Here is a 56,087-nt window from a genome sequence, read left to right on the forward strand (position 1 = left end):
CCGGGTCAGCTTCGCGGCGACCGTCTTCAGCTGGTCCCAGGTGGTCGGATAGTCCTTCTCGGTCAGTCCGGCCTTCTTCCACAGGTCCGTGTTGATCGCGAGGGCGAGGGTGGAGGTGTCCTTGGGCAGACACACCAGCTCTCCGTCGTGGGTGAAGGAGGCGCGCAGCTGCTCGGAGAAGTCGTCGGCGTCCTCGATCCGGTCGCCGTAGGGGTAGAGGGAGCCGCTCTCGGCGTAGTTGGCGAACTGGTCGGAGTTGACGTAGAAGGCGTCCGGCGGCTTGTTTCCGGCGAAGGACTGGGCGAGCTGCTGGTTGATGTCCTTGGCGACGTCCACGGTCACCGTGTGGCCGGTCTCCTTCACGTAAGCCGCCGCCGCGTCCTTGACGGCCCGCGTCTCCGCGTCGCCCGAGCTGGCGATCAGCAGGGTCAGATGCTGCTCGGCGCTGGAGTCCTGCTCTGTCGTGCCGCTGTCGAAGCCCGACGAGCAGCCTGTCGCGGATATCAGGACCGCGCAGGTGACGAGTGCCGCGGCGGCCGTTCGGCTGACCATGGAAATCCTCCGTGGGTTGGGGGTGTCACGTGCGGCTCCGTCCGGTCGGCCGAGGACGCGGAACCAGGGCCGGGGAAGGGATGCTTGGCCGGCAGCGACGACGGGACCGGGGAAGCCCTTACGTGGCCGAGGCGGTCTCCGCCGTGGCGCCGCCGCCCGGCGGGCAGACGCTGTCGCGCGTGATCAGCGTCGGCTCCAGGAGCAGGCGTTCCGGCGCCGCGTCGGGAGCCGCGATACGCGCCAGCAGCAGCCGTACGCACTCCCGCCCGACGTCCTCCAGCGGCTGCGCGACCGAGGCCAGGCCGGGGGAAAGGATCTCGGCGGTCGGCGAGTCGTCGAACCCGAAGACGGCGACGTCCCGGCCGGGAACGGCACCGCGCTCGCGCAGGGCCTGGTAGCAGCCGAGCGCCAGCATGTCGCTGGCCGCGACGACGGCGGTCGCGCCGGCGTCCAGGAGCGGCTTCACCGCGGTGCGGGCCGCGTCGACGTCGTTCACGCTCTGCGCCCGCCGCCCGCGCACCGGCAGTCCGTGTCGACGCAGGGCCCGTCGCCAGCCCTCGGCGCGGTCGTCGCCGGCGGCGGAGGAGCCGCGTTCCCAGCCGAGGAAGGCGATCCTGCGGTGGCCGAGGGAGACCAGGTGCTCGACCGCCGCGTCCGTCCCAAAGGCGCCGTCGACGTCGACCCAGTCGCCGATCTGCCGCCCCGACCACATCCGGCCGAAGCCGACGAACGGCGCACCGCGCTTGGCGAGCCACGCCTGGCGCGGGTCACCGTGCTCGGTGCCGCTGAGGACGAAGCCGTCGACCTCGTGCTGGTCGAGCAGTTCCCCGTATCCCTCCAGGGTCGGACCGCCGGGCGGGGCGGCGAACAGCAGGATCCGGTAGCCGGCCTCGTCGGCGGCCTGGGAGAGGGCGTGCAGGAAGCGGTCCAGGACCGGCGAGCTGGCCGGGACGGGCTGGATGCCGTAGCCGATCAGCTTGCTCGAACGGGTGCGCAGCGTCTGCGCCGCACGGCTGGGGCGGTAGCCCATCGCATCGATCGCGTGCCGGACCCGCTCCAGGGTCTCGGGCCGCAGCATGTCCGGCGAGTTGATCGCGTTCGACACGGTCTGCGGTGAGACGCCGGCCCGGCGGGCGACCGTCGCGAGCGTCACCGGGCCGCCTCTGGCCGAGGGGCTGTTCCTGGAGCGGGGCATGCAGCTCTCCGACTTGACGAGGAGATACGGGTTTCTCTTTGGCGTTCCCACGGGCGTTGTGTTCGCTCCGACACCTGACTTAGTGTCGTTTTAACGATCCAACGCTGAGAGGTTCTCCGTCCTTGGACACCACTGTCAAGCCCCAGGACACCGATGACCCGGCCACGACCGCCCCTTCCGCGACCGGTGGCCTCCAGCCCTTCCTGCATGACGCGGTCGTCACCCTGCACGCGCCCAGCCTCGTGATCTCGCGGGCGGACGGTCAGCTCAGCGGGCCCGCGGACGGCTTCTACCACGGCGACCGCAGGGCCCTCTCCCGACTGACCGTCACGGCCGAGGGCATCGCCCTGGCCCCGGCACAGGGCGGGCTCCACGGCGCGGACCGCGCCGGCTTCCGGGCCGTTCTGCGCGGGCTCGGCGAGACCACGCCGGACCCGGCCGTCGCCCTGCACCGCCACCGCAGCACGGCCGACGGCCGCGTCGAGGAGGTCTTCGAAGTCACCAACGCGGGCGGCGAGCACGTCCGCTTCCGGATGACGGTCGGCGCCGGCACGGACCTCGCCACCATGGAGCAGGTCAAGTCGGGCCGCGGGGCCGAGGAGGCACCAGCGCGAGTCACCGACGCGGACACCGTCGGGCTCGCCTGGTCCGCCGACGACTTCGCCGTACGCCTGACGGCCGAGCCCGCGCCGGATGTGCTCCAGGCACCGACGGGCGAACTGTCGTACGACGTCGACCTCACGCCGGGTGCCTCGTGGAGCGTGACGCTGACCTGTACGGCGGCGTACACGGACGGCGACCAGTTCCCGGCCCCGCCCGCACACCGGCTGCCCTGGTCCGTCCCCGCGCTGCACAGCGCGGACCGCCGCCTCGACCGGTGGCTTCAGCAGTCCCTGGCCGACCTGGAGCGGCTGCGCCTGACCGACCGCCAGTCACCCCACCCGGCCCGCCCGGACCAGTTCCTGGCCGCCGGCGCACCCTGGTTCCTCACCCTCTTCGGCCGTGACGCGCTCTGGTCCGCCCGCATGCTCCTCCCGCTCGGCACCGACCTCGCAGCCGGAACCCTGCGCACCCTCGCCCGCCGCCAGGGCGCCGTCACCGACCCGGCCACGGAGGAACAGCCCGGCAAGATCCTCCACGAGGTGCGCCGCGCCACCCTCCAGATCGCCGGCCGGCTCTCCCTCCCGCCGGTGTACTACGGCACGGTCGACGCCACCCCCCTGTGGATCACCCTGCTCCACGACGCCTGGCGCTGGGGCATGGACCCGACCCAGGTCGAGGAACTCCTGCCGCACGCCGAGGCGGCCCTGGGCTGGATGGGCGAGGCGGCGGCCGCCGACGGCTTCCTCAAGTACGTCGACCAGACCGGCCACGGTCTGTCCAACCAGGGCTGGAAGGACTCCGACGACTCCATCCGCCACGGCGACGGCCGCCGTGCCCACGCGCCGATCGCCCTGTGCGAGGTCCAGGCGTACGCCTACGAGGCCGCCCGCGCCGGGGCGGCCCTGCTGCGCGCGTTCGGGCGGCCGGGTGCGGACGGCTGGGAGGACTGGGCGGACCGGCTCGCCACCCGCTTCCGGGAGCACTTCTGGGTGACGGACGAGAAGGGCCCGTACCCCGCGGTCGCGCTGGACGGCGACGGCCAGCCGGTCGACTCCGCCACCTCCGGCTTCGGCCACCTCCTCGGCACCGGCCTGCTCGACCCGGAAGAGAGCGCACTGCTGGCCGCCCGCCTCACCGGCCCCGACCTCGACGCGGGGCACGGCCTGCGCACACTGAGCAGCGACGCGGTGGGCTACAACCCCTTCGGCTACCACGTCGGCTCGATCTGGCCGCACGACACCGCCATCGCCGTCCACGGCCTGGCCAGGGCAGGCTTCCCGGACGCCGCGGCCTCCCTGGCTGACGGGCTGCTCGCGGCATCGGCGGCGTTCGACGCCCGGCTGCCCGAACTCTTCGCGGGCCACGGCACCGAGGCGGGACCAGCGCCCGCCCCCTATCCGGCGTCCTGCCGTCCCCAGGCATGGGCGGCCGCCGCCTCGGTCCTCGTCCTCCGGGCGGCTCTCGGTCTGGAAGCCGACGTCCCGGCCGGCACGCTGACCGTGGCCCCCACCTTCGCCCGGAACTACGGTCCGCTGTCCGTGGGCGGGCTCCAGGTCGACGGGGGCCGGCTGGACGTCACCGTGGCAGCGGACGGGTCGGTACAGGTGACCGCGCCCGGGACGCTGGCCGTGCACCGTGCCTGAGCGCGTGAATCACGCCGTGGACGCGCTCACGCCGCAGGTTCAGCGGAGCCCCCGCACGTCACCCGGTCCCGCCGAGCCGGGCTCGGCGGGACCGGGTGACGCTGAGGTGCCGGGGCGTCAGCCGAGGCGCCCGGGCAGGGCGAACGGCGTCTGCTCCACCGCCGGGCGGTCCAGCTTCGCGTCGAACGGCGCGAGCGGCGCGGCCTCCCCGGTGGCCGAGCGGGCCGACGGACGGGCCTCGTCCGCCACTCCGGCCCAGCGCAGCACCGCCTCGGTGGCCACGGCCTTCTCGTCCTGCGGCAGCTGGGCGATGTTCGCACCGTGGTTGGCGCCGGGGGCGGTGAACACGTAGGCGTCCTCCGCGCGCGGGCCGACGCGGAAGGGCTCGGCGCCCCACGGGTCGTTCTCACCGTTGACGAAGAGCATCTCCGAGGAGGACTTGCGCACCCAGCGGTCGATGTCCTTCATCGCCCTGCGGTCGAGCTCCGGGACGTCGATCTCGTCCGGCACGGCCTCGCTCGGGTGGTACACGTCCGGGTAGCGCAGCAGCCCCTTGAGGTGGTTGGGGGTGCGGACGGTCGGGTAACCCAGCTCGGTGGCGGCCTGGTAGTAGTACGGCGTGTAGGGCAGCATGCCCTGGTCCGTGTAGAAGGCGAAGCCGGAGATCTGGTCGATGTAGTCGTACAGCTCGTCCGTCGGGGCGTCGGCCTTCGGGGCCTTCAGGCAGTCGTCCTCGTCCTGGTACTGGAAGTACGCCCACACGAAGTCCAGCACGACGACCTCGAAGGCACGGTCGGGCGAGTCGTACAGCTCGAAGGTGTAGCCCTCCTCCTCGGCCCACTTCGTGTAGCGGTCGACCATCTCGTCCCGGCGCAGGAAGGCCTCGCGCTGAATGCCGTCCAGCCGGTCCCGGCACTCCTCGGTGGAGACGTTGCGAAAGAACCGGTCGTAGGCGGTGTTGTTCTTGACGTTGGTGTTGTTCGGGGCGACGTAGGCGACCGTGCCGTCCATGTCGTCCGGGTAGAAGCGGCGGTAGTAGGTGGCCGTCATGCCGCCCTTGCTGCCGCCGGTGGAGATCCAGTTCTCGTCGTAGACGTCGTTGAGCGCGTCGAAGAGCCGGTGCTGGTCGCTGGCGGCCTGCCAGATGTCCAGCTTGGACCAGTCGGCCGGCTCCGGGCGCGAGGGCGTGAAGTACCGGTACTCCATGGACACCTGGTTGGCGTCCGCGATGCGGGTCGGCTCGCTGCGACGCGGGCTGGTGCTCACCCCGTAGCCCGAGGTGTAGAAGACGGTGGGCCGGTCCTCGGACTTGTGCAGCAGCGTGAACCGCTGCTCGAACGTTCCCTCGGAGGGCCGGTTGTGGTCGACCGGCTGCTCGTATCCGAGGACGAAGAACCGGTACCCCTCGACGGGCTTCTCCTCGATGAGGCGCATCCCGTCGATCGCGAGTATGCGGTCCTTGATGTCGGCCTCGGCCGCGGTGGCGGCCCCCGCCGACGCGGTGCCGGCCCCGGCCGTGCCGACCAGCACGCTGAGAGCCAGCACCCCTCTGAGCGCTGCGCGCATGGACAACTCCCCCTGGATGTGGGTAGGTAGTCAGGATGTTCGCGGTGAACCTATCCGCCGGTCGGCCGGGCCACCACCCCCCGGTCGGCGGGTCCGCACCGCCGACCGGCGGCGGGGTCCACCGCCTCGCCCGGCCGACGTCGCCTGTCGTACCGGCCGCGTAGGGTCGGCGCCATGGACGAGGTGCTGGCCACCGGGCCGCGGGACATGACGTTGCTGAGGTTCGACGCGCTGGAGGAAGGTGCGGCGGAGGCCGCTTACGCGCTCGTGGCCCTGTGGCACGGGTCGCTGCTGCTGCTCGTGCGGGTCCGCAAGCGCTCGTGCTGGGAGCTGCCCGGCGGCGGGGTGGAGCCGGGCGAGTCGCCCCGGGACGCCGCCGTCCGGGAGCTGTTGGAGGAGACGGGGCAGCGGGTGCCCGCCGCGGCCCTGTCCTTCGCCGGCTATGCGACGACGGCGATCGGGCCGGAGCAGACGGTGCTGCGCGGAGCCGTGTTCACCGCCCGCACGGACCGCCCCGAGGCCTTCACGCCGACGGAGGAGATCGCCGCGACGCACTGGTGGGACGGCGTCGAGGAGCTGAGCGGCGGGCCGTTGCAGACGGTCGACACCTACCTGGCCGGGCTGGTGCGGGCGGCTGGGTGAACGGGCCCCGGAGAGGTGGTGCGGGACGGCGGGAGCGCCGTCCCGCACGGTCCGGGCGTCAGAAGCGCAGCGTCCAGGAGTCCAGGTGGCCCTGGTCCCAGCCCGCGTGGTCGTGGATCTCGAGGGTCCACGTGCCGTCGGCGTCGACCCCGGAGCCGGGCAGGCCGAAGGTCTGCTGGATGTCGTTGGAGCTGCCGCCGTCCCGGTTCCAGATCCGCCAGCTCGTGCCGCCCGGGGCGATGACGTCGATCGTCAGGTCGCCGATGTAGGTGTGGTGGAGGTCCAGGTCCACCTCGAAACTCCCGGCGTCGCCGATCCCCAGGACGGCGATCTCGGAGACGGCGGTGCTGTGGTCGCTGATGGTGACGTCGCCGTCGTTCGTGAACTCGCCGCCGGGGGGCGGGTCGGTGGGGTCCTCGGCGGAGCTGCGGAACGGGCCGGTGACCTCGTAGGTGATGCCGCCGGAGGACGAGCCGCTGGTCCCGCGCTGCGAGGAGAAGTAGAGCCGGTCGCCGGCCGGGTTGAACCAGGGGCCGGTGATCTCCGAGGAGCTCTGCCCGTCGATCTCCAGGAACGGGGCGACGACCTCGTCCGGGGTGATGATGTTGATCTGCATGTTGCCGCCGTCCTCGGCGACGAAGAGGTCCCCGGAGACGGCGCCGGTGATGTTGTCCACGCCGGTCAGCGGCGCTGAGCCGTCGACCAGGTCGTTGTCGTACGCCAGCTCGTAGGTGTCGTCCGCGGCGTTGAACCGCCACACCCGGTTGTCGCCCTTGGTGGTGAACCAGCAGGCGCCGTCGGCGTAGTACGCGCCCTCGCCGCCGTCGAAGTGCTTGGCCCCGGAGACCTGGTGACGGGTCTCGGTCTGGCCCGGACGCGGGGTCGGGTTCGGCACCTCCTGCCAGCTCGCGTTGCCGGACGTCCCGCCGCCGGCCACCAGGACCTCCAGCGTGCCGCCCTGGGAGAGGTCACTCCAGACGGCGGGGCGGAACCGGTAGAAGCAGCCGTCGCCCTCGTCCTCGGTCAGGTAGATCACCTGGCGGTCGGGGTCGCAGGCCGCGGCCTCGTGCTGGAAGCGGCCCATCGCGTCCCGGCGCTCCGGGGCCCGCACGCCGTACGGGTCGGTCTCGAAGACGTAGCCGTAGGCCGTCTCCTCGCAGGACAGCCAGGTGTTCCACGGGGTCGGGCCACCGGCGCAGTTGCGGTTGGTGCCGGAGAGGATCTGGTACGCGTCGGTGACGGAGCCGTCGGCGTCGAAGCGGAGCGCACTCACCCCGCCGTCACCACCGGACAGTTCGGCGTTGGATACGTAGATCCAGCCCTCCCCGTCCGCGAAGCAGGCGCCGCCGTCGGGGGCACCGTGCCAGGTGTAGCCGGTGCCGGGCACGGTCTGGGAGGACCGGGCGACGACGCGGCTGGTGAAGCCCTCGGGCAGCCGGATGCCGTTGGCGTCCGCGGACTGGAGCGGGCCGTACGGGCTGGGACCGTTCTGCGCGGGCGCGGCGAGCGCCGCCCCCTGCCACAGGCTGCCGGCGAAGGCGAGGCCTCCGGCCCCGGCGACGGCGGCACGGAGGACTGCTCTGCGGTTCATGTCCACGGGCTGACTCCTTCGACTGGTGGGGGGTGGTACCCGGTCAGCGGTACGCGGGCGCCGAGCGGAGGCTAGGTACCGGCGCCGCGCCGAAGGGTAACGAGGCGCGAAGCGCTGCGGAACGCTTCACGAACTCGCCCTGGATAATGCTGGAATGGGGACAAAACCCGGTCACGTACCCGGCCGGGACCACGCGCCCGGGTACGTGACGGCGTCACCTTCGGGCGGCCGGGGACGCCTCCCCCGCCCCGATGAGGTGGCGCAGGGTGAAGGGCCGGCTCAGCAACGCCTCCAGCTCGCGGGCGACGTGCTGGAAGTGCGGCGTCCCGAAGTGGCGCTCCAGGGCGGCCCGGTCGGTCCACTCCTCGATGATCACCATGTTCCCCGGCCGGCTGGGGTCCACGTACGGCTGGTAGGCGAGGCAGCCGGGCTCCTCCAGCGAGGGCTCGATCATGGCCTCCAGGGCCGTGCGCAACGCGTCCTCCTTCCCGCGGGCGGCGTCGAACACGACGATGACGGTCAGGCTCATCGTGCGGTCTCCTCGGGAGTCGGGGCGGTCGTGGCCGCCGTGGCGGTCAGCTCGTCCTCGATCCGGTTGCCCTTGATCAGCCAGGTCGGCCCCTCGGCGTAGTCCTTGATCAGTTCGAAGAAGCGGGCGAAGTGCGGCCCCTCGCAGTGGAGGTCGAAGGCGCGCTCGTCCTCGTACGCCTCGTCGAGGTAGTAGCGGCCCGGCCGCTCGGAGTCCGCGATGAGCTCGAAGCGGAGGGTGCCGGGCTCGTCGGCGGCCGAATGGCGGCCGTCCGCCAGGGCAGCCGCGACGAAGTCGGCGCGGCGCTCCTCCGGCACGTCGAAGCTGACGGCGATGTGGTACACGAGGCTCCTCGAAGTCGTCGTTCTCTGGCGCTCCCGATGCTTCCGGCTCAGGAGCCCGCCCGGCAGAGCCGCCTCGCACCGGGGGACCGGCCAGCCTGGTTCCGGCGGAACCCCCGTGCGTCGGCTGCCGGTTCGTACAGTGGGCCGTATGGATCGCAGAGCCGAACTGGGCGCCTTCCTCCGCTCGCGCAGGGCCCGCCTCAAGCCGGAGGACGTCGGACTGAGCGGATTCGGCGGCCGACGGCGGGTCCCGGGCCTGCGCCGGGAGGAGCTCGCGCAGACGGCCGGCGTCAGCGTGGACTACTACGTGCGCTTCGAGCAGGGGCGCGGGGAGAACGTCTCGGACTCCGTCATCGACGCCGTGGCCACCGCGCTCCGGCTCACCACCGCCGAGCGGGCACACCTGCACGACCTGGCCCGGGCCGTCGGCGGCCGCCCGGGGGCCGCACGGACGGCGCCCCCGGAGGTCCGCGAGGGGGTGCGGAGTCTACTGGCGGCGCTCACCGAGGTTCCGGCCTATGTGGTCGGACGGCGCACCGACATCCTGGCCTGGAACGGACTGTACGCCGAACTGCTCACCGACCTCGCGGCGCTGCCGGCCGACCGGCGCAACACGGCCCTGCTGACCTTCCTCGACACGGAGGTCCGGGCCCGCTACGTCGACTGGGAGACCAAGGCGCGCAACGTCGTGGCCTATCTGCGCATGGACCACGGACGCCACCCCGGCGACCCCGCCTTCGACACCCTGATCGAGGAACTGTCCGACGGCAGCGCGGACTTCTGCCGGATGTGGGCGGCGCGCGAGGTGGACGAGCGTACGCACGGCACGTACCGGATGCTCCATCCGGCGGTCGGGGAGCTCACGGTGCGGTACGAGGGCTTCCGGCCCGCCGGGGACCCGGAGACGACGCTGATCGCCTACACCGCCCAGCCGGGCTCCCCGTCCGAGGCGGCCCTGCAACGGCTCGCGCGACGGGCCGCGCGCCGCCGGGACGCCGCACACCGCGCGGCCGGCCCCGGCGGACCGGCGCTGCGCGACGCGCCGGACGAGGCCGACGAGGCGGCCCCGGTCGGCTGACCCGGCGGGGGCCCTACGTGGCAGCGGGCTCGGGCTGGGGCTCTCCGGCGAAGGTGCGCCACAGGGCGGCGTAGCGGCCGTCGGCGGCCAGCAGCTCCGCGTGGGTGCCGTCCTCCACGATCGTGCCGTGGTCCAGGACGATCACCCGGTCGGCCCGGGCGGCCGTCGTGAGCCGGTGAGCGACGACGAGGGTGGTGCGGCGCCCGGCCAGCCGGTCGGTGGCCTGGTTGACCAGGGCCTCGGTGGCGAGGTCCAGCGCGGCCGTCGCCTCGTCGAGCAGCAGGATCGCCGGGTCCACCAACTCCGCACGGGCCAGGGCGATGAGCTGGCGCTGCCCGGCCGAGAGGTTGCGGCCCCGCTCACCCACGGGGTGCAGATAGCCACCGGGCAGGGAGGCCACCATGTCGTGGGCGCCCACCGCGCGGGCGGCGGCCTCCACCTCGGCGTCCGTGGCGTGCTCCCGGCCGTAGGCGATGGCGTCCCGCACGGTGCCGGGGAAGAGGTACGGCTCCTGGGGGACGACGCCGAGGTGGCCGCGGTAGGCCGTGAGGTCCAGCTCGCGGACGTCGGTGCCGTCGACCAGGACGCGGCCCTCGGTGGCGTCGTAGTACCGGGCGACCAGCTTGACCAGGGTGGACTTGCCCGCGCCGGTCTCGCCGACGAAGGCCACCGTCTGCCCGGCCGGGATCGTGAGGTTCAGGCCCTCCAGGGCTGCCTCGGCCAGCGGGACGCCCTCGGCCGAGCGGTAGTGGAAGGAGACGTCGTCGAAGGCGATCTCCCCGCGCGGGCGGCCCGGGTCGAGCGGCCGGGCCGCGACCGGGGTACTCGTCTCCTCGCGCAGCAGCTCGCGGATGCGGCCGAGGGAGACGACGGCCTGCTGGTAGCCGTCGAACACCTGGGAGAGCTGCTGCACCGGGGCGAAGAACAGCTCGATGTAGAGCAGGTAGGCCACCAGCGCACCCGCGGTGAGGGTGCCGGCGGCGACCCGGTCGGCACCGACGATGAGCACGGCCGCCGTGGCCAGGGCGGCCAGGAGCTGGACGAAGGGGAAGTAGACGGAGACCAGCCACTGCCCGCGCACGCGGGCCTGGCGGTAGCCGTCGCTGCGGCGGGCGAACCGGTCGGCGCCGAGGCCCTCGCGGCGGAAGGCCTGCACCATGCGCAGCCCGGCGACGGACTCCTGGAGGTCGGCGTTGACGACGCTGACCCGCTCCCGGGCGAGTTCGTAGGCGCGCACCGACTGCCGACGGAAGAAGACGGTGCCGAGGACCAGCAGCGGGAGCGAGGCGAAGACGACCAGGGCGAGCTGGAGGTCGATGACCAGCAGCGCGACGAGGATGCCGGCGAAGCTGATCAGCGAGACCACGGCGGTGACGAGGCCCGTCTGCAGGAAGGTGGACAGCGCGTCGACGTCCGTCGTCATCCTCGTCATGACGGCGCCGGTGAGGTGGCGCTCGTAGTAGTCGAGCCCGAGCCGCTGGAGCTGGGCGAAGATCTTCAGCCGCAGGGCGTACAGGACGCGCTCGCCGGTGCGGCCCGTGAGGCGGATGGCGAGGACCTGGGCCGCCCACTGCCCGGCCACGACGAGGAGCGCGAGCGCGGAGGCCGCCCACACGGCGGTGAGCGCCGAGCGGGTGACGCCCTCGTCGATGCCGTGCCGGATGAGGACGGGCAGGGCCAGCAGGGCCAGGGCATCGATCGCGACGAAGACCAGGGCGAGCGCGAGCGGCCCGCCGAAGCCGCGCAGGAGGTGCCGCAGCCCGTAGCCGCCGTGCCGCAGCGAGGCCGCTGCCTCCTCCGCCTGCTCCTCGTCCACGTCGGGCGCTTCGGTGGCCGGGGGCAGGGCCGCCACCTTGGCCAGCAGCTCCGGGCTGCCGGGGGAGGCCGCCAGCTCGGCGCCCCAGGCTCCCGGGCGCCCGCTCTGCGCGGCGAGGGTGCCGGCCTGGCTCGCGGCGGAACCCCCCTCCTCCTCGCCCTCCCGGCGGACCCACAGCTCCGGGGTCACGCCGTCCACCGTGCGGTGGCCGTCGTGGGCGGCCTGCCCGGCCGGGTCCCGCTCGACGTTGCCCAGCTCGTCCGGGTCGGTGAGGAGCCGGCGGTAGAGGGAGCAGCGCTCGGTCAGTTCCGCGTGGGTGCCGACGTCCACCAGCCGCCCGCCGTCGAGGACGGCGATCCGGTCGGCGAGGGCGAGGGTGGACTGGCGGTGGGCTATGAGGAGCGTGGTGCGGCCGCGCATGACGCCCCGCAGGGCCTCGTGGATCTCGTGCTCGATACGGGCGTCCACCGCGGAGGTGGCGTCGTCGAGTATGAGGAGCCGGGGGTCGGTGATGATCGCCCGGGCCAGGGCGATGCGCTGGCGCTGGCCACCGGAGAGGGTGAGGCCCTGCTCGCCGACGGTGGTGTCGTAGCCCTCGGCCAGATCCTGGATGAAGCCGTCCGCCTGGGCGGCCCGGGCGGCGGCGCGTATCTGCTCGTCGGTGGCGTCGGGCGCGCCGAAGGCGATGTTCTCCCGGACGGAGGAGGAGAACAGGAAGCTGTTCTCGGGCACGAGGCCGATGGCGGAGCGCAGGGAGTGCAGGGTCAGGTCCCGCACGTCGTGCCCGCCGACGCGGACGGCGCCGCCGGTGGCGTCGTAGTAGCGCGGCAGGAGCATCGAGACGGTGGACTTGCCGCTGCCGCTGGGGCCCACGACGGCCAGGGTCTCCCCCGGCCTGACCTCCAGGCTGACGCCGTCCAGCACGGGGTGCTCGGGGTCGTACCCGAAGGTGACTCCGTCGAACTCGACGGAGGCCGGAGCGTCGGCCGGGAGCTCCTGCGCGCCGGGGCGCTCGGTCATCTGCGGTTCGGTGTCGATCAGGTCGTAGACGCGCTCGACGCCGGCGCGGGCCTGCTGCCCGACGGTGAGCATGGCCGCGAGCATCCGGACCGGGCCCACGAGCTGGGCGAGGTAGGTGGAGAAGGCGACGAAGGTGCCCAGGGTGATCGAGCCGCCCACAGCCATCCAGCCGCCCAGGGCCAGCATCGCGACCTGGCCGAGCGAGGGTATGGACTGCAGGGCCGGCGTGTAGCGCGCGTTGTAGCGCAGGGTGCGCAGCCGGGCCGCGTAGAGCACCCGGCCGACCGCGCGCAGCTTGGCCTTCTCCTGGCGCTCCTGTCCGAAGCCCTTGACGACGCGGACGCCGGTGATCGCGCCGTCCACCACCGAGGCCACTGCCCCGGCCTGCTGCTGCGCGTACCACGTGGCCGGGAAGAGCCGGGCCCGGCTGAGGGAGGCGACCCACCACAGGAGCGGGAAGACGGCGAGCGAGACGACGGTCAGCAGCGGGGAGAGGATCACCATGACGGCGAGCGCGACGACGAAGAGCAGCGCGTTGCCGATCATCATCGGGACCATGAAGAGCAGGCTCTGCACGAGCTGGAGGTCGCTGGTGCCCCGGCCCACGACCTGGCCGGTGGACAGCTCGTCCTGGCTGCGGCCGTCGAGGCGCACGATGGCCTCGTACATGTCCGTGCGCAGGTCGTGCTGGACGTCGAGGGCGAGCCGCCCGCCGTAGTAGCGGCGCAGGTACGTCAGCCCGTAGACGAGGACGGCGGCGCCGACCAGCAGGCTGATCCACAGGGTCATGTCACCCGTCTCACCCGCGGTGACGTCGTCGATGACGGCCTTGGTGATCAGCGGTACCAGGGCCATGACGCCCATGCCGGCGAGCGAGGCTCCGAGGGCGAGCAGCACGTTCCGCCGGTAGCGCCAGCACTGGCGCGTCAGGCGCCTGGCCCAGCCCGGGCGTTCCTGCCCCGCCTCCGATGGCCCTGTCCCCGTCATCACGCGGCCCCACCCTTTCCGGTCGTTCTCCGATCCCGCCGGAAAGCCCCAACGCCGCCGGGCCCGCTTTCATTCCACCCGGCCGCCCCGGGTTCGCGCAGCCGTTCGGCGCCGACCGGGTGACGTGGCGGCCGGGCCCGGATCGGGAAACCCGGGGGCCGCTGCCGGGCAGGAGGCCCGGAGCGGGCCGGGAAGACCGGGCCGGGGCAGGAGGACCGCGGCTCGGTCAGGGGGCCTGCGGGCGGCCGTGGCTGGGCCGCAGGCCCATGGCGTCCATCCAGGCCGGTCGGCCGCCGCCGAGGATCTCGGAGAGGAGCAGCAGCCGGGTCAGCCCGTCCCACTCGGCCTCGTCCTGGAGGTCCGCGACGCAGGTGATGCCGTCCGGCGCCATGACGGCGGCCAGGTGGTCGGCGTCGGCCGCGCAGTCGGCGCACTCGGTGACGGCCTCGCCGTCGGCGCACGCCGCGCACGGCGCGCCGTCCGCGGGGGCGCCGGCGGAGAAGCGGGCCCAGACCGCCTTTCCGCAGGGGCCGGGCGTCGTCCAGCCCCAGTCGTCGGAGAGGCAGTCGACGATCTGGAGTCCCCGGCCGCCCTCGGCGAGGTCCTCGGCGTCCCGTACCGCGGGCGTGCTGGCGCCGGAGTCGAGCACCGCACACAGGACGGTGCCGCCCTGGCGCAGCAGGCTCAGCATCACCGGCCGGCCGCTCGGCGGGTCCCAGGGATCGGTGCTGTGGCACAGCGCGTTGGTGACCATCTCCGAGACGGAGACGGCTATGTCGTCCACCAGGTCGTGCAGGCCCCAGCCGCACAGTGCGGTACGGGTGTAGCCGCGGGCGAGGCCGGGCGCGTGCGGACCGGTGTCCAGCGTCCAGGCGGCGAAGGCGGAGGCCGACTCCGCGGCCGGTGTCGCCACCGGGGCGGGAGCGGACCTCGCGGAGCCCAGGATCGGGTACGGGGCCGATCCGCCGGAGAGACCGAAGGGAGGGCTGGGCACGGTTGACTCCGCCCACCTCGCCGGTTGATTCATCGTCCAACCCCGCAGCCGTCGTCTCCGGTGCGCTCACGTCGCTGGGAACACGCTTGCGCCCTCCATCCTGTGGCATTTGTACTTACGCCTGCAAGTGCGGATGCAAGTACAGATGCAATTACGGGGGCTTCTGAGGCAGTATTCAGCCAGAGATCTTGGTGGGACCGAAGTGACAAAAGAGGCAGAAGTGGCAGGTATGGCAGGGACGACAGGACTGACCGGCGGACCGGGCGCTCCGACGGACGAGGGCTCCGGCGGCGAGGGAGCCGTCCACGCCGAAGGCGGCGGCATACCGGCCGACCGGCTCGACGGGGTCCGCTGGCGCAAGAGCCGCCGCAGCAACCCCAGCGGCAACTGCGTGGAGGTCGCCGAACTGCCCAGCGGCGGAGTGGCGGTGCGGAACTCGCGCTACCCGGCCGGACCGGCGCTGATCTACACCGACGCCGAGATCTCGGCGTTCATCCTCGGCGCCAAGGACGGCGAGTTCGACGACCTGGTCACCGGCCCCTGACCGGCTGTACAGTCCTTCGCCGTAATGGGAGACTTGCCGACTGCCCCCTTACCTACGGCACCCCGGAGCACCCAGGAGCAGGCCAGATGGCAGCACAGCCCGAGTACGACTCTCCGGTTCGCCGGCTCCTGGCCCAGCCCCGGGGCGGGCCGACGGTCCTGCGCATCGTGCTCGGCACCCACCTGCGGCGCCTGCGGGAGGCCAGCGGCATCACGCGCGAGGCGGCGGGCGAGGCGATCCGGGGCTCCCACGCCAAGATCAGCCGCCTGGAGCTGGGCCGCGTCGGCTACAAGGAGCGGGACGTCGCCGACCTCCTGACCCTCTACGGCGTCCTGGACCCGGAGCAGCGCGAGGAGTTCCTGACCCTCGCCCGGCACGCGAACAACCCCGGCTGGTGGCACCAGTACAGCGACGTACTGCCCAGTTGGCTGGAAACACTCCTCGGCCTGGAGGAGGCGGCCTCCGTCATCCGGACGTACGAGGTCCAGTTCGTCCCCGGGCTGCTCCAGACGGCCGAGTACGCCAGGGCGGTGACGCTTCTCGGCCACGCGCAGGCGAGCGAGGCCGAGATCGAGCGCCGGGTGCGGCTGCGGATGCGGCGGCAGGAGCTCCTGACGGGGCCGCACGGCCCGAAGCTGTGGGCCGTCATAGACGAGGCGGCCCTCCGCCGGCCGCTGGGCGGGCCCGGAGCGATGCGGGGGCAGGTGGAGCACCTGCTGAGGGTGGCCGAACTGCCGAACGTCACGCTCCAGGTGGCCCCCTTCGCCATCGGCGGCCTGGCCGCGGCGGGCGGCCCCATCACCCTGCTGCGCTTCACCGAGCCCGACCTGCCGGACATCGTCTACCTGGAGCAGCTCACCAGCGCGCTCTACCTCGACAAGCGGGCGGAGGTGGAGGCGTACATGGTGGTGATGGACCGGCTGTGCGCCGCCGCGGACCCGCACGAGCGCACGGTCGGCTTCCTGCGGCGGCTCCACGCCGAGCTCTGACCCCCGCCCGTCTGACGCGCACCCCGGCGCCGAAGGCGCGTGCCGGGGAAACGTGAGCGCCGGGGAAAAGGGAACGACCCCGGAGAGTCAGGCCTCTCTCCAGGGCCGTTCCGGCGGGGCGTCGCGCTGGTGGCACTTGACGGGCCAGCACCCCCCACAGGGCCAGCACCGCCGCCTAGCGTCTTCGACGCCCCGTCCCGCGGGATTACGTTGGGGAGTCTGGTCGATAATCACCTTGGTTTGCACATCGACCGAACAGAATCAGTAACGTTGTGTGTTAAATAAGTGGCAGGAAGTAATACACCTACCAGACGGTAACCGAACGCCCACGCACGCCCTACCAGCAAGGATACGAGCCGACTTGGGCACGGTGCCCAACAAGTGGAGTCAAGGACGGCTTCCCGGCCGCCTGGAACACGGCCGAAAATCGCCGGTTACCCAGCCGAAACGAGGGCCTTACCGTGCACCGTGCACATGCGCCCGGCCCATGCGAGCCGACACCGGCACGCGAACGCCCCCGGAGCCTCCGCGCGGCCCGGGACGGGCCGCGCGGCGCACCGAGGGCGCGTGACGTCGGCGGGAAGGTCAGCGGGACGCGGCGATCTGCCGGGACATGATCGTCGTCAGCTCGTACGCGGTGTGCGAGGCGGCCACGGAGGTGATCTCCGCGTGGTCGTACGCCGGAGCGACCTCCACCAGGTCCGCGGAGACGAGGTTGCAGCCCGCGAGCCCGCGCAGGATCTCCAGCAGCTCGCGCGACGTGATGCCGCCGGCCTCCGGGGTGCCCGTGCCGGGCGCGTGGGCGGGGTCCAGGACGTCGATGTCGATCGAGATGTACAGCGGGCGGTCGCCGATGCGCTGGCGCAGCTGGTCCGTGATCTCGTCCACCCCGCGCCGCATGACGTCGGCCGAGGTGACGATGCCGAAGCCCATCTTCTCGTCCTCGTCCAGGTCCTTCTTGCCGTACAGCGGACCGCGGGTACCGACGTGGGAGAGGGCCGAGGTGTCGAGGATGCCCTCCTCGACGGCGCGGCGGAACGGCGTGCCGTGGGTGTACTCGGCGCCGAAGTAGGTGTCCCAGGTGTCCAGGTGGGCGTCGAAGTGGAGCAGGGCGACGGGGCCGTGCTTGCGGGCCATCGAGCGCAGCAGCGGCAGCGCGATGGTGTGGTCGCCGCCCAGGGTCATCATGCGGGCACCGGTGTCCAGGATCTCGTCCGCCGCGGCCTGGACCGTCTCGACGGCCTCGTTGATGTTGAACGGGTTCACCGCGATGTCGCCCGCGTCGGCCACCTGGGCGAGGGCGAACGGCGAGGCGTCCTGCGCCGGGTTGTAGGGGCGCAGCAGCCGGGAGGCCTCCCGGATCGCGTTGCCGCCGAAGCGGGCGCCGGGCCGGTACGACACGCCGGAGTCGAAGGGGACGCCGACGACGGCGACGTCCGCGGCGCCGACCTCGTCCAGTCGCGGCAGCCGGGCGAAGGTGGCCGGGCCTGCGTAGCGCGGGACGCGGGAGGAGTCGACGGGACCGACGGGACGGCCGGAGGGGTGGGGGCTCGTCTCACTGCTCATACGCGCGAGGGTAGGCGCTGCGGAGACCCCGCCGACATGGACGTTTCTGAGCGGACAGGTGCCGCGTTTTGGACACATGGTCCATCGACCGCACGGACACGCGACAATGAGCGCATGCCCGCACCCATGGAACCGCCCGTCAGCCCTCCGCCCCCGCAGCCCGCCGTGCCCAGCCGGGCCGAGCTGATCGAGCACCTGCGGCACACCCGCATAGCCGGGGACGTCGCGACACCGCGCGAGAACAACCTGGCGCACTACCGGGCGCTGGCCAACGGCGACCGGTACTACTGGTTCGGCCTGGAGTTCGGCGACCGGTGGACGGACGAGCAGGACGTGCTGGCGGTCATGGCCGAGCGGGCGGGCGTCGTCGACGACCCGGGCCACCGCACCGGGCAGGACACCATCGACCCGGCACTGACCGTGGACGCCCTGGAGCGGGCGGCCGTCCGGCTGCGCAAGGCGGCCGACGCGGGCGAGCGGGTGCTCTTCGCGACCGGTCACCCGGGCGGCCTGCTCGACGTGCACCGCAGCGTGGCCGCCGCGCTGCGGGCCGCCGGGTGCCACATCGTGCGGGTGCCGCTCGGCCTGGTGGCCGACGAGGGCGTCGTCGTCCAGCTCGCCGACGTCGCCATGCACGAGCGCGGGGCGACGCTGTGGCACACCCACTCCCCCGAGCCGATGCGGGCCGTCCTGGACGCCCTGCCCCGGCACGGCGAGCCGCTGCCCGACCTCGTCTGCGCCGACCACGGCTGGGCCGGGTACGCCGCGCAGCACGGCCTGGACGCGGTCGGCTTCGCCGACTGCAACGACCCGGCCCTCTTCCTCGCCGAGGCCGAGGGCACGCTCTCGGTGACCGTCCCGCTCGACGACCACGTGGTCAACCCGCGCTTCTACGAGCCGATGACGGCCTACCTCCTCGCGCAGGCCGGGCTCACCGGCTGAGCGCCGCCTCCGCCGGCGTCCGCGGATCGGCCCGACGCGCCCGGCGGGCCCACGGATGGGCTCCTGCCCCGCGGCCTGGCACCGGAAGGGGCACCACGGTGCTTGGACCGTGGCGGCACCGCTGTCCGGCCGCCGCGGCGGGTACCACCGCGTCCCGGGGGCCGACCGCACGACGCGCGGCCCACGGCATCGTTCGGCCTGATCCGCCGGACGGGCCTCAGCGGGACCGGGGGACGCGGACGGCCCCCTCCTGGATGACCGAGGCCACCAGGGAGCCGTCCGCCGTGTAGATGGCGCCCTTGCCGAGCCCCCGGCCGCCCTGCGCCGTGGGGCTCTCCTGGTCGTACAGCAGCCACTCGTCGGCCCGGAACGGCCGGTGGAACCACATGGCGTGGTCCAGGCTCGCGCCGACGACGTCGCCGGTCACCCAGCCGCCCCGGCCGTGCGCGAGCAGCACGGAGTCGAGCAGCGTCATGTCCGAGACGTAGGTGGCCAGGCAGATGTGCAGCATCGGCTGGTCGCGCCCGCCGTCCAGCTTGCCGTTCGTGCGGAACCACACCTGCGAGCGCGGCTCCGTCGCCCCGCGCCCGGCCGCCGCGTAGGGCGGCTCGTTCACGTACCGCAGGTCGACGGCCGCCCGCGCCTCCGCCAGCCGCTCGGCCACCCCCGGGTCGATGAAGAGGTCGGCGTGCGCGGGCAACAGCTCCGCCGCCGTCGGCAGGGACTCCGGGTCCGGGGCGTCCGGCATGGGCGCCTGGTGTTCGAAGCCCTCCTCGTGCACCTGGAAGGAGGCCGACAGGTGGAAGATCGGCTGCCCGTGCTGGACGGCGACGACGCGCCGTGTGGTGTAGGAGCGCCCGTCGCGGATGCGGTCCACGTTGTAGACGATCGGCGCCCCCGGGTCCCCCGGCCTCAGGAAATAGGCGTGCAGGGAGTGGGCGGGCCGCTCGGCGGGGACGGTGCGCCCCGCCGCGACCAGCGCCTGGGCGGCCACCTGTCCGCCGAACACCCGGGGCACGATCGCCGAGCGGCTGGCGCCCCGGAAGATGTCCCGCTCGATGCGCTCCAGGTCGAGCAGGTCGAGCAGGGAGTCCAGTGCCGCGTTCACGCCGTGCTCACAGCCCCATGGACTTGGCCACGATCGAGCGCATGACCTCGCTCGTGCCGCCGTAGATGCGGGTGACGCGGGTGTCCGCGTACAGCCGCGCGATGGGGTACTCCCGCATGTAGCCGTAGCCGCCGTGGAGCTGGAGGCAGCGGTCGATGACGGTGGCGGCGGTCTCGGTGGTGAACAGCTTGGCGGAGGCGGCGTCGGCGGCCGTCAGCTCGCCCGCGTCGTGCGCCTCCAGCGCCCGGTCGACGACGGCCTGCATCGCGTCCACGTCGGACTTGCAGTCGGCGAGGACGAACTTGGTGTTCTGGAACGAGGCGACGGAGCGCCCGAAGACCGTCCGGTCGGTGACGTACTCCTGGGCGAAGCGCACGGCGGCGGCGGCCTGGGCGTAGGCGCCCACCGCGATCCCCAGCCGCTCCTGCGGCAGGTTGTGGGTCAGGTACTCGAAGCCCTTGCCCTCCTCGCCGAGGAGGTCCTCGACGGGCACCTTGACGTCGGTGAAGCTGAGCTCGGCGGTGTCGGACGTCTTCAGGCCGAGCTTGTCGAGGGTGCGGCCGACCTCGTACCCCTCGCTGCGGACGTCGACGACGAGGATGGAGATGCCGGAGCGCCGGTCCTCGGGGGTCGGCGGCGCGGTGCGGGCGCAGACCAGCATGCGGTCGGCCTGCACGCCTCCGGTGATGAACGTCTTGGCCCCGTTGAGGACGTAGTGCGTGCCGTCCTCGGAGAGCTTCGCCGTGGTCTTCATCCCCGCCAGGTCGGAGCCGGTGCCGGGCTCCGTCATGGCGATGGCGGTCATCATCTCGCCGGAGACGAAGGCCGGCATCCAGCGCCGGAGCTGTTCCTCCGTGCCGTACTTGAGCAGGTAGGGCAGGCAGAGCGCGGTGTGGACGTTCGAGCCGCCGAAGCTGACCCCGGCGCGGGCGCACTCCTCGCTGATCACGGCGTTGAACTTGAAGCTCGTCTCCCCGGCGCCGCCGTACTCCTCGGGCACCTCGATCCCGAAGACGCCCAGCTCGCCGAGCTTGCGGTAGAGGTCCCGCGAGACCATGCCCCGCTGCTCCCACTCCGGGTAGTGCGGCACGACCTCGGCGGCGATGAACTCCCGGATCGTCTGCCGGAACGCCTCATGGTCCTTGTTGAACACCGTGCGACGCATGGGCGCGCCTCCCTCGGGTCGGTCCTGGTACTCGATTTCTAAGCGCTTGCTCATTCGACGCTACCCAGGGTCCCCCCGGGTGTCCAGAGCTCGCACCCGACCGGAGCGGACTCACCCGCCGGCTGCGGGTAGCCTGCACCGGCATGGACGACGGCATCCGCGAGGACGTGTACGTGGGCCACGCGGCCCGGGACGCCGCCCTGGACCGGGGCTGGCTGCTGGGCCACTTCAAGTCCCCCGGAGACCCGCGGCACAGCGAGGACGTGGAGATCAAGTGGGGCGTGCACCCCGTCGGCGACCGGCGGGCGGAGTGGGTGACGGGTGAAACCCGTACCGCTCTCCTCGTCCTCGTCAGCGGCCGGTTCCGGCTGGAGTTCCCCCGCCGCAGCGTCACGCTGGCCGAGCAGGGCGACTACGTGGTCTGGGGCAAGGGCGTGGACCACTCCTGGTACGCGGAGGCGGAGTCCGTCGTCCTCACCGTCCGCTGGCCCTCCGTCGCGGGCTACCGGGTGCCGGGGTGAAGGCGCGTGCGCGCCGGGGCGGCTGACGCCCCGTCGCGTTCCCCCGGGGCCCCCGGGACCCTCGGGGCCCCGGGGCCCGCACGACAAAGGCCCGTGACTGCGTTTCCGCAGGTCACGGGCCTTCTTTCAAGGGTGAACGACGGGACTTGAACCCGCGACATCCTGGACCACAACCAGGTGCTCTACCAACTGAGCTACGCCCACCACGACCGGCTCTCGGGGGCTTCCCGCACCGGCCGGATACGAGTGTACAGGGTCTTCGGCGGTGGTCGCGCACGCCTTTTCGGGCCGCGCTCCGCGGCCCGCCCGCACGCGGGGTCCGCCCCGCCGGTCCGTCCCGCCGGTCCGCGCCGCCGGTGTGCGCCGCCGGCGTGCGCGCCCGGCTCAGGCGCCGCCGGTGTGCCGGGCCGCGATCGCCTTGGCGGTCTCCGAGTCCGGCCCGGGTGCCGGGACGAAGACGGCCTCCCGGTAGTAGCGCAGCTCCGCGATGGACTCGCGGATGTCGGCCAGGGCGCGGTGCGTGCCGCCCTTCTCCGGGCTGTTGAAGTAGGCCTTCGGATACCAGCGCCGGGCCAGCTCCTTGACGGAGGAGACGTCGACGAGCCGGTAGTGCAGGTGGGAGTCCAGCGTGGGCATGTCCCGGTGGAGGAACCCCCGGTCGGTGGCGATGGAGTTCCCGCACAACGGCGCCCGTCCCGCGTCCGGCACGTGCTCCCTCACGTAGGCGAGCACCTGCGCCTCGGCGTCGGCCAGCGTCGTGCCACCGTCGAGGAGGTCCAGCAGACCCGAGGTGGTGTGCATCGCGCGCACGACGTCGGGCATGTTCGCCAGTGCCTCGGCAGGGGGGCGGATGACGACGTCCACCCCCTCGCCGAGGACGTTCAGCTCTCCGTCGGTCACCAGCGCTGCCACCTCGACGAGAGCGTCGTCGGTCAGCGAGAGGCCGGTCATCTCGCAGTCGATCCACACCATCCGATCGTTCATGCGGGTAACCCTACGTTGACCGGACACCCCGCGGACCCTCAGGACGTCACGTGACCGCGCTGGCCGGGCACCCTGGCCGCGTACGCCTCCGAGCGCGCCCGGCCGTGGCCCGCCGCCCCGCCGTGGCCGCCGCCGGAGCCGCCGTGGCCGCCCGTGCCGCCGCCCGCCCCGGCCGTGACGAGGGCGCCGCCCGGGAAGCCGCCCTCGGGCCCGCTCTCCGGACGCGACGGCGGGAGGCGGAACGCCCCCCCGGGTGGTCCGCCCTCCGCGCCGTGGCCGTCCGGCCCGGGGCCGTCGGGCGCGGCCGGACGCCGGGCCCGGTACGCCGCCCGGTAGGTGGCCGGTGAGGCGCCGAGCTGCCGCCGGAAGTGCCCGCGCAGCGCGACCGGGGAACGGAAGCCGCAGCGGGCCGCGACCTCGTCCACCGAGTACTCGGAGTTCTCCAGGAGCCGCTGCGCCTGAAGCACCCGCTGGGTGATCAGCCACTGCAGCGGCGCACTGCCGGTCAGCGCGCGGAACCGCCGGTCGAAGGTGCGCCTGCTCATGTAGGCGCGGGCGGCCAGCGCCTCCACATCGAACTGCTCGTGGAGGTGTTCCAGCGCCCAGGCGACGACCTCGGCCAGCGGGTCGGTGCCGATCTCTTCTGGTAAAGACCTGTCCAGCCGGTGCAACTGGCCCACGTCGGCGGCGTTTCCGCGCCGGGGTGGCACCACGAGCCGCCGGGCCAGGGCGCCGGCCGCCTCCGCGCCGTGGTCGCTGCGGACGACGTGCAGGCACAGATCGATGCCGGCCGCCGTCCCCGCGGAGGTCAGGATGTCGCCGTCGTCGACGAACAGTTCACGCGGATCCACGTGGACGGCCGGATAGCGCTTGGCCAGTGTGGGCGCGTACATCCAGTGGGTCGTCGCCGGGCGGCCGTCGAGCAGCCCCGCCGCGGCGAGGACGAACGCGCCGGTGCACAGGCCCATGACCCGCGCGCCCTCCTGGTGGGCGCGGCGCAGGGCGTCCAGGGCCGCGGCCGGTGGTGGTTGGGTGATCGAACGCCAGGCGGGGACGACGACCGTCCCGGCCCGGGATATCGCGTCGATGCCGTGGGGCGCCGACAGTTCGAGGCCCCCCGTGGTGCGCAGTGGTCCGTCCTCGCCGGCGCAGACGAGCAGCCTGTACCGCGGTACTCCCGCATCCTGCCGGTCGACGCCGAAGACGGAGAGCGGGATCGAGCTCTCGAATATCGGTCCTCCGCCGAACAGCAGCACCGCCACGATCTCACGACGCCGCCGGGCGGTCAGCTTCCGGACGTGCGTCGCGGGGCCGTGCGATGGGTCCTGGCTCATGTGGTCAAGCCCCCCTCAGTGGTCGCTTTCCTCTCGGTGTTGCACGGTTCCCCCGCCGTGGTTCTGCCAAGATCGAATCTACTGCGTCGTAGGCAGTCGCAGTGACAAGTTCATCACTCAGTGCTTTGTCGACAACACAGCGTGGCGTAAAGCATTCGATCACGAAGCGTTGCATCCGTCGACGCCCCCCAGGGTTGCCACGGGCGCCCAACCGGGGCTGCGTATGGTGCGTTCACCGGCTGCACTCCTTTCACTCCTGGTGGAGCGGGCGATATGAGTGTTCCTGCCAAGGTGTGTACCACGTTCGGAAGTTGGCCGAAAAGAGTGCATGCACGTCGGTCACTTCGACCCCCGTGCACCCGAACGACCCGGTCGGCGCCCCATTCGGGCACCCCGGACCGACCGTGCGCCGCCGCTCGCCCGCCCCACCCGACCCGCCTCTCCGGGCCACCACACCGGCCCGGGGTCACACCAAGCCTGACCAGCCGCGACGGCAGGTGAGCCGACGGACGCCGCCTCGACCGAACAGTGCTCAACGACGCGGCTCCGCCGCGATGCCGAAGCGACTGGCGTTCGATTCGACTTCGGCCACGGCGTCGGCGGAGCACCAGGGGCGCACGGAAGCACGAGGCCGTGCCCCGGCGGCGGTTCGTGGCATGTCACGACGAAGACCGGACGACGGCGGCCGGGCACGCCCGTCCTCCCCCGCGGACGGCGGGCGCCGGACCGGGGCCTCCCGCCGGACCGGCCCACGGACGGTGCCACGCGGGGCCGACCACCGGCTCCCCGGGCGCGGCGGCCTGTCCCGCGCGGGGCCAAGCACGAGGACACGCACGAGACGGCGTTGCGCGGGGGCGCCCTCTCGGGCATGCTTCGGCCTCAATCCTCCGGACGAGCGGTCCGAGTCCCTGGGCACGGCGTGTGTAGGGCCGTACCCTCGGGGTACGGGGGAGGAAAAGGCAGTTACCAGACTTTACTGAGCCCACAACCATCCGCCTCCCTCATCCGAGGACTTCTTCGCCGAGACGCTCATGGCCGGACACGAGATCCCCGAACCTGCGGACCGCAAGCCGGTCGCCGACCCTCCGGCGCTCCACGACGCGGTACCGGACACCACGCCGGCCCATCACCCCTGTGACCCGGCCTTCCAGCACGGCGTCGTCGTCGGCTTCGACGGCTCGGTCTCCAGCGAGCGGGCGCTCGCCTACGGCATCGGCATGGCCCGCCGGTCCGGCTCGGGCCTGATCATCGTCCACGTCGCCAACCGGCTGCCGACGACGGTGTGGGCCGGCTGCGAACCCCCGGTCTTCGTCGACGTCCCCGACCACCGCACCGAGGTGCTCGGGCTGGAGCTGGCCTGTGCGGAGCATCTCTCCGAGGTGCCGTGGATCCTCGTCGAGCGCGGCGGGGACATCTGCCACGAACTGGAGGAGGTCGGCCGCGAATACGAGGCCGACGCCATCGTCGTGGGCTCGACGCACGGCATCGTCGGCCGGATCTTCGGCTCCGTGGCCGGGCGGCTGGCCCGGCGGGCGCAGCGCCCCGTCGTCGTCATCCCCTGAGCGCGTGGCTCCCCGAAACGCGTTTCCCCTCAGGCGCGTTGCCCCCCCTGGACGCCCACAGCACCCGGCACACCCGCCCGGCGCACGAATGTGCGGCCCCGGGCGCGTGCCACCATACGCACCCGGAGCCGCTCTGGCGGCCCGGCGTCGCCCATTACACCGGGCCTCGCCGCCGAACCGGGACCGTCACCTCCCCGTCGGCAGCACGTTGACGGGTGTATGCCCGTCACAAGCGCACAATGCACCTGCTACGCGGGAGTAGCTTCGGGTCCCACGGCGAGGCGGGACCCACGCCGGGCCCCGCCTCGCCGAACTCACTCCACGGTGACGGACTTGGCCAGGTTGCGGGGCTTGTCGATGTCACGGCCGAGGGCCAGGGCCGTGTGGTAGGCGAGGAGTTGGAGCGGGATGCCCATGAGGATCGGGTCGAGCTCCGGCTCGTTGGCCGGTACGACGATCGTGTGGTCGGCCTTCTCCTGCTCGCTGTGGGCCACGGCGAGGATGCGGCCGCTGCGGGCCTTGATCTCCTCCAGCGTCGCCCGGTTCTTCTCCGCCAGGTCGTCGTCGGGGACGATCGCCACCGTCGGCACGGCGGGCTCGATGAGGGCGAGGGGGCCGTGCTTCAGCTCGGAGGCGGGGTAGGCCTCGGCGTGGATGTAGGAGATCTCCTTGAGCTTGAGAGAGGCCTCCAGGGCCACCGGGTAGCCGCGCACCCGGCCGACGAACATCATCGACTTGGCCTCGGCGTAGTCCTTCGCGAGCCCAGCGATGCGGTCCTCCTGCGCCACGATCGCGGCGATCTGCCCGGGGAGCTTGCGCAGCCCCTCGATGACGCGCTTGCCGTCCGCCACGGACAGGTCGCGGATGCGGCCCAGGTGCAGGGCGAGCAGGGCGAAGGCCACGGCGGTGTTGGTGAAGCACTTGGTGGAGACGACGCACACCTCGGGGCCGGCGTGGACGTAGACACCGCCGTCCGTCTCCCGGGCGATGGCCGAGCCGACGACGTTGACGACGCCGAGCACCCGCGCGCCCTTGCGCTTGAGCTCCTGGACGGCGGCCAGGGTGTCGTAGGTCTCGCCGGACTGGCTGACGGCGATGTAGAGGGTGTCCGGGTCCACGACGGCGTTGCGGTAGCGGAACTCGCTGGCCGGTTCGGCGTCGGCCGGGATGCGGGCCAGCTCCTCGATGAGCTGGGCGCCGATGAGACCCGCGTGGTAGGCGGAGCCGCAGCCGAGGATCTTCACCCGGCGCACGGCGCGGGCCTCGCGGGCGTCCATGTTGAGACCGCCGAGCCGGACGGTGGCGAACCGGTCGTCGATCCGGCCACGCAGGACGCGGTCGACGGCGTCGGACTGCTCGGCGATCTCCTTGTGCATGAACGTGTCGTGGCCGCCCATGTCGTAGGACTCGGCGGCCCACTCCACCGTCTCCGGGGTGGCGGAGGTGCGGGAGCCCTCGGTGGTGTAGGTGCGGTAGTCGTCGGCCTTGAGGGTGGCCATCTCGCCGTCGTCCAGGGTGACGACCTGGCGGGTGTGGGAGACGAGGGCGGCGACGTCGGAGGCGACGAGCATCTCGTGTTCGCCGATGCCCAGCAGGACGGGCGAGCCGTTGCGGGCGACGACGATGCGGTCGGGGAAGTCGGCGTGCAGCACGGCGATGCCGTACGTGCCCTCGATGACGGCGAGCGCCTCGCGGACCTTCTCCTCCAGCGTCTCACCCTGGGCCCGGCCCACGAGGTGCGCGATGACCTCGGTGTCGGTCTCCGAGGCGAAGGCGACGCCGTCGGCGGTGAGCTTGGCGCGCAGCTCGGCGGCGTTGTCGACGATCCCGTTGTGGACGACGGCGACCCGGCCCTCGGCGTCCTGGTGCGGGTGGGCGTTCTCGTCGCTGGGCGCGCCGTGGGTGGCCCAGCGGGTGTGGGCGATGCCGGTGGTGCCCGCGAACCGCTTGGGCAGCCGGGCCTCCAGCTCGCGGACGCGGCCCTTGGCCTTGGCCGTCTTCAGGCCCGCGCTCTTGCCGGTGCCGCTGCTGTGGATGGCGATGCCAGCCGAGTCGTAGCCCCGGTACTCCAGCCGCTGCAGCCCCTCCAGCAGCAGGGGCGCCGCGTCCCGCTTGCCGATGTACCCCACGATCCCGCACATGGGCTTCTCCTCGTCCGTCGTCGCACTCGTCGCTCAGCCGTAGACGATGCGGCGCAGCTGCCGGAGGCTGAGCTCGGGCGGCGCGACCGCCCGGTACGGCAGTTCCGCTTGGATGCGCTCGAAGATCGCCGGGTTCCGCACCCCTGCGGACTGCAGCTCCCGGTGCCGGCGGCGCACGTAGTCCTCGGCGGTCTCGTCGAAGTACGCGAGCACGTCGAGGACGACCCGCGCGGCCTCACCGCGCGGCAGCGCGGTGGTGCGGGTCAGGTGGTCCACGAGGTCGTCGTGGGCCGGCGTCCGGCGTTCGAGCACGGACCGATACTGGGGCCCGGCGGGCACCCACGCAAGTTTCCTGCCCGCTTTCGGGCATGTCTTGCACCTTTCAACGTCTGGAACCTACCCATCCGCTTCAGTCGGGAGCTCGGCGGCCCCGACGCGCAGGCACCTGCGGACGACGGCGCCCCCGCCCTGACCAGCGAAAACCCCCTCCCGTCCGTACACCCGCCCCGGACGCGGTCCCGATCTTCGTGGTTTCCGCCAGTACGGCGGTCGGTCGGCGTTCGGACAGACCGCCCGCCGAAGGCCACGGCACGCCCCGGGAGGCGACCGCCGGGCCGAAGCCATGACCGGGCACCAGGGGAGGACGGCACGATGGGTGGACAGCAGCACGACGCGATCGGTGAGGCGTACAAGGGTTTCAAGGCCCTGCCGCTGGAGCGGTACGTGGTGGTGCCGAGCTTCCTCGGACTGGTCGGCGACGTGCACGGCAGAGCGGTCCTCGACCTGGCCTGCGGCACCGGCTTCTACAGCCGCGAGCTCAGGCGGCGCGGCGCGACCGAGGTACTCGGCGTCGACATCTCCGCCGAGATGGTCGCCGTCGCCCGGCAGGTGGAGGAGCGCGACGCGCTGGGCGTGCGCTACGAGGTGGGTGACGTGTCCCGGCTGGGCCCCTGGGGCGCAGCTTCGACGTCGCCCTGGCCGTTCAACTGCTCAACTATGCGGACGACCTGGCCACGGCCGAGCGCATGTGCCGCGCCGCGCACCGGAGCCTGCGGCCCGGAGGCGAACTGTTCGCCCTCAACCAGTCGCCCGACTACCGCTTCGACGGGCCCACCCCCGAGACGTACGGCTTCCGCAGCGTCCTCACCGGCGAGGAGGGCGAGACCGGGCCCAAGGTCCGCACCACGGCCCTGCTCGACCCCCCGGTCTCCTTCGTCGCCCACCGGCCGCGCCGCGAGGTCTACGAGACGTGCCTGCGGGCGGCCGGGTTCACGGAGCTGACCTGGGTCCCCCTAAGGGTCTCCGAGGCCGGACTGCTCACGTTCGGCGCGGCCCACTGGGCCGACCACCACGCCAACCCCCCACTGGAGATGCTCCACTGCCGCGCCTGACGCCGCCCCGACGGCGCGCGCCGCCGTGCCGCGGCCGTCGTCCGGCACCTTGGCACGCTTCCCCGGGAACATCGCCAGGCGGCGGACTCACCTTCACGGCCTTGGGCGTGGTCGATAGCCTGTATGACCATGATGCGCGCTTGGATCCTGCCGATGCTGTTCGTGCTCAGCGGCTCGGCCATCACGACGGCGCAGGTCCTCAAGGGGAACCCCGGCACGGCTGCAGGGCTCCTGCTGGCGTTCCTGGCGCTCGCCGGCGTGAACTCACCCCTGATCTTCCCGAGGACGATCAGTGCGGAGGAGGCGCAGCGCCGCAGCGCGGACGACGGCCGACCGGTCGTCTTCTGGCGGCCGGGCTGCACGTACTGCATGCGGCTGCGCCTCCGACTCGGCCGCAGCGCCCGCCTACTGCACTGGGTGAACATCTGGCGCGACCCGGCAGGAGCCGCAGCGGTGAGAGCGGCCAACGACGGCAACGAGACCGTGCCCACCGTCGTCGTGGCGGGCCGGCCGCACACCAACCCCGACCCCCGGTGGGTACGCGAACAGCTCTTCCCTTCCGCGTGATCAAGCCGAAGTAGGGGGCCGGGCCGGGACGTCGCACGGGCCCGGCACGTCGCGTCGCTGCCCCCCGGCGCCACACGGGGGACTTTCGGCGAAGTGACGGCGTGACTGCGGGGGCCGGGACGGGGCAGGGACGACCATGAACCCGTAACGCGGCTGCGACCCACCCCTGGAGGAACACGTGAGAAGCGAGGACGGCACTCCGGTGGCCAGCGGGGTCACCCCCGAACGCCTCGCCGGGCTCCGGGCATGGAACCTGGGACTGACGCTGCTGCACCTGGCCCAGGCCGTGGCGATCGTCCTCCTCGCCGGGAGCTTCTCGATCACCGTCACCTCCTCCGTTCCCGAGGGTCCGCCGGGGACGGAGGCGCCCGCCCCCGAGGCGCTGTTCGACGTGCCGATCGGATGGGCCGTCGCCGTCTTCCTCGGCCTCGCGGCCCTGGACCACCTGTTGACGGCGACGGTCTTCCGCTCCACCTACGAGCGCGACCTCAGGCGGGGCATCAACCGGTTCCGGTGGGTCGAGTACGCGCTGAGCGCGACGCTGATGGTGCTCCTCATCGGCTTCTACTCCGGCATCACCGGCATCAACGCCGTCCTCGCCGTCGCCGGGGCCAACATCGGGATGATCCTCTTCGGCTGGCTCGAAGAGCTGATGAACCCGCCGGGGCGGGCGGTGACGACGATGCTGCCGTTCTGGTTCGGCACCCTGGTCGGCCTGGCGCCGTGGGCGGCGATCGTCTACAACGTCGTCGCGGCCGAGACCGTCCCCGGCTTCGTGTACGGGATCGTGGTCGTACAGGCCGTCCTCTTCTTCAGCTTCGGCCTCAACCAGTGGCTCCAGTACCGGGGCGTCGGCCGGTGGTCCGACTACGCCTACGGGGAGCAGGGCTACCTGGTTCTCAGCCTGGTGGCGAAATCCCTGCTGGCCTGGCAGATCTTCGGCGGCTCCCTGTCCGGCTGAGGCGTCACACCGCCCGTGGCCTCAGCAGCGTGTGGGAGCGCTCGTAGAGCTCCCGGGCGCCGGGGTGGCCCAGGTGCGGCCGGAGCAGCGCCCGCACGTCGCGCACCCGGTCGTCAACGAGCGGCCCGGATCGGCCCCGCCCCCAGCACACCCCGCCGCGAGGTCCATGTCCAGCCTCCCCAGGTCGACCAGGCTTTCCACGGTACTCGCGTGGGAGGCTGATGTATCCACGGCGAAACCGATCTCGGCGAACGTGACCGGCCTGCGGCAGCGTCTGGCCAGAGCCTCTCGCCGGCCCACGACGGCGGACTCCGCGGAAGGGCTCGCGCGGATCTACGAGGACGACACGCTGGTGACGCAGGTGGCCGGGGGCGTCTTCCCCGAGCAGGTCGAGGGGCGGCGGTCATGTCTCGTTCATGCTGGCCCGGCCCCACCTTCCGACCCCACTGGGCATGCTGCCGAACCTCGGCGAGGGGGACGCCGTCCCCACGGAGCTGGGCGCGGACGTGCTCGACGACTGGACCGCCCGGTTCGTCGCGGGGTTCGCCGCGCCGCGCGCACAGCGGCTCACCCTGGATCGGGACGGCCGGACCGAACACGTCGTGGTCGACGTGGCGGCGGGATCATGGGCTGCCGTCTTCTGGGAAGGGGGGCGGTGGATGGTCCGTCAGGGTGGCCCGGCGCGGCTGTGGGACGACATCACCAAGCGTGTCACGCGGTGGCAGGCCGACGGGCGCCCGCCCACGGCCCGCATGCGGCTGCACGTCGGCCCCGACGGGCAGCGCCTCACCTGGACGTGACCGGCGGGGCCACCGCCCCACCGGCCGTGCGCCACGATGGGTCGTCAGCGGGAGGACGGCGGAAGCCTCCGCGGCCGGTGTCTGGGCTGCGGAGGCTTCCGCCGCCGGGGGTCGGAGGGGGAGGCGGGTCAGGCGGCCTGGAAGCCGAGTTCGCGGGCGATCAGCATGCGCTGGACCTCGCTCGTTCCCTCGCCGATCTCCAGGATCTTGGAGTCGCGCCACATGCGGGCGACGGGGTACTCGTTCATGAAGCCGTAGCCGCCGTGGATCTGGGTGGCCTCACGCGCGTTGGTGACGGCGATCTCGGAGGAGTACAGCTTGGCGATGGCCGCCTCCTTCTTGAACGGCTCGCCCGCCAGCATCCGGGACGCCGCGTCCCGCCAGGCGATGCGGGCGGTGTGGGCGCGCATCTCCATGTCGGCCAGCTTGAACTGGATGGCCTGGTTGGCGCCGATGGGACGGCCGAAGGCCTCCCGCTCCCGGGCGTAGCGCACGGACTCGTCGACGCAGCCCTGGGCCAGCCCGGTGGCGAGCGCGGCGATGGCGATGCGGCCCTCGTCGAGGATGCGCAGGAACTGGGCGTAGCCGCGGCCCTCCTCGCCGACCAGGTTGGCCAGCGGCACCCGGACGTCGGAGAAGGACAGCTCGCGGGTGTCCGAGGCGTTCCAGCCGACCTTGGAGTAGGGCGCGGCGACGGTGAAGCCGGGCGTGCCCGAGGGGACGAGGATCGAGGAGATCAGCGGGGAGCCGTCCTCCTTGCGCCCGGTGACGGCGGTGACCGTGACGAGGCCGGTGATGTCGGTGCCGGAGTTGGTGATGAAGCACTTGGTGCCGTTGATCACCCACTGGTCGCCGTCGCGCACCGCGGTGGTGCGGGTGCCGCCCGCGTCGGAGCCGCACTCGGGCTCGGTGAGGCCGAAGGCGCCCAGCATCTCGCCCGAGCACAGCTTGGGCAGCCACGCGCGCTTCTGCTCCTCGGAGCCGAAGCGGTAGACGGGCATGGCGCCGAGCGAGACGCCGGCCTCCAGGGTGATGGCCACCGAGGAGTCGACGCGGGCCAGCTCCTCCAGGGCGATGCCGAGGGCCAGGTAGTCCCCGCCCATGCCGCCGTACTCCTCGGGGAACGGCAGACCGAACAGGCCCATGCGGCCCATCTCGCGGACGATCTCGTAGGGGAACTCGTGCCGCTCGTAGAGGTCGCCGATCTTCGGCGCGACGACGTCGTGGGCGAACTCCTCCACGGTACGGCGGAGTTCCTCGTGCTCAGGGGTGAGTCGGTGATCCAGGGACATGGTCATCGTTCCTTGTGGGAGAGGGCACGGAGGGTGCGGGACGGGCTGGGTCGGCCCAGTCGGTCGGCCATCCACGCGCTGGTGGCGGTGAGACGGCCGAGGTCGACCCCGGTCTCGATGCCCAGGCCGTGCAGCATCCAGACGAGGTCTTCGGTGGCGAGGTTGCCCGTGGCGCTCTTGGCGTAGGGGCAGCCGCCGAGCCCCCCGGCGGAGGCGTCCACCGTGGTGACGCCGTGCTGGAGGGCGGCAAGCGTGTTGGACAGCGCCTGCCCGTAGGTGTCGTGGAAGTGGACGCCCAGCCGGTCGACGGAGAGGCCGCCGTCGGTGAGCGCCGCCAGGAGTGCGGTGACGTGGCCGGGGGTGGCGACACCGATGGTGTCCCCCAGGCTGAGTTCGTCGCAGCCCATGTCGGTGAGGGCGCGGCAGACGCGGACGACGTCGTCCGGCGCGACCGGGCCCTCCCAGGGGTCCCCGAAGCACATCGACAGGTAGCCGCGGACGTGGGCGCCGGCCTCCTTGGCCCGCGCGACGACCGGCTCGAACATCGCCAGCGCCTCGGCCACCGTCCGGTTGAGATTGGCCTTGGCGAAGGACTCGGTGGCGCTGGCGAAGACGGCGACCTGCCGGGCTCCGAGCGCCAGGGCGCGGTCCAGGCCGCGCTCGTTCGGGACGAGGACGGGCAGCCGCACCCCGGGGGCGAGCTCGCTGACGCGCGGGAACAGCTCCTCCGCGTCGGCCAGCTGGGGGACCCACTTCGGATGGACGAAGCTGGTCGCCTCGACGGTGCCGAGCCCGGCCGCGGCGAGCCGGTGGATGAACTCGGCCTTGACCTCGACCGGGACGACGGCCTGCTCGTTCTGCAGCCCGTCCCGGGGGCCCACCTCGTGGATGCGGACCCGGCCCGGCAGCCCGGGAGCGGGTACGCGCATCGGCAGTCCGTCGGTCATGCCCCGGCCCCTTCCGTCGTGCCCTCGGCGGCGCCCGCCCCGTCCGTCGCGTGCGGGTCCACCACGGCCAGGATCTGGTCCATGGCGACGGTGCTGCCCGCCGTGACGTCCAGTTCGGTGACGGTGCCGGCGTGCGGGGCGGAGATGACGTGCTCCATCTTCATCGCCTCGACGATCAGCAGGGCCTGGCCCGCCTCGACGGCGTCGCCGACCGCGGCCTTGACGACGGTGACCGTGCCCGGCATGGGGGCCGTCAGGGCGTCGGCGCCCGCCGCACCGGCACCGCCCCGCAGGGCGGCGGCCACCGGGTCGTGGTCCTGCGCCAGCCATGCGGCGCCGTCCCGGCCCAGCCAGTGGTGGCGGCCGTCCGCGGCATGCTCGAAGCGGTGCGAGACGCCGGCCCACTCCAGGTGCACCCGGCCCTCCTCCGCCGCGGCGAGCCGGGCCGGGACCGCGTCGGCGTCCCCGATGCGGACCTCGGCCGCGCCCCCGGCCCCGTGCCGCACCCGTACCGCGACCGGGTCGCGCCCCGGCAGCCTGAGGTGGTGGACGGTCCACGCGGGCTCGCCGCCGAGGCGGAACCCGGTGGGCTGGGCGAAGGGGTCCGTCCAGCCGCCGGGGTCGGGGCTGGGGCGGAGGGCGGCGTGGCGGAGCAGGGCCGCCGCCGCGTAGACCTCGTCCGGGACCGCGGCGGGAACCAGCGCGGCGGCGTCCCGGTCGACGAGCCCGGTGTCGAGGTCACCGGAGACGACGTCGGGGTGGGCCAGGAGCGCGCGCAGGAACGCGGTGTTGGTGTCGACGCCGAGGACCGTGGTGCCGGCCAGTGCCGTGCGCAGGCGGCGCAGCGCGGTGGGCCGGTCGGGGCCGTGGACGATGACCTTGGCGAGCATCGGGTCGTAGGTGGTGCCGACCTCGGTGCCCTCGGTGAGCCCGGAGTCGGTGCGCACGCCCTCGCCCCGGGGCTCGCGCAGCAGGTGCACGGTGCCGGCGGAGGGCAGGAAGTCGACCCTCTCACCGCTCACCCGGGCGGTCTCGGCGCAGATGCGGGCCTCGACGGCGTGCCCGGTGAGGGTGATCTCGTCCTGGGAGAAGGGCAGCGGCTCGCCGGCGGCGACGCGCAGCTGCCACTCCACCAGATCGAGCCCGGTGATCATCTCGGTGACGGGGTGCTCGACCTGGAGGCGGGTGTTCATCTCCATGAAGCAGTAGGCGCCGGGGTCGCCGCCGGGGACGATGAACTCCACGGTGCCGGCGCCGCGGTAGCCGCAGGCCCGGGCGGCGTCGGCCGCCGCCGCGCCCATGGCGGCGCGGGTCGCCTCGTCCAGCAGGGGGCTGGGCGCCTCTTCGATGATCTTCTGGTGGCGGCGCTGGAGGGAGCACTCGCGCTCGCCGAGGTGCAGCACGTTGCCGTGGCCGTCGGCGAGGACCTGGATCTCGATGTGCCGGGGGCCGTCGATGAACCGCTCGACGAGGAGGGTGTCGTCGCCGAAGGAGGCGCGGGCCTCGCGCCGGGCGGCGGCGATCTCGTCCTCCAGCACGGCGGCGTCCCGCACGAGCCGCATGCCCTTGCCGCCGCCGCCCGCCGAGGGCTTGAGCAGCACGGGCATGCCGATCTCGCGGGCGGCCTCGGCCAGCTGGGCGTCCGTCAGCCCCGAGCCCGAGGACCCGGGGACGACGGGCACGTCGGCGGCGGACACCGTCTGTTTGGCGCGGATCTTGTCGCCCATGAGCTCGATGGCGTCGGCGGGCGGGCCGATGAACGTCAGCCCGGCCTCGGTGACGGCGCGCGCGAAGTCGGCGTTCTCGGCGAGGAAGCCGTAGCCGGGGTGGACGGCCTGGGCGCCGGTGGCGCGGGCGGCCTCCAGCAGCCTGTCGGTGCGCAGATAGCTCTCGCTCGCGGCGGCGGGGCCGATGCGGACGGCGGTGTCGGCCTCGCGCACGTGCCGGGCGTCGGCGTCGGCGTCGCTGTGGACGGCGACCGAGCGCACCCCGAGGGCGCGCAGCGAACGGATGACGCGGACGGCGATCTCGCCGCGGTTCGCGATCAGTACGGTGTCGAACATCTTCGGTGCCTTCTGTGGCATCAGTGGTTCCCCCTCACATCCGGAAGACGCCGAAGCCGGGCTCGCCCAGCGGCGCGTTGGCACACGCGGTCAGCGCCAGGCCGAGGACCGTGCGCGTCTCCAGCGGGTCGATCACGCCGTCGTCCCAGAGCCGGGCGGTGGCGTAGTAGGCGTTGCCCTGCGTCTCGTACTGGGCACGGACGGGGTCCTTGAAGGCCTCCTCGTCCTCGGTGCTCCACTCCTCGCCGCGGGCCTCGAGCTGGTCCCGCTTGACGGTGGCGAGGACGGACGCGGCCTGCTCGCCGCCCATGACGGAGATCTTGGCGTTGGGCCACATCCACAGGAACCGGGGCCCGTAGGCCCGGCCGCACATCGAGTAGTTGCCCGCGCCGTAGGAGCCGCCGACGACGACGGTCAGCTTGGGCACCCGGGTGGTGGCCACGGCGGTGACCATCTTGGCGCCGTGCTTGGCGATGCCGCCCGCCTCGTAGGAGCGGCCGACCATGAAGCCCGAGATGTTCTGGAGGAACAGCAGCGGGATGCCGCGCTGGTCGCACAGCTCGATGAAGTGCGCGCCCTTCTGGGCGGACTCGGAGAACAGGATGCCGTTGTTGGCGACGATGCCCACGGGGTGGCCGTGGATGCGGGCGAAGCCGGTGACCAGCGTCGTCCCGTACTCGGCCTTGAACTCCTGGAAGCGGGAGCCGTCGGTGACGCGGGCGATGATCTCGCGGACGTCGTAGGGGGTGCGGGAGTCCACGGGGACGGCGCCGTAGAGCCCGGCCGGGTCGGCGGCGGGCTCCTCGACGGGCTCGACCGACCACGGCGGCGCGCCGCGCTCGGGGAGGGTGGCGACGATGTTGCGGACGATGCGCAGGGCGTGGGCGTCGTCCTCGGCGAGGTGGTCGGTGACGCCCGAGATGCGGGAGTGCACCTCGCCGCCGCCCAGCTCCTCGGCGGTGACGACCTCACCGGTGGCGGCCTTCACCAGGGGCGGGCCGCCGAGGAAGATCGTGCCCTGGTCGCGCACGATCACGGCCTCGTCGCTCATCGCCGGGACGTAGGCGCCGCCGGCGGTGCACGAGCCCATGACCGCGGCGATCTGCGGGATGCCGCGGGCCGACAGGCGGGCCTGGTTGTAGAAGATCCGGCCGAAGTGCTCGCGGTCGGGGAACACCTCGTCCTGCATGGGCAGGAACGCGCCGCCGCTGTCCACCAGGTAGAGGCAGGGCAGCCGGTTCTCCAGGGCCACCTCCTGCGCCCGCAGGTGCTTCTTGACCGTCATCGGGTAGTAGGTGCCGCCCTTGACGGTGGCGTCGTTCGCGACGATGACGGCCTCCCGGCCGCTGACGCGTCCGATGCCGGCGATGACGCCCGCCGCGGGGGCCTGACCGTCGTACATCCCGTCGGCCGCCAGGGGGGCCAGCTCCAGGAAGGGCGAGCCGGGGTCGAGCAGCCCGTCGACCCGGTCCCTGGGCAGCAGCTTGCCGCGCGCGGTGTGCCGGGCGCGGGCCCGTTCCCCTCCGCCCAGCCGGGCCGTCGCCAGCTTCTCGCGAAGTTCCGCGGCCAGCTCCCGGTGAGCCGCCTCGTTGGTGCGCCAGGCCGGCGACGCCGGGTCTGCGGCGCCGGCCAGCGGCGGTGCCTGCTGCATTGCCCTGTGCCCCCTCGTGTGGTGGTTGGCAGGTCGCAAGGGGTTAATGTGCGTTAACCTCTCCCGCAAGGTTAACGCCCGCTAACGGGGCTGTCTAGAATTGTCTCCATGAGCACGGAGACCCCCGCAGACCCCGGAGCCGTGGCACCCGCCGCGTCCGCCCGCACCGAGCGCGTCAGCCGGCGCGAGCAGATCCTGGGTGAGGCGGCACGGCTCTTCGCGGAGCGCGGGTTCCACGGCGTCGGCGTCGACGAGATAGGCGCCGCCGTCGGCATCAGCGGTCCGGGGCTCTACCGGCACTTCGCCGGGAAGGACGCGATGCTCGCCGAACTGCTCGTCGGCATCAGCGAGCGGCTGCACGAGGGCGGCCGGCAGCGGCTGGAGGAGGCCGTGGCCGCGGGCTCCCCCGCGGAGGCCGCGCTCGACGCCCTGATCGCCGGGCACATCGACTTCGCCCTCCACGACCGGGCGCTGATCACCCTGCACGACCGCGAGCTCGACCGGCTGCGCGACGACGACCGCAAGCGGGTGCGCCGCCTCCAGCGCGAGTACGTGGAGCTGTGGGTGTCCGTCGTCCGCGAGGTCCACCCCCGGCTGGCGGAGCCGGAGGCCCGGGCGGCCGTCCACGCGGTCTTCGGCCTGCTGAACTCCACACCCCGGCTCAGCCGCCCCGCCGCGCTCCCGGACACCTCGGTGACCGCCGCGCTCCTTCACCGGCTCGCCCGCGGCGCCTTCGCCGCCAGCGCGGCCCCGGGCACTGCGCCCGCGCCCGCCGACGGCTGAGCCCCCGTCCCGGTGACCGCGGCTCAGAGGATGGAGACGCCCCGGTCGGCCAGGTAGCGCACCGGGTCGACGTCGGTGCCGTAGTCGCGCGTGGTGCGGATCTCGAAGTGCAGGTGCGGCCCCGTGACGCGGCCGGTCGCCCCGGTGTGGGCGAGGTCCTCGCCCCCGGCCACCCGCTGCCCGGCGCGGACGTCGATCCGGGAGAGGTGGGCGTACAGGGCGAAGTGACCGTCCGCCAGCCGGAGGACGACCGCTTGGCCGTAGTCCCCCAGGGCACCGGCGGAATCAATCGTTCCGGTGCCCACCGCGTGCACCGGGGTGCCGCTGTCGACGGCGAAGTCGATTCCCGTGTGGTGACCGGCGAGCCAGTCCCCGGGGATGCCGTAGTGGGCGGAGACCCGGTGATGACCGGCCAGCGGGCGAGCCCAGGGCCGCCCGGCCGCGCGCAGGGACTCCGGGCTCTCCTCCGCCGAGGCCAGGCGGACGGCCCCCAGGGCCGGGACGCACCCCAGTGCGGTGAGCATGCCGCCGCGCAGCACCGCCCGCCGGGAGGTGAGGCGCGCGAACCGGGTGCCAGACGTACCGGGCATGAGATCGTCCTCCTCGTAGCGATGTCGTCACTGCGAGGATCGCGACGGCCGCACCGCGGCGCACGCTCAGCCACGCCGACGCTGGACCGAACGGACCAGCCGTCGCCGTCACGCGGGTGTCGTCGCCAGAGCGGATCCTGACCCTGCGCCAGTTCAGGATCCGAGCTGGCGCCACGTCAACCCCGGTTCCGGCAGGCCACTCAGGCAGCACCGCCGGAGCCGGGGCCTGTCGGAGACGTGAAGCCCTAGCCCTTGGCTCGCTCAGCCTCCTCCATCCGCTTGCGCAGACTCAGCGGGCGCATGTCGGTCCACACCTCCTGAACGTAGCTCAGGCACTCCTGCTTCGAGCCGTTCTTGCCCTCCGCACGCCATCCCAGGGGAACTTCGCTCCCCATCGGCCAGAGGCTGTACTGCTCCTCGGCGTTCACGACCACCTGGTAGGTGGCGCCGTCGTCCTCGCCGTTCCAGCCCATACCGGCGTCCTCTCAGCTCTGGTCCAGCGGGTAACCGGCAAACGAGACCCACGGCCGGCGGTCACGGGGCCCGGAACACCCTCGGCCGGCGAGGCGGAACGTGGGGTGGGCCCGGGCGGGGGTGGGCCCGGGCGGCTTCGTCGGCCCGGCCGGGGTGCCGGGGCACGGGCCGCGCGGGGCCGCGCCGCGAGGGCGGCGGACCGCCGACGGCCCCCCTCAGCGGCCGGGGAAGACGTCCGGCGGAGGTGACGGGGAGGGCCGGGCCTCGGCGTCCGTGACGGGCCGGGCTCCGCCCGTGAAGGCGGCGAGCTCCCGGCCGTGCTGGAGCCGGCCCGGGTGCGGGTCGCCGGCGGCCCGACGCGTCAGCTCGGCCACGGGCAGCGGCCGGTCGGCGGCGAGCAGGACGGCGTTGCCGAACCGGCTCCCGCGCAGCACCGCCGGGTCGGCCGTGACACATGCCTCGGGGAAGGCCGCCAGCGCGGTGGCCAGCTGTCCGCGCAGATACGCCAGCGAGGCCCCGTCCGTCACGTTGGCCGCGTACAGGCCGTCCGACGCGAGGACGCGGCGCACCTCCGTCTGGAACTCGACGGTGCCCAGATGGGCCGGGGTCCGTGCGCCGGTGAAGACGTCGGCGATGACCACGTCCGCCCAGCCGTCCGGGATCCGCGCCAGCCCCGCCCGGGCGTCGGCGCCCCGGACCCGGATGCGCCAGCCGGCGTCCCACGGCAACCGCTCCCGCACGAAGGCGGTCAGCTCGGTGTCCACCTCGATCACCTGCTGGGTGGAGCGCGGCCGGGTCGCGGCCACGTAGCGGGCCAGTGTGCACGCGCCCCCGCCGAGGTGGACTGCGCGCACCGGGCGCCCCGGCGCCGCGGCCAGGGCCACGTCGAGCGCGTGCCCGAGGCGGCGCTGGTAGGAGAAGCCCAGATACGTCGGGTCGTCCAGATCCACGCACGACTGGGGGGCGTCGTCGAGGGTGAGCGTCCAGCCCCGCGGGCGGTCGGGCTCCGGCACCAGCCGGGCGAGACCGCCGCCGACCCGTGCGCTCACCGTCTCGCGCCCACCCCGCCGCCGCTGACCTGCCCTTCTGCCCATGCCGCCAGTATCCCGGACGCGGCCTCGGCGCCGACGGCACCCCGGCCCCGCCTGGCCTGACCCGCCGGACGGGCCCTAACCCTGGCGGTCGGCGACGTCGATGACGTGAGCCGCCTCGCGCAGGGCGGCGCGCAGGAGCGCCGGTTCGGTGGCCGGGACGTAGGCCCGCTCCGGCGGCACCAGCCAGCAGGCGCCCGGGACCGGCGGGGCGTCGGCGGCCCGCCCGGGCGGCATGCTCGCCGGGGCGCAGGCGCTGCCGGGGACGTCCCAGCCGTCGGCGGTGCCCGGCGGCACGAGGAAGCCCAGGGTGGTGCCGCCGCCGTCGTGCAGGACGGGCCCGACGCCGTCCCACAACCGCAGGATGTCGGCGGCTTCCAGCCCCTCCCGCGCCGGGACCGTCACCAGATCGCAGGGTTCGCCCGGCGCCGGCCGGGTCAGCCTGGGCCGGACGACGCCGGTGCGTGCGGCGCCCGACCGGACCGTGTCCGGCCTTCGGCCCGGTGCCGCACCGGAGTGTGCCGTGATTCGCGGGCCGTCGGTGTCCAGCAAGGAGACCACCCCTCCGCCTTACGCGCTGACTTGGTGACGGGTTCAACGTCCGGCGATGCGGGGGGCTACGGCGGGTACGGCGGCAAAGGATGGCACTTCATGGCAGAACGCGGATGGGATATGCCGTTTGTCGGCGAACCCTGCGTGGCCGCCCTGTCACGAGATGTACCTTCCGGGCATGGCGTCGTCACCTTCTACGTCATCTTCCACGGCCTCGCGTTCCGCGTCCGCGCGGCCCTCGGCCCCCACGCCCTCCGGGCCCGCGGATCCTGCGGCCGCGAACTCCGCGACCGCGGTCCCCGCCCCCGCGGCACCAGCCCGTCGGCAGCCTGCGACGCGGCCCAACACCGCCTTCCGGAGGCTGCGCGGCAGCCGCTCGCCCAGCGAGTTCGCCGCCGCCGTCCGCCGGGCGGCACGCGAGATCGGAGAGCAGGTATCGTGCGACGCCCGGTACATCGGACGGGTGGAGGCAGGCGCGATCCGCTGCCCCAACTACGCCTATGAACGTGTGTTCTTGCACATGTTCCCCGGGCGGACGCTGGCGGATCTGGGCTTCGCCCCGCGCGAAGCCGTCCGAGGCCGGGGAGCGCGGGAACGGGGGAGGCACGAAGGTGACACGGCAGCCACAGGACCGCGCGCGTCTTCAGGGGAACCGGACGCGCCGGAGGTGACGGCCGGGCTCTTCGCGCCCCGTCTCGCCGAGACCCTTTTCCACACCGACGAGGAGAGCGACGTGCTGCGTCGCGCGTTCATGACCGGCGGCCCCGCCGCCCTCGCCGCGTCCCTGGGCCTGGGCCCGGGACCGGCCGATGCCCTGGCCACCCCCGACCTGCCCGCGAGGGCGGGAGAGAGCGAGGCCCACGCCGTCGAACAGGCGGTACGACACATCAGGCTGCTGGACGACCAGCACGGCGCCGACAGCCTCTTCCAACGGGCCGGCACCGCCCTGCGCGGCGCCTACCGGCTGCTCGACACCGGCATCCGCCGCCAGTCCGTGGCCGACCGGCTGCACTCGGGCGCCGGTGAACTGGCCATCTCCGTCGGCTGGCTGGCCCATGACTCGGGTCAACTGGAGGACGCCCGTTCACACTACGCGGAGGCGCTCGCCACAGCGCGGGTCGCCAAAGACGCGGGACTGGAGGCGCACGCCTTCTGCAACACCGCGTTCCTGGCCCGGGACGCGGGCCGCCACCGGGAGGCCGTCCGGGCCGCCCAGGCCGGCCAACTCGCCGCGGCCGGCCTGGGCTCACCGCGGCTGCTGGCGCTGCTGAGCCTGCGTGAGGCGGGCGGACGCAGCGGGCTGGGCGACCGGTCCGGCTGCCAGGAGGCACTGGGCCGGGCGCACGACCTCTTCGCCCGGGGGCCCTCCGACACCGACCCGGAGTGGATGACCTTCTTCGGCGAGGCCGAGCTGGCCGGGCTGGAGGCCCAGTGCTGGGCGGCGCTCGGCGACTTCGGCCGGGCGAGCGTGTGCGCGCGGCGCGCGGTCGAGCTGCAGCCGCCGCACTTCGCGCGCAACAGGGCGCTGTTCACGGCGGAGCTGGCCGACGACCTGGCGGCGAGCCGCGCTCCGGAGGAGGCGGCGGCGCAGGGGGTGCGGGCGCTGGACCTGCTGGCCTCGGTGCACTCCACCCGCATCCGCACGATGCTGCGCCGCACGGCCGCCCGGCTCCTGCCGCACCAGCGCGAACCGCACGTCCCCGACTTCCTGGAGGGCGTACGCGGCGCCTGAGGCCGGTCCGGCGGACGAGCGCCGGGGGTGTGCCGGGACCCTGCGGCGCACCCCCGCCGCCGGTAGCCTGGAAGGTGGCTCGGGGACGAAAGCGTTCTCTCCCGGGAGGCAGATGATCATGGCCGGGATCGTGCACAAGACGTTCGCGGCGGCGGACGAGCGACGCCCGTTCGAGGAGAGCAAGGGCGAGCTGGATCTGCTCCAGACGGCCCAGGGGCCGGTGGGGCAGGCGATCTTCGAGCCGGGCTGGCAGTGGTCCAAGCACGTCAAGCCCATCGCGGGCACGGACAGCTGCCAGGCGGCACACGTCGGGTACTGCCTGAGCGGCCGGATGAAGATCGCCATGGACGACGGCGAGACCGCCGAGGTCGGGCCGGGCGAGTTCGTGAGCATCGAGCCCGGACACGACGCCTGGGTGCTCGGTGACGAGGCGTGCGTCATGCTCGACTGGGCCGGATTCGGCGACTACGCCAAGCCGTCGGGTTCCTGACCCGCCGGCCACGCCGGGGCCCGGTCGTCCGGGCCGACCGGGCCCCGGCCTGTCCTCGGCGGGCCGCCCCGGACCGCGTGGCGGGGCGTGGAACGGACGGGCGCGGTCCGGCTGTCCGTGGGAGATGCCAGACTGCCCCGGGTGACGCACGTGAACCCTGCCCCGCCCCGGACGGCGGGCGCGGCGGCGCCGCTGCGACAGCGGCTGGCCGAGCTGCGCGGAGCCGTCCACCCGCCCCGCCCGCTGGACGCCAGGGCGCTGGCCGCGCTGACCGCCAACCCCGGGTGCCGCCGCCGCGCCCTGCTGGACGGAGCGGGGGTGGACAAGACGGCGCTGGCTCGCGCCCTGGGCTCCCCCGCGCCGTTCGGCCAGTCCCAGTTCGCCTTCACCCGGGGCCATGCCTTCGAGTCGCGGGTGCACGCCGACGGCGGCGCGGAGCTGGTCCGCATGCTGCGCGCGGCCACCGGGGACGGCTCCCCCGAGCCGCTCGCCGTCGAGGTGCCGGATCTCGCGGCCGACGGTCCCGTCGGCCGCGCCGCCCGCACCGCACTCGCCGTGGAAGAGGCGGACGCCGCCGGCCCCGGCGTGTGGACGGTCCTGGTGCACCCGATGCTGGAGCTGCAGGTGGCCGACGCGCCGGTGCACCTGGAGCCGGACGCCCTCGTCGTGGCGCCCGACGGCACCCGGACGGTGGTCGAGGTCAAGTCGTTCCCGATCCTGGACGGCGCCGCGGACCCGGCCAAGGTCGGCGCCGCCGTGCGGCAGGCCGCCGTCTACACGCTGGCGCTGGAGGAGCCCGTCGGCCCGGGGCGGGTCGCGGACGTCGTCCTGCTGGTGTGCCCGAAGGACTTCTCCAACCTGCCGACGGCCGCCGCCGTGGACCTGCGGCAGCAGCGCGCGGCCGTCCGGCGGCAGCTCGCGCGGCTGACCCGGCTCGCCGACATCGCCGCCGCGCTGCCGCCCGGCGTCACCTTCGACGTCGACCGGCCCGGCGCCGAGCTGGCCGAGGCCGTCGCCCAGGTGCCCGCGGCCTACGCGCCCGAGTGCCTGGCCTCCTGCGAGCTGGCGTTCCACTGCCGGGCGGCGGCCCGCGAGGCGGGCGAGGTGACAGTGCTCGGCCGGGCCGTGCGCGGGGAGCTGGGCTCCCTCGCCACTCTTGCGGAGGTCCTCGGCGCCGCCCGCGGCGGCAGCTGCGCCGGCCACGGCGAAGGCCACGACGCGGACGGCGAGGAGGAGCCGGCCGTCGCCGCGCTGCGCCGGGCGGCGGGGCTGCGCGCCGAGGCGCTGGCGGCCGCCCGCGCGGGAGCGGGTGGTCCGCGATGACGCTGCTGGCCACGCTGGCCCGGGTCGAGGCCGCCGCGGCGGGACGGGCCCAGCCGCTGACCACCGTGCGCCACCGCCATCTGGCCGAGCGGCCGCTGGTGTTCGTGCCGCTGACCACGGCGGGCGAGGCCGGGGCCCCGCTGGCCGCGCTGGTAGGGACGGACGCGGCGGAGCCGGTGCTCCTCACCGTCCCGCAGCCGCGCGACCGGGACCTGCGCTTCCGGTTCCTCGCCGAGCTGGCCGAGGCCATGCTGCCGCATCTGGAGGCGGGGCAGGACGAGGTCGAGACCATCGCCCGCCGCTCCGGGGAGGAGGCCGAGCTGTGCCTGGACGCCCCGCAGCTCCTCGTCCCCAACTCCGGGGGCGTGGCCCTCGTCCGGCTGCTGGGCCGTTCGATGCGCTTCCGCAGGACGGCCGAGGAGGACCCGGAGGCGGCGTATCCGGCGCCCGCCCGCGTGCCGCTGCTCGGCCGCTGGCTCAGCCACTACGGCGAACGGTCCCGGGTGCCCGGCTCCTCGCTGCTCCTGGCCGTCACCGATCTGCTGACCCGGCACTGGGCGACGGGGCAGAGCCCCCTGGAGGACCAGCACCTGGGCGCGCTGCTCGCCTGGCTGCGGGAGGGTGGTGCGGCGGGCCCCGAGGCGGCCCTGCGGGCGGAGACGGCACGGGACGCCGCCGGCCGGCTGCTGCTGCCGCCCGCCGGCCCGGCCACCGACCCGGCCTTCGACAACCGGCTCCTCGCCCCCGCCGTCGCCCGCTACGACGCGGGGGTGCGCGGCGCCGAGGACGAGATCGCCGAGCTGTTGTCCGGGCAGCTCCGGCCGACCTGGGACGCGGTGTGGGAGGCGCTCGATCTGCTGCGGGCGCTGCCGCCCGGGGAGCGCGTCGCCCGGCGGTGGGAGGGTGACCGCTGGTCCTACACCGCCCACCGGGACCGGGTGCGCGCCGGGGAGCCGCCGCAGCCCCGGCGGGACGACGCGGTGACGGCCGCCCGCAAGCTCGCCGCCCGCGAGCGGGACCAGGCGCGGCTGTCCGCGCAGGAGGCCCTGGACGACCCGCTGGTGATGGCCGCGCGCCGGCTCGCCGGGGAGGCGTTCAGCGGCACCGTGACGGAGGTCGAGTCCGCCTACTCGACCGGCAGGCGCCCGATGCCGCGCCCCCTAGTCACCGTCGTCACCCAGGACGACGTCCAGCCCGGCGCGGGCGTGCGGGTGTGGCGCGCCCGCGCGGACGGAACCTCGCAGCAGGGCGAGTGCGTGGCCGCTCCGGGGCCCGGGCTCGTCACCGTGCGGCTGACGAACGGGATGGGCCGCGGCCGGGAGCCGGCGCCCGGCTCGGTTCCCGAACCGGGTGAGACGGTGTGCTGGACGCTGTTCGACCACACCCCGCGAGGCGGCCCCGACCTGCCCGAACCGGAGGACACCCCGTGGACCCACGGCGGCCCGCCCGGCCCGGCACGGGTCGAGCCGCCCGACCCCGTCACCGGAGAGGACCTGATGTGACGATCGGACTGGAACAGCAGGGAGAGGACACCGCCGAGCCCGGGGGCCCCGAGGCGCGGGACCCGGGGGCGGCCGCGGACGCCGCCACCGCGGCGATCCTCGCGGACGCGCTCCACGGGCGGGAACGCGGCGTGGTGGTGAACTCGCCGCCGGGCGCGGGCAAGTCGACGCTCGTCGTCCGCGCTGCTCGCGAGCTCGCCGCGGTGGGCCGCCCGCTGATGATCGTCGCCCAGACGAACGCCCAGGTGGACGACCTCGTGGACCGCCTGGCCACCGCCGACCCGGAGCTGCCCGTCGGGCGGCTGCACAGCAACGACACCCCCTACGACCCGGCCTTGGACCGGCACGCCCGGGTGCGGGCCTCGGCCAAGCCCGCTGACCTGGCCGGGCAGGCCGTCGTCGTCTCCACCGCGATGAAGTGGGCGTTCGCGCGGGGCGGCGCGGACGGACAGCGGTGGGAGCACGCCATCGTCGACGAGGCCTACCAGATGCGGTCCGACGCGCTGCTGGCCGTGGCCCGGCTGTTCGAGCGGGCGCTGTTCGTCGGCGATCCGGGCCAGCTCGACCCGTTCAGCCAGGTGGGCACCGAGCAGTGGGCGGGGCTGACGTACGACCCGTCGGCCAGTGCCGTGTCCGCGCTGCTGGCCCACCACCCGGAGCTGCCGCAGCACCGGCTGCCGGTGTCCTGGCGGCTGCCGGCCTCCGCGGCGCCGCTGGTGTCCCGCGCCTTCTACCCCTTCACACCGTTTCGCAGCGGCACCGGCCCGGACGACCGGACGCTGGGCTTCACCGCACGCTCGGACGGCTCGCCGGTGGACCGGGTGCTGGACGAGGCGGCGAGCTCCGGGTGGGGGCTGCTGGAACTGCCCGCCCGGCACACGCCGCGCACCGACCCGGAGGCGGTGGCGGCGGTGGCCGACGTCGTGCGTCGGCTGCTGGAGCGCGGCGGGGTGACGACGGACGAGCGCGGCCGCCCGGAGCCGGTGCCGCTCACCGCGGACCGCGTCGCGGTCGGCACCGCGCACCGGGACCAGGCGGCGGCCGTCCGCGCCGCGCTGGCCGGGCGGGGCGTGGCGGGCGTCACGGTGGACACGGCCAACCGGCTCCAGGGCCGGGAGTACGACGTCACGGTGGTCCTGCACCCGCTGTCGGGCCGGCCCGACGCCACGGCCTTCCACCTGGAGACGGGCCGGCTGTGCGTGCTGGCGTCCCGGCACCGGCACGCCTGCGTCGTCGTGTGCCGCGCGGGCGTGGCGGAGCTGCTGGACGACCACCCGTCGGCCGACCCGGTGCGGCTCGGGGTGGAGGTGGCGTTCCCGGACGGCTGGGCCGCCCAGCAGGAGGTCCTGGCGGAGCTGGCGGCCCACCGGGTCCCCGCCGGGGGCTGAGCGCCCGGGCCCCGTGCCCGGCGACGCGGCCCCGGGCGGTGCCGGCCCCGGGCGGGGGCAGACAGCGCGCGGGGGTTCGCGGGACAATGGACGGTGGTCTACGACGTGGAGGTACGTTCATGCCCGAGCCGGAGCCGGCTCCTCAGCCCAGGCGGCCCGCGCCGCTGCTCTTCGAGCCTGCCGCCGCGGCGGAGGACGCGGAGCACTTCTTCGACCTGGAGTCGATCAGCGATCCGCGGGAGCTGCTGTCCCGGTCGACGGAGCTGGCGCTCGCCTTCCAGGCGGCGGCCGACCGGGCCGTGGAGTACCAGGCGATGGCCGCCGCCCAGCTCGCCGACCCGAAGCGGTTCGACAAGCTGCCGGACGACGCCATCGCGGACCGGGCGGAGTGGACGGAGGACTACGCGCGCCGCATGATCGCCTTCGGCAGGCAGCTCATCGAGCAGTCCGCCGAGACGCCCTGACGAGGTTCCGTCGCAGCCCCGAGCGCACCCTGAGGTCTCGGCCGGCCGCCGGCCGCGGATGTCACCCGTGGGCGTGGTGCGCGTGCGTAGAGTAGCGCACCGCACGCGGCGACGCGGGGTTTTCACTCAGGTGCCGTGACCGAACGGATACGCACGGTACACCTGGATGCCATGAGCATCCCCTTCCGCGACGACCTCGCCTCCCTGCACAGCAGCACCGACTCCCACACCGCCGCGGGTCCGGACTGGCCGGCCACGGCGAGCCCGTTCCCCCGCAGCGTCCGCGCCCTGTGGGGGGCCTTCCCGGAGCGGGCGCAACCGCTTCCCTGCGGCACCGTGTTCGACGCGGTGAGCGCGCCGGCCCTGTTCGGCCGGCGCATGGCGGAGCAGCTGGCGGGCGCCGGCCCGGTCGCCGTCCAGCAGGGGCGGGTGCTCTTCCTCGCCGCGCCCGGCACGGCCCGCCGCCTGCCCGCACTGCTGCACTGGGAGGAGTGGCAGGGCAGGCACGACGTCGAGGAGATCCCGCCGCTGCTGGGCTACGGGCCGGGGGACGTCGTCCCCGTGCCGGCTCCGCCGCGGCCCGGCGAGGGCGCGGGGGCGGCCGGGTCTCGCTGGCTGGTGCCGCCCGCCCCGCACGGGGGCCGGCTGCCGGGCCCGCGGGACCTGCTGTGGGCCGCCGTGAGGGCGGTCCGCGCTGGTCGGGAGGGTCGTCGCGGGCTATCGATTTCCGCTCGCGGCGATGCGGGTGTTAAGGTCTACGACGTCAGCAGGCGCCGCTAGCTCAGTTGGTTAGAGCAGCTGACTCTTAATCAGCGGGTCCGGGGTTCGAGTCCCTGGCGGCGCACAGACGGCCGAAGGCCCTCCGCGACAGCGGAGGGCCTTCGCGCATGCTCGGGGCACCTCGGCACCAACGCTCTGACCGGCCCTTTCGCCTCCGGCGCCGGCCAGCGAGCCACCCCGGGCCCCAGTCCCCGCGCTCGGTGCCCGGGCTCAGCGCCAGGGCTCGGTGCCCGGGCTCAGCGCCGGGTGATGCGCACCGCCCACTCTCCGGTCACGGAACGGTCCAGCACGGTGACCCGCACCGCGCCGTCGTCCACCGAGAGGGTCTCCCCCACGCCGAGCGGGGCGTCGGCGAGCGGCGGGTGGACGGAGGTGGCGCGGCAGGCCACGGACTCGGGGTGCCCGTCGAGCACCTCCACGGGCCCGCCGGCCGAGGCGGTGTCGCTGCGCACGCGGTAGACCAGTACCCCGCCGCGGCACACCCGGGCGTCGTTGCCGAGCGGCTCGCGGACCTCGACGGCGAGCACCTCGTCCGGACCGGTGCGCACGGCGGCGAGCCGGGTCCCGGCTGCGTGGCCCCGCCGCACGGGGGTGCGGCCGAGCGGCTGGAGGGAGTGCAGGGTGGTGCCGGGCGACCCGACGCAGTCGACGTGCTCGGCGTCGAGCCAGCCCAGCTTCCACTTGTGCCAGCCGAAGGGGTCGGGAGCCAGTCCGAACTGGCTGCCCATCAGGTCCCAGTCGCCGACGTAGGTGTCCCAGTCCCCCTTGCCGTCGCGTGGGCGGTTGTAGAGGTCGGGCAGGTCGAAGACGTGCCCCGTCTCGTGGGCGAGGACGTTGCGGTCGGCCGGGAACCGTTCGAACACGGTCACGATGCGGCGGAGCTCGGTGCCGTCGACGGTGACGGGCTCGCGGAAGTTCACGACCTTGGTCGCGTCGGAGTCGACGCCGGGGGCGTCGGGGTCGGCGACGAAGTAGACGAGGTCGTAGTCGCCGAAGTCGACGCGGGGGTCGGTGACGGCGAGGGCGTCGCGCACGAAGGCCGCCCGGCCCTCGGCGTCCCAGTCCCGCGCTATTCCGTAGGCGTGGGCGGGCTTGGGCATGCGCGTCCAGCGGGGCGTGGCGTGCAGCCGCAGGTCGAGCCGGCCGTAGGAGGCGCGCTCGAAGAAGTTCCCGGTGGCGGGGAAGTGGTCGGCTGCGAGCTGGCCCGGGGAGGTCAGCGGCGGCGCGTCGGGGAAGGAGAGGAAGACCATCATCGCGTCGACGGTCCGCTCGGGGCGCACGTAAGCGTCGTTCCAGGTGTCCAGCCCGAGCGAGTGATGGGCGTCCGTGCGCTGCAGGGCGCACGGCGGGGCGACCGGGCGGCCGGTGGCGGGCCCGGCGAACGACGAGGTGCCGACGACGGCGGTGAGCACGGTGAGCACCGAGGCCGCGCGGCGGACGGCCGCACGGCGCGGGAGCCCGCCGAGAGCCGCGCGGCGCGGCGGGTGCGCGGGCGGCGTGGGAGGCGTCGATCGCACAGGGACCTCCGAGGACAGACCCGGTCGGGTTGCCGACACTTCGTCCACTGTGGGCCGATATTCCGCTGGTCGTCCTGCTGGACTAGGCCGGGTGGGTCAGGACCACGGCTTCACCGTGCGTAGCCGTCCCGCCGTTCCGGTGCGATCACCCCGGTGCTCGTACTGGCGTGCGCGACGGTCCCCTCCGCGGGTGTCCCGGCTCCGGCCCGTGCTGGCCTGTCCGCCACGTAAGCCCCTATGATCGGCTGACTTTCCAGTGACGAACCCCTCCGGGAGCGATCGGTGAACGCAACCCTGGACGCGCCGGGTGGCGACCCGAACGCCACCGGAGCAGCGCCCCGCGTCGCTACGGACGGTCACCGCGAGGTGGACTTCCGCGTCGCGTTCGACAGCGCCCGGCTGGCGATGGCGCTCGTCGACCGCTCCGGGCGCATCTCCACCGTCAACCCGGCCTTCGCCGAACTGCTGGACGCCTCCGCCCAGTCCCTCGTCGGCCTTCCGGTGACCAAGCTGGCCCCGCTCGGTCTCGACCGCCGCACCCGCGCCGCCTGTGCCGCCGTCCTGCGCGGCGAGCGCGCGGAGGTGCGCTGCACCCGGCGGCTCAAGCACCCCGGGGGCGCGCTCCTGTGGGCGGAGGTCGGCCTGGTGGCCGCCGGTCCGCCCGGGCCGGCGGCCGTGCTCACGGTCGCCGACGTGAGCGAGTACCGCGAACTGCGGGAGCGGCTGCGCCATCTGGAGATGCACGACCCGGTGACCCGGCTGCCCAACCGGTCGCTGTTCTTCGAACGGCTGGCCACCGCGCTCGCCGAGAGCGCGACCGGGCGCGTCGGCCTGTGCTATCTCGACCTGGACGGCTTCAAGGCCGTCAACGACACCCTCGGGCACCGCGTCGGAGACGAGCTGCTCGACCTGGTCGGCCGCCGGCTGGTCCAGTGTGCGGCCGGGCCGCGCGGCGGGCACCTCGTCGCCCGGCTCGGCGGGGACGAGTTCGCCCTGCTCGTCGAGGGCTCCACCGGGACGCAGCAGCTCACGGACCTGGCCGACGCCCTACTGCGAGCGCTCCAGCGGCCGTTCCGGCTCGCCGGCCAGCGGCACACGATCTCGGCCAGCATCGGCGTCGTCGAGCGTCCGTCCGCCGGTACCGGGCCCACGGAGCTGATGCAGGCGGCCGACACCACGCTGTACTGGGCCAAGGCCGACGGCAAGGCCCGCTGGACGCTGTTCGACCCCGAGCGCAACGCCCACCGGATGACCCGCCAGGCCCTCTCCAGCATGCTGCGGCCCGCCGTCGACCGGGGCGAGTTCGCCCTGGATTTCCAGCCGATCGTCGGCCTCGCGGACGAGACGCTGCGCGGGGTGGAGGCGCTCGTGCGCTGGCGGCATCCTCGGTTCGGCACGCTGGGCCCCAAGGAGTTCATCGGGCTCGCCGAGGAGAACGGGGCCATCGTGCCGCTCGGCCGCTGGGCGCTCGCCGAATCGTGCCGCCAGGCCCGGGGCTGGCAGCTGCGGCACCCCGGGCTGCCGATCTACGTGTCCGTGAACGTCGCCGTGCGCCAGGTGTGGGACTCCGACCTCGTGACCGACGTCGCCGACGTGCTGGAGGAGACGGGGCTGCCGCCGGGGCTGCTCCAGCTCGAACTGACCGAGAACGAGGTCATGGGCTCCGGGGGCCGCCCGGTGCGGGCCCTGCAGGCGCTCTCCGAGATGGGGGTGCGCATCGCCATCGACGACTTCGGCACCGGCTACTCCAACCTCGCCTATCTGAGCCGGCTGCCCGTGCGGGCGCTGAAGCTGGACGGCATGTTCGTGCGCGGCTTCCAGGCCGGGCAGTCCGGCCGCACCGACCGGGCGGACGAGACGATCGTGGCCTCCCTCGTGGACCTGGCCCACAAGCTGGGGCTGACCGTCACCGCGGAGTGCGTGGAGGGCCCGGTGCAGGCGGAACGGCTGCGCCGCATCGGGTGCGACACCGGCCAGGGCTGGCACTACTCCAAGCCGGTCGCGCCGGAGCGGATCTCCGCGCTCCTCGCGTCGGCCCCGCGGGAGGCGCCGCGCGGGAACGTCGTGTCACAGGACGCGGGCCGCAGGGCACGAGGCGCAGAACGCCGGACGTGAGCGGGGAGGCCCCCGGGGCTTGGGGGCGTCCCCGCCCGGGATGCTCGGCGGGTCAGCGGAAGAGGGCGCCCAGCGCCTCGGTCCGCACCGACAGCTCGGCCAGCCGCAGGCCCTCCCAGACGCTGACCTGGTTGGCGGTGAGCACCGGCTTGCCCAGCACCGCCTCCAGCACCGGCAGGTGCTCGGCGCTGTGCAGGGCCGTGTCCGGGAGCAGCACCGCCTCGGCCGCGGCGTGGTCCCCCGACGTCGCCATCTCCAGCACCTCGGAGCGGCCCCAGGTGCCCACCTCCGCGGCCGTGATGACGCCGCTGCCGCGCAGCGAGACGACCTCGATGCCCGCCGCCTTCAGGAAGGCGGCGAAGTGCTCGGCCACGTCGGTCGGGTAGGTGGCCGCGATGGCGACCCGCTGGAGGCCGAGGGCACGCACGGCGTGGACGAACGCGAAGGACGTGCTGGACGCGGGCAGCCCGCCGACGGCGGAGAGGGTGCGCACCTGCTCGTGCGCGCCCTCCCAGCCGAAGACGAAGCTGGCGCTGGTACAGGCCCACACGACCGTCCGGGCGCCCCGCCCGGACAGCGCCGTCATGCCGTCGGCCAGCCGGTCCCCGGAGCCCATCTCCAGGAGGGCGTCGACCCGGTGGGCGTCCTCACCGATGTCGGTGTGGACGAGCGGGAGCGCGACGTCGGCACCGGCCTCCCGGAGGATGCCCTCCAGCCGGGGGTAGTCGTCCTCGGCGGAGTACCCGGGGTAGAGGAATCCCACGGAGTGCTGGGCGGCTTTCTGCATGGACTGCTCCTGTCAGACGGGGGGCGCCTGGCCGCCCGTCAGGTCGTCGGGGCCGGCGGGGTCGGCGAGCGGGTCGGGGAACTCGGTCTCGGGTCCGGGGAGGGCCGAGCCGGCCAGGGCCACCTCCGGCTCCGGGTCCGGGGGCGGGGGCTCGGGGGCCGCCGGGGCCGGCAGCCCGGACATCGCGGCCGGTCCCGATCTGGCGACCGGGTCCAGCAGTGCCTGGTAGGGGCCGACGGCCTGCTTGCCGATGCGGCGCAGGGCCGACCAGACCGTCACCTGGTTGGCGGAGAGCACCGGCATGCGCAACTCCGCCTCCAGCTGCGGGATGGCGTCATAGGTGGGGAGGTTGGTGCAGCTGATGAAGAGGGCGTCCGGCTCGCCCTCCGCCGTCGCCTCCCGGGCCATGCCGGTGACGTCCCGGTACGGCACGCGCCAGATCTCCCGGGTCAGGCCGAGGTAGCAGCGCCCGGTGACCTCGATGCCCGCCTCCCCCAGGTACTCCTCCAGGGAGTCGGTGACGGACTTCGTGTACGGGGTCACGAGGGCGACGCGCCGGGCCCCGATCTCCTGGAGGGCCTCCAGCAGTGCGCCGGAGGTGGTGAGCGCCGGCGTCTCCCCGGCCTGGCCCATGGCGTAGGACATCGCCGCCTCGCCGGCCTGGCCGCCGACGAAGGAGCCGGAGGTGCAGGCGTAGGCGACGACCTCGGGGGAGACGGCGGTGAGCGCCTGGACGGCCTCGCGGAGCGTGGCGTGCTCGCTGACCAGCCGCGCGAGGTCGAGACTCACCTCGACGGGGACGAAGGGGGTTCGGGTCAGGTGCAGGGAGACGTCGTCGGGGACCCAGCGCCACAGTTCGCGGTCCAACGCGAAATCGAACGGCGCGACGATTCCCACGCCGCGCTGCGGTTCAGGACCGCCGAGAAACGAGACATCCATTGCGGGCCCCTCACACACGCAGGGATGGCCGATGGCCGCAACAAGGAGCAAGGAGAGGTGAAAACCTCGAAGCCGGCCGAAAGCCGGAGACGCAGGGGCAGATGCCTTTGTTGACGAAGGTAGTTTCCGATCCCTACCGTGGTCAATCCTTCCCTTGAAGGCTGTACTCCGGCCGAGCTTCGGGCAGACCTTTGGGTAGGCCTTCGAGTGAAACACCGACCCGTTTCGAAGAGGTTTCCCACCCATGTCAGAACCCCGTGTCCTGGTGCTCGACGACGACCCGCCGCCGGACCTCGGCCGGCTCGCCGGGCGCGCCCGGGTGCTCCACTCCGACGAGGCGGGCCTCGCCGGGCTGCTGCCCGAGGCCGACGTCCTGCTCGTGTGGAACTTCCTTTCCGACGCGGTGAAAGAGGCGTGGCCGGGCGAGGGCCCGCGGCCGGGCTGGGTGCACACGGCGAGCGCCGGGGTGGACCGGCTCCTGCCGGAGCTGGCGGACTCCGATGTGATGATCACCAATGCCCGCGGGGTCTTCGACCAGCCCATCGCGGAATACGTCGCCGGACTGGTCCTGGCAATGGCCAAGGATTTCCTCGGAACCTGGGAATTGCACCGCGCCCGGCAGTGGCGGCACCGGGAGACGATACGGCTCGGCGGAACGCGGGCCGTGGTGGTCGGTTCCGGACCGATCGGAAGGGCCATCGGCCGAACTCTGCTGGCACTGGGTGTCAGGGTGGAACTCGTCGGCCGCACCCCCCGGGAGGGGGACGCGGAATTCGGCCGGGTGCACGGAGCGGAAACCCTGCACGATCTTCTTCCCACGGCCGACTGGGTCGTGTGCGCCGCGCCCCTCACCCCCGCGACGGAGGGTCTGTTCGACGCGGCCGCCTTCGCCCGCATGCGGCCCGGGGCGGCCTTCGTCAACATCGGCCGGGGCGCGCACGTGGTCACCGCCGACCTCGTCGACGCGCTGACGGCCGGGCGGCTGCGGGCGGCGGCCCTGGACGTCCTCGAGGAGGAGCCCCTCACCCCCGACAGCCCCCTGTGGCGGGTGCCGGGCCTGTGGATCTCCCCGCACATGAGCGGCGACACCCTCGGCTGGCGGGGCGACCTCGCCGAACAGTTCTGCGACAACTTCGACCGCTGGGCCGCGGGCAGGCCGCCGCTCAACATCGTGGACAAGAAGCTGGGGTACGTCCCGGCACACTGACGGGAGGACGCGTTGACCGATCTCACCGCCCTGACGGCGGCCCAGCTCGTGGCGGGCTACGCCGCGGGCGACTTCTCACCCGTGGAGGCGACGCGCGCGGCACTGGAGCGTGCCGAGGCCGTCGACCCGCGGGTGAACGCCTTCGTCCGGATCCACGGGGACACCGCGCTGGAGCAGGCGCGGGCCTCCGCCGAGCGCTGGCGGCGCGGCGCGCCGGCCGGCCTGGTGGACGGCGTCCCGGTCACGGTCAAGGACATCCTGCTGCAACGCGGCGCGCCCACTTACAAGGGCTCGTGGACGATCTCCGACGCCGGGCCGTGGGAGGAGGACGCGCCCTCGGTCGCCCGGCTGCGCGAGCACGGCGCCGTGTTCCTGGGCAAGACGACGACACCGGAGTTCGCCTGGAAGGGCGTCACCGACAGCCCGCGGCACGGCTCAACCGGCAACCCGTACGCCCCGGACCGCACGGCCGGCGGCTCCAGCGGCGGCGCCGCGGCGGCCGTCGCCCTCGGCGCCGGGCCGCTGGCCCTGGGCACCGACGGCGGCGGGTCGGTGCGCATCCCGGCGTCCTTCTGCGGGACCTTCGCGCTCAAGCCGACCTACGGGCGGGTGCCGCTGTACCCGGCGAGCGCCTTCGGCACCCTTGCCCACGTCGGCCCGCTGACCCGGGACGCCGCCGACGCGGCCCTCCTCCTGGACGTCATCGGCGGCCCGGACCCGCGGGACTGGTCCGCCCTCGCGCCCTACCCCGGCGACTTCCGCGACCAGCTCGCCGGGGGCGTGGCCGGACTGCGGATCGCCTACTCCCCCGACTTCGGCGGCCGGGTACCCGTCGAGCCCCAGGTCGCCGCCGCCGTCCGGCGGGCCGTGGAGCGGCTGGCGGAGCTGGGCGCCCGGGTGGAGGAGGCCGACCCCGGCTTCGCCGACCCGGTCGAGGCCTTCCACGTCCTGTGGTTCAGCGGCGCCGCACGCGTCACCCAGGGGCTCGACGAGGAACAGCGCGCCCGGCTCGACCCGGGGCTTCGCGAGATCATCGAGCAGGGCGCCCGCTACTCGGCGCTGGACTACCTCGCGGCCGTGGACGTGCGGATGGCCCTCGGCGCCCGGTTCGGCGCCTTCCACCAGCGGTACGACCTGCTCGTGACGCCGACGATGCCGGGTACGGCCTTCGAGCGCGGCGTCGAGGTGCCCAAGACCTCACCCCACACCCGGTGGACGGGGTGGACGCCCTTCAGCTACCCGTTCAACCTGACCCAGCAGCCCGC

At 73.8% G+C, this 56,087-nt stretch carries 49 protein-coding genes, 2 tRNA genes and 2 pseudogenes (2 of these 53 cut by a window edge); 25 read left to right on the plus strand and 28 right to left on the minus strand.

All coding sequences use genetic code 11. The features are described from left to right. Together O7609_RS06610 and O7609_RS06615 are read right to left on the minus strand one after the other, a co-directional pair. On the minus strand, window positions 1-552 hold the start of the coding sequence (locus O7609_RS06610) for a sugar ABC transporter substrate-binding protein (protein WP_269743234.1). The gene continues 690 nt to the left of window position 1, outside the view; the window shows 552 of its 1,242 coding nt (coding positions 1-552); its start codon is at window positions 550-552; the stop codon falls past the left edge of the window. 118 nt (window positions 553-670) lie between these two features. Next, entirely contained in the window at window positions 671-1,747 is a 1,077-nt protein-coding gene (locus O7609_RS06615) for a LacI family DNA-binding transcriptional regulator (protein ID WP_269743235.1), read from the minus strand. A gap of 122 nt (window positions 1,748-1,869) precedes the next feature. On the opposite strand from O7609_RS06615, the gene O7609_RS06620 reads away from it, so the two are divergent. Then, window positions 1,870-3,993, plus strand: coding sequence for an amylo-alpha-1,6-glucosidase (locus O7609_RS06620; RefSeq protein WP_269743236.1), 2,124 nt, complete (start codon window positions 1,870-1,872; stop codon window positions 3,991-3,993). Window positions 3,994-4,110: 117 nt separating this feature from the next. Here O7609_RS06620 and O7609_RS06625 read toward each other — a convergent pair whose 3' ends face one another. Next, window positions 4,111-5,559: a S28 family serine protease gene (locus O7609_RS06625; protein ID WP_269743237.1), complete on the minus strand. Its 1,449-nt coding sequence runs from the start codon at window positions 5,557-5,559 to the stop codon at window positions 4,111-4,113. A 174-nt stretch (window positions 5,560-5,733) separates the two neighbouring features. Here O7609_RS06625 and O7609_RS06630 point away from each other — a divergent pair, with 174 nt between their 5' ends. Continuing rightward, complete coding sequence (locus O7609_RS06630) at window positions 5,734-6,201, plus strand: NUDIX domain-containing protein (RefSeq protein WP_269734013.1); 468 nt, start codon at window positions 5,734-5,736, stop codon at window positions 6,199-6,201. A 58-nt stretch (window positions 6,202-6,259) separates the two neighbouring features. Here the strand turns inward: O7609_RS06630 and O7609_RS06635 are convergent, their stop codons facing one another. From O7609_RS06635 to O7609_RS06650, 4 genes and pseudogenes are all read right to left on the minus strand, one after another. After that, complete coding sequence (locus O7609_RS06635) at window positions 6,260-6,493, minus strand: proprotein convertase P-domain-containing protein (protein ID WP_269744318.1); 234 nt, start codon at window positions 6,491-6,493, stop codon at window positions 6,260-6,262. 132 nt (window positions 6,494-6,625) lie between these two features. Then, a pseudogene (locus O7609_RS06640) lies at window positions 6,626-7,792 on the minus strand (alkaline phosphatase PhoX); the annotation flags it as partial. A 214-nt stretch (window positions 7,793-8,006) separates the two neighbouring features. Further along, window positions 8,007-8,321, minus strand: coding sequence for a putative quinol monooxygenase (locus O7609_RS06645; protein WP_269743238.1), 315 nt, complete (start codon window positions 8,319-8,321; stop codon window positions 8,007-8,009). Further along, the gene (locus tag O7609_RS06650; RefSeq protein ID WP_269743239.1) at window positions 8,318-8,665 is read right to left on the minus strand and encodes a putative quinol monooxygenase; all 348 of its coding nucleotides are present in this window, start codon (window positions 8,663-8,665) and stop codon (window positions 8,318-8,320) included. The genes O7609_RS06645 and O7609_RS06650 overlap by 4 nt, the downstream gene beginning before the upstream one ends. Window positions 8,666-8,813: 148 nt before the next feature. On the opposite strand from O7609_RS06650, the gene O7609_RS06655 reads away from it, so the two are divergent. After that, window positions 8,814-9,743 carry a helix-turn-helix transcriptional regulator gene (locus O7609_RS06655; RefSeq protein WP_269743240.1) on the plus strand — a complete coding sequence of 310 codons (930 nt, stop codon included), beginning with the start codon at window positions 8,814-8,816 and terminating at the stop codon, window positions 9,741-9,743. Between the two features lie 13 nt (window positions 9,744-9,756). On the opposite strand, the gene O7609_RS06660 is transcribed toward O7609_RS06655, so the two are convergent. Both O7609_RS06660 and O7609_RS06665 read right to left on the minus strand, forming a co-directional pair. After that, window positions 9,757-13,566 carry an ABC transporter ATP-binding protein gene (locus O7609_RS06660; protein ID WP_269743241.1) on the minus strand — a complete coding sequence of 1,270 codons (3,810 nt, stop codon included), beginning with the start codon at window positions 13,564-13,566 and terminating at the stop codon, window positions 9,757-9,759. Window positions 13,567-13,792: 226 nt separating this feature from the next. Further along, a complete protein-coding gene (locus O7609_RS06665) occupies window positions 13,793-14,560 on the minus strand; it encodes an ATP-binding protein (RefSeq protein ID WP_269734017.1) in 768 nt (255 codons plus the stop codon). 229 nt (window positions 14,561-14,789) lie between these two features. Between O7609_RS06665 and O7609_RS06670 the strand changes: the two genes are divergently transcribed. Both O7609_RS06670 and O7609_RS06675 read left to right on the plus strand, forming a co-directional pair. Further along, the gene (locus O7609_RS06670) at window positions 14,790-15,104 is read left to right on the plus strand and encodes a DUF397 domain-containing protein (protein ID WP_269734018.1); all 315 of its coding nucleotides are present in this window, start codon (window positions 14,790-14,792) and stop codon (window positions 15,102-15,104) included. 86 nt (window positions 15,105-15,190) lie between these two features. Continuing rightward, window positions 15,191-16,093, plus strand: a complete 903-nt coding sequence (locus O7609_RS06675) for a helix-turn-helix domain-containing protein (protein ID WP_269734019.1) — start codon at window positions 15,191-15,193, stop codon at window positions 16,091-16,093. Between the two features lie 585 nt (window positions 16,094-16,678). Here the strand turns inward: O7609_RS06675 and speB are convergent. Next, window positions 16,679-17,659: an agmatinase gene (speB, locus tag O7609_RS06680; protein ID WP_269734020.1), complete on the minus strand. Its 981-nt coding sequence runs from the start codon at window positions 17,657-17,659 to the stop codon at window positions 16,679-16,681. 114 nt (window positions 17,660-17,773) lie between these two features. Here speB and O7609_RS06685 point away from each other — a divergent pair, with 114 nt between their 5' ends. Then, window positions 17,774-18,601: a phosphatase gene (locus O7609_RS06685; RefSeq protein WP_269734021.1), complete on the plus strand. Its 828-nt coding sequence runs from the start codon at window positions 17,774-17,776 to the stop codon at window positions 18,599-18,601. A 217-nt stretch (window positions 18,602-18,818) separates the two neighbouring features. On the opposite strand, the gene O7609_RS06690 is transcribed toward O7609_RS06685, so the two are convergent. Together O7609_RS06690 and O7609_RS06695 are read right to left on the minus strand one after the other, a co-directional pair. Next, complete coding sequence (locus O7609_RS06690) at window positions 18,819-19,709, minus strand: acyl-CoA thioesterase (RefSeq protein WP_269734022.1); 891 nt, start codon at window positions 19,707-19,709, stop codon at window positions 18,819-18,821. 7 nt (window positions 19,710-19,716) lie between these two features. After that, window positions 19,717-20,874, minus strand: a complete 1,158-nt coding sequence (locus tag O7609_RS06695) for an acyl-CoA dehydrogenase family protein (RefSeq protein ID WP_269734023.1) — start codon at window positions 20,872-20,874, stop codon at window positions 19,717-19,719. A 155-nt stretch (window positions 20,875-21,029) separates the two neighbouring features. Here O7609_RS06695 and O7609_RS06700 point away from each other — a divergent pair, with 155 nt between their 5' ends. Next, entirely contained in the window at window positions 21,030-21,395 is a 366-nt protein-coding gene (locus tag O7609_RS06700; RefSeq protein ID WP_269744319.1) for a signal peptidase I, read from the plus strand. Between the two features lie 131 nt (window positions 21,396-21,526). Here O7609_RS06700 and O7609_RS06705 read toward each other — a convergent pair. The 3 genes from O7609_RS06705 to O7609_RS06715 all read right to left on the minus strand — a co-directional run bounded on the left by O7609_RS06705 (window position 21,527) and on the right by O7609_RS06715 (window position 23,713). Beyond that, window positions 21,527-21,599: transfer RNA gene (locus O7609_RS06705), tRNA-His, on the minus strand. Between the two features lie 180 nt (window positions 21,600-21,779). Then, entirely contained in the window at window positions 21,780-22,379 is a 600-nt protein-coding gene (orn, locus tag O7609_RS06710) for an oligoribonuclease (RefSeq protein ID WP_269743242.1), read from the minus strand. Between the two features lie 38 nt (window positions 22,380-22,417). After that, window positions 22,418-23,713 carry a helix-turn-helix domain-containing protein gene (locus O7609_RS06715; RefSeq protein WP_269743243.1) on the minus strand — a complete coding sequence of 432 codons (1,296 nt, stop codon included), beginning with the start codon at window positions 23,711-23,713 and terminating at the stop codon, window positions 22,418-22,420. Between the two features lie 1,031 nt (window positions 23,714-24,744). On the opposite strand from O7609_RS06715, the gene O7609_RS06720 reads away from it, so the two are divergent. Continuing rightward, window positions 24,745-25,275, plus strand: coding sequence for a universal stress protein (locus O7609_RS06720; RefSeq protein ID WP_269734026.1), 531 nt, complete (start codon window positions 24,745-24,747; stop codon window positions 25,273-25,275). A gap of 314 nt (window positions 25,276-25,589) precedes the next feature. Here the strand turns inward: O7609_RS06720 and glmS are convergent, their stop codons facing one another. Together glmS and O7609_RS06730 are read right to left on the minus strand one after the other, a co-directional pair. Beyond that, complete coding sequence (glmS, locus tag O7609_RS06725; protein ID WP_269743244.1) at window positions 25,590-27,416, minus strand: glutamine--fructose-6-phosphate transaminase (isomerizing); 1,827 nt, start codon at window positions 27,414-27,416, stop codon at window positions 25,590-25,592. 33 nt (window positions 27,417-27,449) lie between these two features. Continuing rightward, window positions 27,450-27,728 (minus strand): hypothetical protein, encoded by a 279-nt coding sequence (locus O7609_RS06730; protein ID WP_269734028.1) that lies wholly within the window; start codon window positions 27,726-27,728, stop codon window positions 27,450-27,452. Window positions 27,729-28,067: 339 nt separating this feature from the next. On the opposite strand from O7609_RS06730, the pseudogene O7609_RS24580 reads away from it, so the two are divergent. The 5 genes and pseudogenes from O7609_RS24580 to O7609_RS06755 form a co-directional block, all read left to right on the plus strand. Further along, window positions 28,068-28,310: pseudogene (locus O7609_RS24580) on the plus strand (class I SAM-dependent methyltransferase); the annotation flags it as partial. Window positions 28,311-28,441: 131 nt separating this feature from the next. Continuing rightward, window positions 28,442-28,807, plus strand: a complete 366-nt coding sequence (locus O7609_RS24585; RefSeq protein WP_332328095.1) for a hypothetical protein — start codon at window positions 28,442-28,444, stop codon at window positions 28,805-28,807. 129 nt (window positions 28,808-28,936) lie between these two features. Continuing rightward, window positions 28,937-29,374 (plus strand): glutaredoxin domain-containing protein, encoded by a 438-nt coding sequence (locus O7609_RS06740; protein WP_269734029.1) that lies wholly within the window; start codon window positions 28,937-28,939, stop codon window positions 29,372-29,374. A gap of 178 nt (window positions 29,375-29,552) precedes the next feature. Further along, a complete protein-coding gene (heR, locus tag O7609_RS06745; RefSeq protein WP_269743245.1) occupies window positions 29,553-30,335 on the plus strand; it encodes a heliorhodopsin HeR in 783 nt (260 codons plus the stop codon). A 452-nt stretch (window positions 30,336-30,787) separates the two neighbouring features. Then, a complete protein-coding gene (locus O7609_RS06755; RefSeq protein WP_269734031.1) occupies window positions 30,788-31,135 on the plus strand; it encodes a hypothetical protein in 348 nt (115 codons plus the stop codon). A 128-nt stretch (window positions 31,136-31,263) separates the two neighbouring features. Here the strand turns inward: O7609_RS06755 and O7609_RS06760 are convergent, their stop codons facing one another. From O7609_RS06760 to O7609_RS06775, 4 genes are read right to left on the minus strand one after another with little or no spacing between them, the layout of a single operon-like run. After that, on the minus strand, window positions 31,264-32,427 hold the full coding sequence (locus tag O7609_RS06760) for an acyl-CoA dehydrogenase family protein (protein ID WP_269734032.1): 1,164 nt from the start codon (window positions 32,425-32,427) through the stop codon (window positions 31,264-31,266). A gap of 2 nt (window positions 32,428-32,429) precedes the next feature. Continuing rightward, window positions 32,430-33,374: a hydroxymethylglutaryl-CoA lyase gene (locus O7609_RS06765; protein WP_269734033.1), complete on the minus strand. Its 945-nt coding sequence runs from the start codon at window positions 33,372-33,374 to the stop codon at window positions 32,430-32,432. Further along, window positions 33,371-35,437, minus strand: a complete 2,067-nt coding sequence (locus O7609_RS06770) for an acetyl/propionyl/methylcrotonyl-CoA carboxylase subunit alpha (RefSeq protein WP_269737045.1) — start codon at window positions 35,435-35,437, stop codon at window positions 33,371-33,373. The genes O7609_RS06765 and O7609_RS06770 overlap by 4 nt, the downstream gene beginning before the upstream one ends. A 34-nt stretch (window positions 35,438-35,471) precedes the next feature. Next, window positions 35,472-37,088: a carboxyl transferase domain-containing protein gene (locus tag O7609_RS06775; RefSeq protein WP_269734034.1), complete on the minus strand. Its 1,617-nt coding sequence runs from the start codon at window positions 37,086-37,088 to the stop codon at window positions 35,472-35,474. Window positions 37,089-37,229: 141 nt separating this feature from the next. On the opposite strand from O7609_RS06775, the gene O7609_RS06780 reads away from it, so the two are divergent. Next, window positions 37,230-37,871, plus strand: a complete 642-nt coding sequence (locus tag O7609_RS06780; protein ID WP_269737046.1) for an SACE_7040 family transcriptional regulator — start codon at window positions 37,230-37,232, stop codon at window positions 37,869-37,871. A 23-nt stretch (window positions 37,872-37,894) separates the two neighbouring features. Here the strand turns inward: O7609_RS06780 and O7609_RS06785 are convergent, their stop codons facing one another. The 4 genes from O7609_RS06785 to O7609_RS06800 form a co-directional block, all read right to left on the minus strand. Further along, window positions 37,895-38,461: a murein hydrolase activator EnvC family protein gene (locus tag O7609_RS06785; protein ID WP_269734035.1), complete on the minus strand. Its 567-nt coding sequence runs from the start codon at window positions 38,459-38,461 to the stop codon at window positions 37,895-37,897. Between the two features lie 245 nt (window positions 38,462-38,706). Further along, window positions 38,707-38,934 (minus strand): MbtH family protein, encoded by a 228-nt coding sequence (locus O7609_RS06790; protein ID WP_269743246.1) that lies wholly within the window; start codon window positions 38,932-38,934, stop codon window positions 38,707-38,709. A gap of 216 nt (window positions 38,935-39,150) precedes the next feature. Further along, window positions 39,151-40,029: a spermidine synthase gene (locus tag O7609_RS06795; RefSeq protein ID WP_269734036.1), complete on the minus strand. Its 879-nt coding sequence runs from the start codon at window positions 40,027-40,029 to the stop codon at window positions 39,151-39,153. A 75-nt stretch (window positions 40,030-40,104) separates the two neighbouring features. Next, window positions 40,105-40,431, minus strand: coding sequence for a hypothetical protein (locus O7609_RS06800; RefSeq protein ID WP_443072073.1), 327 nt, complete (start codon window positions 40,429-40,431; stop codon window positions 40,105-40,107). A 310-nt stretch (window positions 40,432-40,741) separates the two neighbouring features. On the opposite strand from O7609_RS06800, the gene O7609_RS06805 reads away from it, so the two are divergent. The 8 genes from O7609_RS06805 to O7609_RS06840 all read left to right on the plus strand — a co-directional run bounded on the left by O7609_RS06805 (window position 40,742) and on the right by O7609_RS06840 (window position 48,321). Further along, entirely contained in the window at window positions 40,742-42,310 is a 1,569-nt protein-coding gene (locus O7609_RS06805) for a hypothetical protein (protein WP_443072074.1), read from the plus strand. Between the two features lie 118 nt (window positions 42,311-42,428). Continuing rightward, window positions 42,429-42,800 carry a cupin domain-containing protein gene (locus tag O7609_RS06810; protein WP_269734037.1) on the plus strand — a complete coding sequence of 124 codons (372 nt, stop codon included), beginning with the start codon at window positions 42,429-42,431 and terminating at the stop codon, window positions 42,798-42,800. A 141-nt stretch (window positions 42,801-42,941) separates the two neighbouring features. Next, complete coding sequence (locus O7609_RS06815; RefSeq protein ID WP_269734038.1) at window positions 42,942-44,123, plus strand: hypothetical protein; 1,182 nt, start codon at window positions 42,942-42,944, stop codon at window positions 44,121-44,123. Next, window positions 44,120-45,625 (plus strand): hypothetical protein, encoded by a 1,506-nt coding sequence (locus O7609_RS06820; RefSeq protein ID WP_269734039.1) that lies wholly within the window; start codon window positions 44,120-44,122, stop codon window positions 45,623-45,625. Before O7609_RS06815 ends, O7609_RS06820 begins: the two co-directional genes overlap by 4 nt. A gap of 2 nt (window positions 45,626-45,627) precedes the next feature. Continuing rightward, a complete protein-coding gene (locus O7609_RS06825) occupies window positions 45,628-47,013 on the plus strand; it encodes an AAA domain-containing protein (protein WP_269737049.1) in 1,386 nt (461 codons plus the stop codon). Between the two features lie 119 nt (window positions 47,014-47,132). After that, complete coding sequence (locus O7609_RS06830) at window positions 47,133-47,477, plus strand: hypothetical protein (RefSeq protein WP_269734040.1); 345 nt, start codon at window positions 47,133-47,135, stop codon at window positions 47,475-47,477. Window positions 47,478-47,648: 171 nt separating this feature from the next. Then, entirely contained in the window at window positions 47,649-48,257 is a 609-nt protein-coding gene (locus O7609_RS06835; protein WP_269734041.1) for a hypothetical protein, read from the plus strand. Beyond that, a tRNA-Lys gene (locus O7609_RS06840) sits at window positions 48,248-48,321 on the plus strand. The genes O7609_RS06835 and O7609_RS06840 overlap by 10 nt, the downstream gene beginning before the upstream one ends. 172 nt (window positions 48,322-48,493) lie before the next feature. On the opposite strand, the gene O7609_RS06845 is transcribed toward O7609_RS06840, so the two are convergent. Continuing rightward, the gene (locus O7609_RS06845; RefSeq protein WP_443072075.1) at window positions 48,494-49,774 is read right to left on the minus strand and encodes a M6 family metalloprotease domain-containing protein; all 1,281 of its coding nucleotides are present in this window, start codon (window positions 49,772-49,774) and stop codon (window positions 48,494-48,496) included. A gap of 282 nt (window positions 49,775-50,056) precedes the next feature. On the opposite strand from O7609_RS06845, the gene O7609_RS06850 reads away from it, so the two are divergent. After that, window positions 50,057-51,889, plus strand: coding sequence for a putative bifunctional diguanylate cyclase/phosphodiesterase (locus O7609_RS06850; protein WP_443072076.1), 1,833 nt, complete (start codon window positions 50,057-50,059; stop codon window positions 51,887-51,889). A gap of 52 nt (window positions 51,890-51,941) precedes the next feature. Here the strand turns inward: O7609_RS06850 and O7609_RS06855 are convergent, their stop codons facing one another. Continuing rightward, complete coding sequence (locus O7609_RS06855; RefSeq protein WP_269734042.1) at window positions 51,942-52,676, minus strand: maleate cis-trans isomerase family protein; 735 nt, start codon at window positions 52,674-52,676, stop codon at window positions 51,942-51,944. A 12-nt stretch (window positions 52,677-52,688) separates the two neighbouring features. Next, window positions 52,689-53,615, minus strand: a complete 927-nt coding sequence (locus O7609_RS06860) for a maleate cis-trans isomerase family protein (RefSeq protein WP_269734043.1) — start codon at window positions 53,613-53,615, stop codon at window positions 52,689-52,691. A gap of 244 nt (window positions 53,616-53,859) precedes the next feature. On the opposite strand from O7609_RS06860, the gene O7609_RS06865 reads away from it, so the two are divergent. Further along, window positions 53,860-54,822 (plus strand): D-2-hydroxyacid dehydrogenase, encoded by a 963-nt coding sequence (locus tag O7609_RS06865; protein WP_269743247.1) that lies wholly within the window; start codon window positions 53,860-53,862, stop codon window positions 54,820-54,822. A gap of 12 nt (window positions 54,823-54,834) precedes the next feature. Further along, window positions 54,835-56,087, plus strand: the 5' portion of a protein-coding gene (locus tag O7609_RS06870; protein ID WP_269734045.1) for an amidase. 172 nt of this gene lie beyond the right edge of the window; 1,253 of the gene's 1,425 nt are visible here — the first part of the coding sequence; it begins with the start codon at window positions 54,835-54,837; the stop codon falls past the right edge of the window.

It is taken from the genome of Streptomyces sp. WMMC1477 (assembly GCF_027460245.1).
Classification (GTDB): Bacteria; Actinomycetota; Actinomycetes; order Streptomycetales; family Streptomycetaceae; genus Streptomyces.

What these genes read in the sequence shown, in the direction of transcription:
- O7609_RS06805 (WP_443072074.1), top strand. Translation starts at nt 40,742, where the DNA reads ATGTACCTTCCGGGCATGGCGTCGTCACCTTCTACGTCATCTTCCACG.
- orn (WP_269743242.1), bottom strand. Translation starts at nt 22,379, where the DNA reads ATGAACGATCGGATGGTGTGGATCGACTGCGAGATGACCGGCCTCTCG.
- O7609_RS06675 (WP_269734019.1), top strand. Translation starts at nt 15,191, where the DNA reads ATGGCAGCACAGCCCGAGTACGACTCTCCGGTTCGCCGGCTCCTGGCC.
- O7609_RS06615 (WP_269743235.1), bottom strand. Translation starts at nt 1,747, where the DNA reads ATGCCCCGCTCCAGGAACAGCCCCTCGGCCAGAGGCGGCCCGGTGACG.
- O7609_RS06865 (WP_269743247.1), top strand. Translation starts at nt 53,860, where the DNA reads ATGTCAGAACCCCGTGTCCTGGTGCTCGACGACGACCCGCCGCCGGAC.
- O7609_RS06655 (WP_269743240.1), top strand. Translation starts at nt 8,814, where the DNA reads ATGGATCGCAGAGCCGAACTGGGCGCCTTCCTCCGCTCGCGCAGGGCC.
- O7609_RS06695 (WP_269734023.1), bottom strand. Translation starts at nt 20,874, where the DNA reads ATGCGTCGCACGGTGTTCAACAAGGACCATGAGGCGTTCCGGCAGACG.
- O7609_RS06785 (WP_269734035.1), bottom strand. Translation starts at nt 38,461, where the DNA reads ATGCCCGGTACGTCTGGCACCCGGTTCGCGCGCCTCACCTCCCGGCGG.
- O7609_RS06820 (WP_269734039.1), top strand. Translation starts at nt 44,120, where the DNA reads ATGACGCTGCTGGCCACGCTGGCCCGGGTCGAGGCCGCCGCGGCGGGA.
- O7609_RS06810 (WP_269734037.1), top strand. Translation starts at nt 42,429, where the DNA reads ATGGCCGGGATCGTGCACAAGACGTTCGCGGCGGCGGACGAGCGACGC.
- O7609_RS06625 (WP_269743237.1), bottom strand. Translation starts at nt 5,559, where the DNA reads ATGCGCGCAGCGCTCAGAGGGGTGCTGGCTCTCAGCGTGCTGGTCGGC.
- O7609_RS06830 (WP_269734040.1), top strand. Translation starts at nt 47,133, where the DNA reads ATGCCCGAGCCGGAGCCGGCTCCTCAGCCCAGGCGGCCCGCGCCGCTG.
- speB (WP_269734020.1), bottom strand. Translation starts at nt 17,659, where the DNA reads ATGAGCAGTGAGACGAGCCCCCACCCCTCCGGCCGTCCCGTCGGTCCC.
- O7609_RS06765 (WP_269734033.1), bottom strand. Translation starts at nt 33,374, where the DNA reads ATGACCGACGGACTGCCGATGCGCGTACCCGCTCCCGGGCTGCCGGGC.
- O7609_RS06720 (WP_269734026.1), top strand. Translation starts at nt 24,745, where the DNA reads ATGGCCGGACACGAGATCCCCGAACCTGCGGACCGCAAGCCGGTCGCC.
- O7609_RS06790 (WP_269743246.1), bottom strand. Translation starts at nt 38,934, where the DNA reads ATGGGCTGGAACGGCGAGGACGACGGCGCCACCTACCAGGTGGTCGTG.
- O7609_RS06660 (WP_269743241.1), bottom strand. Translation starts at nt 13,566, where the DNA reads ATGACGGGGACAGGGCCATCGGAGGCGGGGCAGGAACGCCCGGGCTGG.
- O7609_RS24585 (WP_332328095.1), top strand. Translation starts at nt 28,442, where the DNA reads ATGTGCCGCGCCGCGCACCGGAGCCTGCGGCCCGGAGGCGAACTGTTC.
- O7609_RS06855 (WP_269734042.1), bottom strand. Translation starts at nt 52,676, where the DNA reads ATGCAGAAAGCCGCCCAGCACTCCGTGGGATTCCTCTACCCCGGGTAC.
- O7609_RS06645 (WP_269743238.1), bottom strand. Translation starts at nt 8,321, where the DNA reads ATGAGCCTGACCGTCATCGTCGTGTTCGACGCCGCCCGCGGGAAGGAG.
- O7609_RS06770 (WP_269737045.1), bottom strand. Translation starts at nt 35,437, where the DNA reads ATGTTCGACACCGTACTGATCGCGAACCGCGGCGAGATCGCCGTCCGC.
- O7609_RS06835 (WP_269734041.1), top strand. Translation starts at nt 47,649, where the DNA reads ATGAGCATCCCCTTCCGCGACGACCTCGCCTCCCTGCACAGCAGCACC.
- O7609_RS06670 (WP_269734018.1), top strand. Translation starts at nt 14,790, where the DNA reads ATGGCAGGGACGACAGGACTGACCGGCGGACCGGGCGCTCCGACGGAC.
- O7609_RS06775 (WP_269734034.1), bottom strand. Translation starts at nt 37,088, where the DNA reads ATGCAGCAGGCACCGCCGCTGGCCGGCGCCGCAGACCCGGCGTCGCCG.
- O7609_RS06685 (WP_269734021.1), top strand. Translation starts at nt 17,774, where the DNA reads ATGCCCGCACCCATGGAACCGCCCGTCAGCCCTCCGCCCCCGCAGCCC.
- O7609_RS06630 (WP_269734013.1), top strand. Translation starts at nt 5,734, where the DNA reads ATGGACGAGGTGCTGGCCACCGGGCCGCGGGACATGACGTTGCTGAGG.
- O7609_RS06740 (WP_269734029.1), top strand. Translation starts at nt 28,937, where the DNA reads ATGATGCGCGCTTGGATCCTGCCGATGCTGTTCGTGCTCAGCGGCTCG.
- O7609_RS06760 (WP_269734032.1), bottom strand. Translation starts at nt 32,427, where the DNA reads ATGTCCCTGGATCACCGACTCACCCCTGAGCACGAGGAACTCCGCCGT.
- O7609_RS06795 (WP_269734036.1), bottom strand. Translation starts at nt 40,029, where the DNA reads ATGGGCAGAAGGGCAGGTCAGCGGCGGCGGGGTGGGCGCGAGACGGTG.
- O7609_RS06755 (WP_269734031.1), top strand. Translation starts at nt 30,788, where the DNA reads ATGCTGCCGAACCTCGGCGAGGGGGACGCCGTCCCCACGGAGCTGGGC.
- O7609_RS06860 (WP_269734043.1), bottom strand. Translation starts at nt 53,615, where the DNA reads ATGGATGTCTCGTTTCTCGGCGGTCCTGAACCGCAGCGCGGCGTGGGA.
- O7609_RS06715 (WP_269743243.1), bottom strand. Translation starts at nt 23,713, where the DNA reads ATGAGCCAGGACCCATCGCACGGCCCCGCGACGCACGTCCGGAAGCTG.
- glmS (WP_269743244.1), bottom strand. Translation starts at nt 27,416, where the DNA reads ATGTGCGGGATCGTGGGGTACATCGGCAAGCGGGACGCGGCGCCCCTG.